The organism is Pseudomonas sp. 22515 (assembly GCF_052044625.1).
Classification (GTDB): domain Bacteria; phylum Pseudomonadota; class Gammaproteobacteria; order Pseudomonadales; family Pseudomonadaceae; genus Aquipseudomonas; species Aquipseudomonas alloputida.
In genome coordinates, this window is sequence record NZ_JBQENN010000001.1 from 213,923 (window position 1) to 271,593 (window position 57,671).

A 57,671-nucleotide genomic window follows, 5' to 3' on the forward strand; every position below is an offset into this window, starting at 1 on the left:
GCGACACAAGGCCGCTCCCACAAAGACCAGGCTTGCTGGCCAGATGCCTTAACGGTCGAGATCGTCGACCGCTTCCTGCAGCTCTTTACGCGAATCGGCCAGTTTGTCCTTGCGCTTGTTGATCTTCTCGGCGTCGCCTTTCTTCTCGGCCTTCTTCAAGTCCTTTTCCCGCTGCGCCACTTCGTGACGTGCATCGAGCACCTTCTGCTCACGTTCCTTGCGCAGGCTGGCGTCGGTGCAGTTGTCCACACCGCGCAGAGCTTCTTCCAGCCCTGCAACCTGGCCGCTGTTGCCGTGGTCACGGGCAATTTTCAGCTGGTTTTCGATGGCGCTGCGCTTGGCGGCGCAACCGGTCAGCCCGGCGTCCGGCTGGGCAGCCTGAGCAGTACCCGCAGCCAGGCCCAGTGTTGCGAGCAGGAAAAGAGTCGAAATACGTTTCATGAAAAGCCTCCTGAACGGGGCGGGGCAGCAAAAGTTGGGGGAAATCCTGCCTTGGTTTTGCCCATTTAGAAACCCTTGGTGAGGTTTTCTGCTCGAGTCTCAGGTTTTTCCTACGCACTATTTGGTAAAAAATCATTGCTCAATGCGCTGGGGTGGGGGCCGGAAACCTTCTATGCCGGTTTCGGCCAACTGTGCGGCGATGGCTTGCACCTCAGAGGCCGCGAAAAATTCCACAAGTTGGCGCGAGCGTTTTGCGCCGATGCCGGGCACAGTTTGCCATTGCCCGGCGCTGCGTGAAGCCAGCGCCTGCCAGTCGCCAGTTAGTGGCAAATGCTTGCCAATGGGCACGCCAAGGGCGCGCAGCCATTGATCGAAGGGGCGTGAGCGGGCTTCGTCGAAACTGCCCAGCAGGTGTGCCGCGGTGAGTCTGCTGATGCCGGGGGCCTGCTGCAGGCGCTCGGCATCGAGCTGCAGCCAATCGGTCATGGACGTTACCAAGCCCGCTTCGACCAGCCGACGCCATGTGCCGGGCCCGGTGCGGGGCAAGGCCAGGCCCTGTTTACCGCCAAGCCAGGTGAGGCGGGCAATGAATTGCTCATCACAGCCCTCGCTGGCTTGCCAGCAGCTGTGGGCATGATAGCGGTCGGGCGCAGGCGCGGCGACCGCCTGGCGTTCGACCGTGCGATGCACCACTTGCTCCAGGCGTGGAATGGTCAGCCCGGCCAGGCTGATGGCCACCTGGTCGCCGGGGCGGATGTCGAGGGTGTGCCAGCGCGCCAGCGAACCCAGGCTTACCTGGGTAATCCGTCGGTCGTCCAGGGTGACCGGCAGCAAGTGCAACACGGGCGTGACCCTGCCGGTGCGGCCAACCCGAAAGCGCACGTCGCGTACTTCGGCCAAGGCTTGTGCATAGGGATACTTCCAGGCCGCGATCCAGTAGGGCGCCTTGGCCTGCCAGCGCTCGGCAGGTGGCCGACTGCTCTGGCGCAGGATTACACCGTCGGTGGCGAAGGGCAGAGCAGAGCGATACCAGTGCTCGCGCCAGTGTGCTGCATCCTCCAGCGTGTCGATGGCGATGCTGTAAAGCTGGCTGTCCGGAAAACCCAGTTGTGCCAGTTGGGCAAGGCGTTCGGTCTGTTGCTCGGGGCCGTGCGGCCAGCCCCACACGAACAGGCCGATAGCGTTGCCTTGTGCGCCAGTCAGTTGCTTGCGTGCGAGCAGCCCGGCCACGGTACCCCGGGCGTTGGCGCTGCCTGCCTTGGCTTGCACATGATCGTTCAGGCGCAGATACAGCTCACCTTGCAAGTGCAGGTCGAGCGCCTCAGGCAACTGCCGAGTGACAGCGTCGAGTTGCGGGATGTGTCGGCTCCAGTCATGGCCGTTTACGCCGTCCCCCCGGCTGGTCAGCTGCACCAATCGGCCCTGTTGGTAGGTGAGGGAAACGGCTACGCCGTCGACCTTGGGCTGTACCCACACGCCGCTCTTGCCGGCCATCCATCGCGCCACGGCCTGGCGGTCTGCCAGCTTGTCGACGCCGGTATGCGGCACGGGGTGGGGGACCGGGCCGCGAGCGTTGGCCAGGGGGGAGGGGCTGGTGCCAACCGCGAAGCACTGCTGCAGGTGGTTCAGGCGCTCGCGGCTCTGGTCGTACAGTTCGTCGGCCACCAGGGCTATGCCCTGGCGATGGTAGTGCTCGTCCCATCGGGCAAGCGTGGCGCGGAGTTGCGCAACTTCGGCCTTGGCCTGTTGCGGGCTCCACTGTGGGCATGAGGCAGCCCTGGCCAATGGGGCGTTCAGTGCAAATAGCAGGGCGAACAACAACAGGTACGGCATGGCCTGGCATCCTTGCATGGCGGGGAAGCGCTTAGCGTAGGCAGGTAGCGGGGCGGACGGTGCGTGCAGTTGTCAGGTGATATTTCGCGGGTGCTCGTCTCCCATCCCGAGGTTGCGCAAAAAACCAGCGCGGCGCTCGATCTCACAGGCGATGAAAATGCCGTGACAGGCACAAAAAAGCCCCTGCCGATCGCTCGGCAGGGGCTTTCGTCTGGCGCTGTAGGAGGCTTACAGGCCGGCAGCGTCACGCAGCGACTGGGCGCGGTCGGTGCGCTCCCAGGTGAAGGTGGTGAAGGTGTCGTCGCCGACAGTCTTCTGCTGCGGGGTGCGGCCGAAGTGGCCGTAGGCAGCGGTTTCCTGATACATCGGGTGCAGCAGGTCGAGCATGGTGGTGATGGCGTACGGACGCAGGTCGAAGCATTCGCGCACCAGCTGGATGATCTTGTCGTCGGAGACCTTGCCGGTACCGAAGGTGTTGATCGAGATGGACGTCGGCTGGGCTACGCCAATGGCGTACGACACCTGGATCTCGCAACGCTCTGCCAGGCCGGCGGCGACGATGTTCTTGGCCACGTAGCGGCCGGCGTAGGCGGCGGAGCGGTCGACCTTGGACGGGTCCTTGCCGGAGAACGCACCACCACCGTGGCGGGCCATGCCGCCGTAGGAGTCGACGATGATCTTGCGGCCGGTCAGGCCACAGTCACCCACCGGGCCACCGATGATGAAGTTGCCGGTCGGGTTGATGTGGTACTGGGTGCCCTTGTGCAGCAGTTCGGCAGGCAGGGTGTGCTTGACGATCAGCTCCATCACGGCTTCTTGCAGGTCTTTCTGCGAAACCTCCGGGTTGTGCTGGGTCGACAGCACCACGGCGTCGATACCGACCACTTTGCCGTTCTCGTAGCGGCAGGTGACCTGCGACTTGGCATCCGGGCGCAGCCATGGCAGCAGGCCGGACTTGCGTGCCTCGGCCTGGCGTTCTACCAGACGGTGCGAGAAGCAGATCGGTGCAGGCATCAGGACTTCGGTTTCGTTGCTGGCATAGCCGAACATCAGGCCCTGGTCACCGGCGCCTTGGTCTTCCGGCTTGGAGCGGTCCACGCCCTGGGCGATGTCTACCGACTGTTTGCCGATGATGTTCATCACGGCGCAGGTGGCGCCGTCGAAGCCGACGTCGGAGCTGTTGTAGCCGATGTCGATGATGACTTTGCGCACCAGGTCTTCCAGGTCGACCCAGGCCGACGTGGTGACTTCGCCGGCGATGATGGCGACACCGGTCTTGACCAGGGTTTCGCAGGCTACGCGGGCGTATTTGTCCTGGGCGATGATGGCATCAAGGACAGCGTCCGAAATCTGGTCGGCGATCTTGTCCGGATGCCCTTCGGACACGGACTCGGAGGTGAAAAGGGAGTATTCGCTCATCTCGAAGGTTCCTGAAATTTACCGATGGTGTATGTCGCCAGCCGTCCGCTGAAAATGGCGGACCTGGATCTGGAAACCGTTACGCAAGCCCACGTACAGGCTGTCCGCATGGGCCAGCCCGGCAGCGTTGGCCCAGCGCGCCAGGTCATCCTGTTCGAAGCCCAGCCAGAGGTCGCCGCAGGCTTCGCGCGCCCACCCCTGGTCATGGCTGCACAGTTCGGTGACCAGCAGGCTGCCGCCTGCCTTCACCCGTTTGGCCAGCTGGCGCAAGGCCAGGGCCGGGTCGCTGAAATGGTGCAGCACCATGTTCAGCACAACGCAGTCGGCGGCCACATCCGTTGTACCCAGTGCGTCGGCCAACTGCAGGTTCACGTTGTCGAGCCCTTCGCGCTGGCACACCTGGCGCGCAAGCTCGAGCATGGTAGGACTGTTGTCCAGGGCGGTGACCTGGGCGAAGCGCCGGGCCAGGTCGGGCAGGAAGCCACCGTCGCCGGGCCCGACTTCCAGCGCGCTGGCGGCCGGGTCGAAATGCAGTTTGTCGAGCAGCGCCAGCAGGCTGTCGCGGTACTGCGGAAGGCCGGCGATCAGGTCCTGCTGGGCACGGAATTTCTCTTCCACGCGCAGGAAGAAGTCCTGGCTGGTGGCCGCCCGGCGCTGCTGGACATGGGCTATGCGCGCCTGCACATCGGGCGGCAGGGCCAGGTCGTCGACTTCTTCGAGCAGCGCCGCGTGCAGCCGCCCCCCCAGGCGCAGGCCATCGGGCAGGGCACGGCGGTAGAAGATGGCGTTGCCTTCGCGGCGGGTTGCCACGAGGTCGGCCTGAGCCAGCACCTTGAGATGATGGCTCATGCCTGACTGGCCGATGTCGAAGATCTGCGCCAGTTCCAGCACGCCGAACGAGTCGTTGGCCAGTGCGCGCAATACGTTCAGGCGCAACGCATCGCCACTGGCTTTGCACAGGGCGGCCAATGTTTCGCGTTGCTCGGGGATCGATTGCGCACGCAGATTCATGGGGCGGCAGTCTAGACAGGCATCGATGCCCTAGCAAGGCCAATATCAAAAAGTTTTGATATTGGCGATGAGCTGCAAGCCGAAAGCCTCAAGTGACACGCTTTGGGGCGCCCCGAGTCGCGCTCTGCTTCTTCAGTTGCGGCTTAAAGCTGGCGCTTGGCGCTTAAATGTTTGCCCCAAGCGCCCCCAGTGGGCGAAAATGGCCGCCTTTTTCGTGACACCACCTATTCAAGCCCCCTAGGAGATCAGCGATGCCCAGCCGTCGTGAACGTGCCAACGCCATTCGTGCCCTCAGCATGGATGCCGTGCAAAAGGCCAACAGCGGCCACCCAGGTGCCCCCATGGGCATGGCGGATATCGCCGAAGTGCTTTGGCGCGACTACCTGAAGCACAACCCGAGCAACCCGAGCTTCGCCGACCGTGACCGCTTCGTGCTGTCCAACGGCCACGGTTCGATGCTGATCTACTCGCTGCTGCACCTGACCGGCTACGACGTCACCATCGATGACATCAAAGGCTTCCGCCAGCTGCACAGCCGCACCCCGGGCCACCCGGAGTACGGCTACACCCCAGGCGTTGAAACCACCACCGGCCCGCTCGGCCAGGGTATCGCCAACGCCGTGGGCTTCGCCCTGGCAGAAAAAGTACTGGCTGCCCAGTTCAACCGTGACGGCCACACCATCGTCGACCACAACACCTACGTGTTCCTCGGCGACGGCTGCATGATGGAAGGTATCTCCCATGAAGTCGCCTCGCTGGCCGGCACCCTGGGCCTGAACAAGCTGATCGCCTTCTACGATGACAACGGCATCTCCATCGACGGCGAAGTGCACGGCTGGTTCACCGACAACACCCCGGCGCGCTTCGAAGCCTACAACTGGCAGGTGATCCGCAACGTCGACGGCCACGATGCCGAAGAAATCAAGATGGCCATCGAGACCGCCCGCAAGAGCGATCGCCCGACCCTGATCTGCTGCAAGACCACCATCGGTTTCGGTTCGCCGAACAAGCAGGGCAAGGAAGACTGCCACGGTGCCCCGCTGGGCAACGACGAAATCGCCCTGACCCGCCAGGCCCTGAACTGGAACCACGGCCCGTTCGAAATCCCGGCCGACATCTACGCCGAGTGGGATGCCAAGGCCGCCGGTGCCAAGGTTGAAGCCGAGTGGAACCAGCGCTTCGACGCCTACGCCAAGGCCTACCCGGAGCTGGCTGCCGAGTTCAAGCGCCGTGCCAGCGGCGAGCTGCCGGCCGACTTCAGCGAAAAGGCCCAGGCCTACATCAATGAAGTGGCTGCCAAAGGCGAAACCATCGCCAGCCGCAAGGCCAGCCAGAACGCCCTGAACGCCTTCGGCCCGCTGCTGCCCGAGTTCCTCGGTGGTTCGGCCGACCTGGCCGGCTCCAACCTGACCCTGTGGAAAGGTTGCAAGGGCGTCGAAGCCAATGACGCCAGCGGCAACTACGTGTTCTACGGCGTGCGCGAGTTCGGCATGACCGCCATCATGAACGGCGTTGCCCTGCACGGTGGCCTGGTGCCTTACGGCGCGACCTTCCTGATGTTCATGGAATACGCCCGCAACGCCGTGCGCATGTCGGCCCTGATGAAGCAGCGCGTGATCCACGTGTACACCCACGACTCCATCGGTCTGGGCGAAGACGGCCCGACGCACCAGCCGATCGAGCAGCTGACCAGCCTGCGCAGCACCCCGAACCTGGACACCTGGCGCCCGGCCGACGCGGTGGAGTCCGCCGTGTCCTGGAAAAACGCCCTGGAGCGCAAGGACGGCCCATCGGCGCTGATCTTCTCGCGCCAGAACCTGCAGCACCAGGACCGCAATGCCCAGCAGATCGCCGACATCAGCCGCGGTGGCTATGTGCTCAAGGACTGCGCCGGCGAGCCTGAACTGATTCTGATCGCCACCGGTTCCGAAGTGGGCCTGGCTGTTCAGGCCTTCGACAAGCTGACCGAGCAAGGCCGCAAGGTGCGCGTGGTTTCCATGCCGTGCACCAGCGTGTTCGATGCCCAGGACGCTGCCTACAAGCAGTCCGTGCTGCCGCTGGAAGTCGGTGCGCGCATCGCCATCGAAGCTGCCCACGCTGACTTCTGGTACAAGTACGTCGGCTTGGAAGGTCGTATCATCGGCATGACCACCTACGGTGAGTCGGCGCCGGCTTCGGCATTGTTCGAAGCGTTCGGCTTCACCCTGGAGAACATCCTCGGTACTGCCGAAGAGCTGCTGGAAGACTGATGTAACAAATGGAGGGCAGTGACGCCCTCCAGGTCGTGCAAGGGGAGGGCTTTGCCCTCCATCGCGACGCAAGGCCGCTCCCACAGAAACGGTNGGATGGCGCGGTCCCTGTGGGAGCGGCCTTGCGTCGCGATGGGCCGCAACGCGGCCTCAAAGCCATCATGCGTTAGCGAGCCAACCAATGCCCCACCCGCGTCCCTACAAAGTTGCACTCAACGGTTATGGCCGTATCGGCCGCTGTGTCCTGCGCGCGCTGTTCGAGCGGGGGGCAAAGGCCGGTTTCGAGATCGTCGCGCTGAACGATCTGGCCGATCAGGCCAGCCTGGAATACCTGACACGCTTCGACTCCACCCACGGGCGTTTTCCCGGCGAGGTCAAGGTCGACGGCGACTGTCTGCACATCAATGGCGATTGCGTGAAGGTAATGCGCAGTGCCACCCCCGAAGGCATCGACTGGGCTGCGCTGGGCATCGACCTGGTGCTGGAGTGTTCCGGTGCCTATAACACCCGTGCCGATGGCCAGCGTTTCCTCGACGCCGGTGCGCCAAGGGTGCTGTTCTCGCAGCCCATGGCCAGCGAGGCCGACGTTGACGCCACGGTGGTCTACGGCATCAACCAGGCCTGCCTTACCGGCAGCGAGCGCCTGGTGTCCAACGCCTCGTGCACCACCAACTGCGGCGTGCCGCTGCTGCGTGTGCTGGACCAGGCGTTCGGCATCGAATATGTGCAGATCACCACCATCCACTCGGCGATGAACGACCAGCCGGTGATCGATGCCTATCACCACGAAGACCTGCGCCGCACGCGTTCGGCCTTCCAGTCGGTGATTCCCGTGTCCACTGGCCTGGCGCGTGGCATCGAGCGCCTGCTTCCGGAACTTGCCGGGCGAATCCAGGCCAAAGCGGTACGTGTACCGACCGTCAACGTCTCGTGCCTGGACATCACCCTGCAGACTGCCCGCGACACCAGTGCGGCCGAAGTCAACCGAGTGCTGCGCGAGGCTGCGCTGGAAGGTCCGCTTAAAGGCTTGCTGGCTTACACCGAGCTGCCGCACGCCAGTTGTGATTTCAACCATGACCCACATTCGGCGATCGTCGATGCCAGCCAGACGCGTGTTTCCGGGCCCCGCCTGGTAAACCTGCTGGCGTGGTTCGACAACGAATGGGGTTTTGCCAACCGTATGCTCGACGTTGCCGAACACTTTCTGCACGTCGTTCACCCAACCCGCAACAAACAGCCCTGAAGGACTGCATTCATGACCGTGTTGAAGATGACCGACCTCGACCTGCAAGGTAAACGCGTACTGATCCGCGAAGACCTCAACGTGCCTGTGAAGGACGGTGTGGTAGCCAGCGATGCGCGTATCCTGGCAGCGCTGCCGACCATCAAGCTGGCCCTGGAGAAGGGCGCAGCGGTAATGGTCTGCTCGCACCTGGGCCGCCCGACCGAAGGCGAATTCTCTGCCGAGAACAGCCTCAAGCCGGTCGCCGATTACCTGAGCAAGGCCCTGGGCCGTGACGTGCCGCTGGTTGCCGACTATCTGGACGGTGTCGCGGTACAGGCCGGTGAACTGGTGCTGTTCGAGAACGTGCGCTTCAACAAGGGCGAGAAAAAGAACGCCGACGAGCTGGCGCAGAAGTACGCTGCCCTGTGTGACGTGTTCGTCATGGACGCCTTCGGCACCGCCCACCGCGCCGAGGGTTCCACTCACGGTGTAGCCAAGTTTGCCAAAGTCGCTGCTGCAGGCCCGCTGCTGGCTGCCGAACTGGACGCCCTGGGCAAGGCCCTGAAGGCCCCGGCCAAACCAATGGCGGCCATCGTTGCCGGCTCCAAGGTTTCCACCAAACTGGACGTGCTGAACAGCCTGAGCAGTGTTTGCGACCAGCTGATCGTCGGCGGCGGTATTGCCAACACCTTCCTGGCCGCTGCTGGCCACCCGGTGGGCAAGTCGCTGTACGAGCCTGACCTGGTCGACACCGCCAAGGCCATCGCGGCCAAGGTCAGCGTACCGCTGCCAGTCGACGTGGTCGTTGCCAAGGAGTTCGCCGAGACCGCCGAAGCCACCGTCAAGGCCATCGCCGACGTTGCTGCCGACGACATGATCCTGGACATCGGCCCGCAAACCGCGGCCAACTTCGCCGAGCTGCTGAAATCGTCGAAAACCATTCTGTGGAACGGCCCGGTGGGCGTGTTCGAATTCGATCAGTTCGGCAACGGCACCAAGGTACTGGCCAAGGCCATCGCCGACAGCGCCGCATTCTCCATCGCCGGTGGCGGTGACACCCTGGCAGCCATCGACAAATATGGCGTCAGCAAGGAAATCTCCTACATTTCTACCGGTGGTGGCGCCTTCCTCGAGTTCGTCGAGGGCAAGGTCCTGCCAGCTGTGGCAATCCTGGAAGAGCGGGCCAAGGCCTGATGACGTCGGCGCTTGGCAAAGGGAGTGGCCTGGTGGTCAAACAATTGCCTGTGATGATGCTGGCCGGTCTGCTGAGCGCTTGCGCGGGCAGCCCGGCCTCGGATGCCGACCCGGCGCAGTCGCACAAGGGCGGTTGCTATCAGTCCGAATGGCAGGCCGAGACTGTGCCGGTCATCGGCAAGCGCGTGGGCCCGGAAGGCCTGGAAAAGTACGACGAAGACCACCAGCGCAAGGCGCCGGGTTGCCCTTGATCGGGTAATAGGCAACCTGAACGTTGATTTGTGGTCTTGAGGAAGGGCTGCACAGCAGCCCCAAATCGAGGAAACTGAATGAAAGCGCTTTTGGCCGTGACGGCCCTGGCGACACTGGCAGGATGCTCACTGCTGCAGCCGGCGCAACCGGCCCCGGCAGACAACTGGACCCGTTGGGTCTGCGACACCCAGGCTGAGGTGCTTTGGCGCTTCGCCGATGCGCAACGTGACCAGGTTGACGTGCGCCTTGGCGGCGGCGACCAGGTGTACCGGCTCAAGGCTGAACCGGGTGCCTCGGGTGCGCTGTACAGCGATGGCATGCTGGCCTTCCACACCAAGGGCGAAGAAGGCCTGGTGTACTGGGTGGCAACCAACGATCTGATTGGGCGGGGCTGCAAGGCACCGTGACTGGCCGGGCCGCGAGGGTGGCCCACACTACTTGAACAGCAACCGCCCCTGCGGCAGGCTTGCACGAAACAAACGACGCTTGTCGGGAGAGAGATACACAATGGCACTCATTAGCATGCGCCAGATGCTGGACCACGCCGCCGAGTTCGGCTACGGCGTACCAGCTTTCAACGTCAACAACCTCGAGCAGATGCGCGCCATCATGGAAGCGGCCGACAAGACCGACTCCCCGGTGATCGTTCAGGCTTCGGCCGGTGCCCGCAAATACGCGGGTGCGCCATTCCTGCGCCACCTGATCCTGGCTGCCATCGAAGAGTTCCCGCACATCCCGGTGTGCATGCACCAGGACCACGGTACCAGCCCTGACGTCTGCCAGCGCTCGATCCAGCTGGGCTTCAGCTCGGTCATGATGGACGGTTCGCTGGGTGAAGACGGCAAGACCCCGACCGACTACGAGTACAACGTCCGCGTTACCCAGCAGACCGTTGCCATGGCTCACGCCTGCGGCGTTTCGGTTGAAGGCGAACTGGGCTGCCTGGGCTCGCTGGAAACTGGCATGGCCGGTGAAGAAGACGGGATCGGCGCCGAAGGCGTGCTGGATCACAGCCAGATGCTGACCGACCCGGAAGAAGCCGCCGACTTCGTCAAGAAGACCCAGGTCGACGCCCTGGCGATCGCCATCGGTACCAGCCACGGTGCCTACAAGTTCACCAAGCCACCAACCGGTGACGTGCTGGCCATCGATCGTATCAAGGAAATCCACAAGCGCATCCCCAACACCCACCTGGTGATGCACGGTTCGTCCTCGGTACCGCAAGAGTGGCTGGCGATCATCAACCAGTACGGCGGCGACATCAAAGAAACCTACGGTGTACCGGTCGAAGAAATCGTTGAAGGCATCAAGCATGGCGTGCGCAAGGTCAACATCGATACCGACCTGCGTCTGGCCTCTACCGGTGCCATGCGCCGTCTGATGGCGCAGAACCCGAGCGAGTTCGACCCACGCAAGTTCTTCGGTGAAACCATCAAGGCCATGCGCGACGTGTGCATCGCTCGTTATGAGGCCTTCGGCACCGCGGGCAATGCTTCGAAGATCAAGCCGATCTCTCTGGAAGGTATGTACCAGCGCTACCTGAAAGGTGAACTGGCCGCCAAGGTCAACTGATCGACAGGTAACCCTGAAAAACCCGCAGTGATGCGGGTTTTTTTATGGGCGATGGAAACCTGTACATAATTTCCGCAGACCGACCGTTAGTCGGCTACCGTACAGTTTAACCATTGATAGCGTTCTGATTGCATTGCGTGTTGCAGCCTCAGGACTAGAGTACTAATGGATCCAACCGTATTTTGAAGTCGGTCACATAACAGAGAAGCAGCATGGATGGCGCTTACCCTCAACAGCAGCCACTGGATGGCAGCTCAGTTCTTCTGGTGGTAGACGACTACCCCGAGAACCTCATCAGCATGCGGGCCTTGCTGGCCCGGCAGGATTGGCAAGTATTGACGGCGAGCTCTGGGATAGAAGCCTTGAGCGCGTTGCTTGAGTACGAAGTCGACCTGGTGTTGATGGATGTACAGATGCCGGAAATGGACGGCTTCGAAGTCGCCCGGCTGATGCGCGGCAATCAGCGTACTCGACTGACCCCGATCATTTTCCTCACCGCCAACGAACAGTCCGACGCGGCCGTGCTCAAAGGCTACGCCAGCGGCGCCGTGGACTACATGTTCAAACCGTTCGACCCGCAAATACTCAAGCCCAAGGTCCAGGCGCTGCTCGACCAGCAGCGCAACCGACGCATGCTGCAGCAGCTCAGTCGCGAACTGGAGGCGGCCAGGGCATTCAATGCGTCCATCCTGGAGAATGCCGCCGAAGGCATTCTGGTGGTTGATGCCCAGGGCATCATCAGTTTTGCCAATCCGGCCATTTCCCGTTTGCTGGCGGCACCGGTGCAACAACTGCAGGGCACCCCATTGCTCGACGTTGTGCAACTGACCAGTACCAGCCTGTGGCGCGAGTCGGACTTCTACAAGGCCTACCAGGGGCGGCAGATCTTCCGCGTACATGATGCCCAACTGCGGACCCAAGGGGGGGAGCTTGTGCCGGTGGCGCTGTCCTGTGCGCCGTTGCCGGCCGACCAACAGGCCATGGTGGTGACCGTGCTGGACATGTCGGTGGTGCGTAACTTGCACCAGCAGCTGGAATACCAGGCCATTACCGACCCGCTCACCGGCCTGCTCAACCGCCGTGGTTTTTACCAGGCTGCTGAAGGTGCTCTGTTGCGCAACGAGCGCTCGGACAAGGCGCAGGCGCTGATGTACATGGACCTGGATGGCTTCAAGCGCATCAACGACTCGCTCGGCCACGACGCGGGCGACCGGGTGTTGCGCTGGGTGGCCGAGCAGCTCAAGGACTGCCTGGGCAGTGAGGCCTTGCTGGCGCGTATGGGCGGGGATGAGTTCACTGCACTGTTCGACAGCTTGCCCTACCCGGAGCAGGCCGGGCGTTATGCCGAACGGTTGCTCGAGCGTGTTTCCATCAGCCATGAGGTCGACGGGCTCGATGTATGCCTTGGGGTCAGCATCGGCATTGCCACCTACCCGGACTGCGGCGCCAATGTTGAAGGCCTGCTGCGTTCGGCCGATGCAGCGATGTACGCAGCCAAGCAAGCGGGGCGTCAGCAATACCGCTTCTACGACCAGGAACTCAACGGACGGGCGCGCTCGCGATTGATGCTCGAGGACAGCGTGCGCACGGCCATCGAGCAGCAGGACTTTACCTTGGTGTATCAGCCACAGGTCGCCTTCCACGATGGCCGCCTGCGTGGTTTCGAGGCGTTGCTGCGCTGGCAGCACCCCAGCGTTGGCGATGTACCGCCGGGGCTGTTCATCCCGTTGCTGGAAGAAGCGCGGCTGATCAATCGCCTGGCCAGCTGGATCTACCGCCAGGGGGCCGCGCAGCGGCAGGCCTGGTACGACAGGTTTCCGCCGGACCTTGTGCTCGGCATCAGCCTGAGCCGCGCGCAGTTCGTCATGCCTGGCCTGGTCGAGGAACTGCAACGGGTCATCCAGTTTTACCAGCTTGTCCCGACGCAGTTGGAGGTGGAAGTGGCGGAAACGTCGCTGATGTATAACATCGACGCGGCCGTCAAACAGATACACCGCTTGCGTGAGCTGGGCGTGAGGGTGGCCCTGGATGACTTTGGTGCGGGTGACTGTTCGTTGCGCATGCTGCGCGACCTGCCTATCGACACCCTCAAGCTTGACCGGCATCTGGTGGCCCGTCTGCCCGATTCGGCGGTAGATGCTGCGTTGGTTCGCAGCGTGATCGGCCTGTGCGCCGACTACCGTATCACGGTGATCGCCGAGGGTGTGGAGACCCCGGCGCAGGCCGCCTGGCTCAAGGCCAATGGTTGCGAATACGTTCAGGGTTTCTTGGTGGCTTATCCGATGACCGCTGCTGACGCTAGCGGCTTCCCGGCAATTTTCTCCTGGCCAGGGCCGTGATTGGCTAGAATCGGCATTCGTTACGCCGAATACAGCGCCATGACCGTACTACGTTACTTGCAAGCCTACCCCCCGCACCTGCAGGCGCAGGTGCGGCAGATGATCGACAGCGACCGCCTGGGTGAATACCTGCAGCGCCGTTACCCTGACCGCCATGACGTGCAAAACGACAAGGCGCTGTATGGCTATGCCCAGGATCTGCGCCAACAGTACCTGCGAAGTGCGCCAAACCTGGACAAGGTGCTGTTCGACAGCCGCCTCGATCTGACGCATCGGGCCCTGGGCTTGAACACGGCGGTGTCGCGGGTGCAGGGTGGCAAGCTCAAGGCGAAGAAGGAAATCCGCATTGCCTCGCTGTTCAAGGAGGCCGCGCCACAGTTCTTGCGCATGATTGTTGTGCACGAGTTGGCGCACCTGCGCGAGCGAGATCACAACAAAGCGTTCTACCAGCTCTGCCAGCACATGGAGCCGGACTATCACCAACTGGAATTCGACCTGCGCGTCTACCTGACCTACCGGGAGCTGCCGGGCAACCTCTAAGGAACATGCAGCATGGAAGTGAGCAAGACCAAGAGCAGCTTCTACCGCCGCCTGTACGTGGCCTGGCTGATCGATAGCCAGACCGCGACCAGCGTGCCCGCCCTGATGGAGGCCACCGGCATGCCCCGTCGTACAGCTCAGGACACTATCGCCGCGCTGGCCGACCTGGACATCGTCTGCGAGTTCGAACAGCAGGAAGGCGCACGCAACCACGCCGGGCATTATCGCATTCATGATTGGGGAGCGATCGACAAGCAGTGGATCATCCGTCACTTGCGGCAAATCCGCGAAGTGCTGGGCTACCCCTGATTTGAAAAGCCTGCGCGGTCGCCCGTAGGAGCGGGTTTCCCCGCGAACACGGGCGAAGCCCGTGCCATCCCCCTCAGTGCCTGCCTCGCGGGCAGGCCCGCTACCACACGGTTGACTCAACCCCTACGCATGCCGATAGACGAGATGCCGTCCACCAGCGACTCGCCGCTCACCACCGCAAACCCATGGCGGGCATAGAAATCCTGCAAGTGCGCCTGAGCCGACAGAAAAACCGGCACCCCCGGCCAACAATGCTCCGCCGCCTCCAGCCCCTTCAGCAGCAAGCTTTCTTCAAGGTTCAAACCTCGTGCCTGCGCTGATGTCACCACTCGTCCGATCACCACATCCCCACCTTGTGACTGCGGATCCAGCAGGCGCAGGTAGGCCACCAGCTTGTCTTCCTGCCAGGCCATGAGGTGCAGGGTATCGCCAGTCAGGTCCTGACCATCGACTTCCTGGTAGGCGTGGCGCTGCTCCACCACGAGTACTTCAGTGCGTAGCTGCAAAATGGCATAGAGCTGCTCCTTGCCGAGGTCGGTGTGGTGCTTGCAGAGCCAGTCGATTGACATGGGCACGAACTCCTTGGATGGGGCTCGATCATCGCATGCTGCATGTGCTTCGGCCAAAATAGAGGCTAAATGACACTATTGGCCGCTGCCCTCGGCAACCGCTTTGTGTAATCTCACTGGCAGTGTTGCCCTCCATTGCGAAAGGACGTGAGCATGCGGCCACTGCTTTGTGTTCTGGGTTTACTGGCAACGATGCTGGCAACACCTTCCCCGGGTCACGCCAAGCTACGCCTGGTGGCCGATAACTGGCCACCGTTCACCGATGCCAAGATGCCGGGCGGCGGCCTTGCGACCAGCATCGTTACCACGGCACTGGCGCGTGCCGGCTACGCCAGCGGCTATGAAGAGGTGCCGTGGGCGCGTGCGTTGCTGGGGGTAGGTGAAGGGCGCTACGACGTGCTGATCAATGCCTGGTACAACGACTCGCGCGCCAATATCGGGCAATTCTCCAGCGCCTACCTGAGTAATCGTATTCGCCTGCTGCAGCGTAAGGGCGAGGCGTTTAGCTACAAGCGTCTGTCTGACCTTTATGCCTATAGCATTGCCGTAGTGCGTGATTACGCCTATTCACCGGAATTCGACGGGGATCCCCGTCTGCACAAAGTGCCGGTGCGCAACTTTTCTTCTGCGGTACGCATGTTGGCGGCAGGGCGGGTAAGCCTGGCGGTGGAAGACGAGTACGTGGCCCGCTACAACCTGCAGCGTGAGCCGCAGGATGTGCGTGATGGGGTGATGCTGGTGGATCCGCCGCTGGGGGAGAACACCCTGCATATTCTGGTCAGCCTGAAGCACCCGGAGCATGATCGGATCGTCGAGCGCTTCGAGCAGGCGATAGCGGCGATGAAGGCCGATGGCAGCTATGCCCGGCTGCTGCGTCAGTATGGCTTTTGAGCACAGGCACTAAAACGATCAGGCCGGGGCATTCTCCTTGATCAGGTGTGCCGCCAGGGTCCGCAGTGGCCCCAGCTGGCGGCATATCAACGCCAGCTGCGTCTGCACCAGCCGCTGATGCTCATCCAGATCTTCCGGCATCTGCTCCAGGGCATTGGCCAGCGCCTCTTCGGCATCACTGTGAATCGCCACCGGCAGCCGTGCGGCCAGGCCGTTGGCAATCTCATCCAGGCTGCTGGCCAGGCTTTGCCCGGCGCCTTCGATCAACTGCTCCTGCACCTCTGCTGGCAACGCCGTGTCGCGGTGCGCGCCTAACCCCGAGAGGTAGCTGAGCAACGTGTGCGACAGCACCAGGAAGCGAAAGCCAACGTCGGCCTCCTTACGGAAATGCCCCGGCTCCATCAGCATGTTGGCCAAGGTGGTGGACAGCGCCGCGTCAGCGTTGTGGGCATTGCGCCGGGCCAGGCGGTAGGCCAGGTCGTCGCGCTTGCCGTGGGCGTACTGCTGCATGATCTGGCGCAGGTAAACGCTGGCGCAGGCCAGGGTATTGGCCAGCGCCTTGTTCAGCCGTCGGCCCTGCCAGTCAGGCAGGAACAGGAACACTGCAAGAATGGCAATCAGGCTGCCGACCAGGGTATCGAACAGGCGTGGCAGGAACAGGCCGTAGCCATCGCCGATCTGGTTGAAGCAGAACAGCACCATCAGGGTGATCGCGGCAGTGGCCAGGGTGTAGCGGGTGGTGCGGTTGACGAAGAACACCACCCCGGCAACCACGGCGAACAACGACTGGATGACCGGGTTGGGGAACAGGTCGAACAAGGCCCAACCCACTGTCAGGCCAACGGCAGTGCCGAAGATTCGCTGCACCAGCTTGCGCCGCGTGGCCCCGTAGTTGGGCTGGCACACGAACAGCGTGGTGAGGATGATCCAGTAGCCCTGGGTCGGGTGAATCAGGTGCACCATGCCATAGCCGATCGACAGCGCCAGCGGCAGGCGCAAGGCATGGCGGAACAACAGCGAGGTCGGTGTGAGCTGGGTGCGCAGGCGCGTCCACACGTCCTTCAGCGAGCGCGGCGAGCGGTCGAGCAGGCTGCTGTCGCTGGCGTCGGCCAGGCTGTCCGGGTTGCTGGCGGCACTGAGCAGGCGGTCCAGTGTTGCCAGGTTGGCGGCGAGTGCCCGCAGTGAGCGCAACAGGCCGCGCCAGGCCGGGTTGCTCTGGATGCGCAGGTGCTCCAGCGAGGCGTTGAGGTCTTCGAGGGCTTCTGGATAACCGCTGGCCAGCACGAATGGTTGGCGCAGGCGGATCGAGCGGGCCAGTTCCTGGCAGGATGAACCCTGCTTACGCAACAGGCGCTGGCAGCGGAACATGACGTCGCTGTGGAAAAACGCCTCGGTCAGTGCGTTGTAGGGGTAGTGCGAGGCACTGACACGCTCGTGGATGTCCTGGGCCAGGAAGTACAGCTTGAGGTAGCGGCTTACCTTCGAGTTGGGTTGGCTGTTGCCCACCCGGTGCAGGATGATCTCCTTGGCTGCGTTCAGCGCGGCCACCACCTTGCCGTTCTGCTGGGCCAGTTCCAGGCGCCGTGCCTCGACGTCGAGCGTGCGGACCGGTTCAAACAGGCTGGCCTTGAGCTTCAGGTAGCTGCCCAGCTCGAAGAACAGTTTGGCCAGGCTCTGTTGTACCGGCTGGTTGGAAAACAGCGCCTGCCACAGCACCGACAACAGCCCGTACCAGGCCGCACCTGCCACCAGCAGCAGCGGTTCGTGCCAGAAGTCGGTGACCTGACCGCCGCGCTGGTCCACGCCGATCATGGTGTAGACCGCAGTGATCAAGGTGGCCGAAGCGATGGCGCCGTAGCGCTCGCCCAGCGCCCCGAGCATGGTCAGGCCAAAGGCCGCCAGGGCCAGGGCAATGACGAAGATCCAGGGGTAGGGGAACAGCAACTCGACTGCCAGTGCAGCGATGGCGAAGCACACCAGGGTAACGGCCAGGGCGCTGAGGCGGCCCTGCCAGCTGTCGTCGGTTTCGGCCAGGGCGCTGGCGATGATGCCGAGGAACAGCGGAATCAGCAGGGCCATCTCGTTCTGGTACCAGCACAGGGCCAGGCTGCCGGTGAGGGCAATGGTGACCCGGATGCTGTAGCTGAACTTGTCTTGGCCCCACAGGCGACGCAGTGACTGACGGAACGAGCTCGATGACATGATGGCCTGCCAGGCGGTGATCAGAAGAATACCTTTCAGGGCCGGTTATTGGGGCCGCTTCGCGCCCCTTCGCGGGCACGCCCNGGGGCGCGCAGCGGCCCCAATAACGGCGCCAAGCACGGGCCAGCAAGAAGCGTTCCGTGCTGCTGAAAGGATTCTACTCTACACGAACTGCGCGGCGGCGTTCGCCGATGCCCAAGCCCACTGGAAGTTGAAACCACCCAGGTGGCCGGTGACATCCAGCACTTCGCCGATGAAGTACAAGCCGGGGCTTTTCAGCGATTCCATGGTCTTGGACGACACCTCGCGGGTATCCACGCCGCCCAGGGTCACTTCGGCGGTGCGGTAGCCTTCGGTGCCGGCTGGCACCACTTGCCAGTTCGCCAGCTTTTCGGCGATGTGCGCCAGTTCCGCCGGGGTGTACTGCTTCATTGGCTTTGACTCGAACCACTGCTCGGCCAACAGGTTGGCCAGCTTGCGGGTGAACACCTCGCCCAGCACGGTCTTCAGTTCGGCGTTGGCGCGTTCGGCCTGCATCTGTTGCAGCCAGGAAAGCGCATCGCGGTCGGGCAACAGGTTGATCTCGACCGTGTCACCGGCTTCCCAGAACGACGAGATCTGCAAGATCGCCGGGCCGCTCAGGCCGCGGTGCGTGAACAGCAGGTTTTCGCGGAAGCTGGTGCCATTGCAGCTGGCGGTGCAGTCCAGTGAGGTGCCGGACAATTCGGTGCACATCGCCTTGAGTTGGGGCTCGGTGATGGTGAATGGCACCAGCCCGGCGCGGGTTGGCAGCAGGGTGTGGCCGAACTGGCGGGCCACCTGGTAGCCGAAACCGGTGGCGCCCAGGGTCGGGATCGACAGGCCGCCAGTGGCGATGACCAGCGACTGGCAGGTGAACTGGCCGCCGCTGGTCTGCAGCAGGTAGCCGCTTTCGGTCTTCTCGATCTGTTCGATGCTGGTGTGCATGCGGATCTCGGCACCGGCCTCGTCGCACTCGGCCAGCAGCATGTCGAGGATGTCGCTGGCCTTGTTGTCACAGAACAGCTGGCCGAGCTTCTTCTCGTGGTACGCCACGCCGTGCTTGCACACCAGCTCGATGAAGTCCCACTGGGTGTAGCGGGCCAGGGCCGACTTGCAGAAGTGCGCGTTGTGCGAAAGGAAGTTGGCCGGCTCGGTGTACAGGTTGGTGAAGTTGCAGCGCCCGCCGCCGGACATGAGGATTTTCTTGCCTGGCTTGTTGGCGTGGTCGAGCAGCAGCACCCGGCGGCCGCGACGGGCACTGAGCTGGGCGCACATCAGGCCGGCGGCGCCGGCGCCAAGGATGATCACGTCGGTGGAGTGCACGGTATGAACCTTCAGATTTGAAATGCTGAACCCTGTGGGGGCGGGTTCACCCGCGAATGCGACGATGCATTTACTGCCGCATTCGCGGGTAAACCCGCTCCTACAGGGGGCTTTGCCTGGCTTTAGAGAATGCGGACTTTCAGGGCGCGACCCTTGATCTTGCCGCTGTTCAGTCGCTGCATGGCCTGCTTGGCGAGCGCACGCTCCACGGCCACAAACGCCTGGAAGTCGAAGATGGCGATCTTGCCCACTTGCTTGCCCGGGATGCCGGCATCACCGGTCAAGGCCCCCAGGATGTCGCCAGGGCGCAGCTTGTCCTTGCGGCCAGCGGCAATGCACAGTGTGGTCATCACCGGCAGCAGGGGCTCGCCGCCCTTGTTTTTCAGGCTGTCCAACTGGTCCCAGCGCAGCGGGCTCTTCTGCAGCGCTTCGATGGCCTGGGCGCGGTGGCCTTCGGCCGGTGCCACCAGGCTGACCGCAACGCCTTTCTCGCCGGCGCGGCCGGTACGGCCCACGCGATGCACGTGGATTTCGGCATCACGCGCCAGCTCCACGTTGATGACCATGTCCAGGCCATCGATGTCCAGGCCGCGCGCGGCCACGTCGGTAGCCACCAGCACCGAGCTGCTGCGGTTGGCGAACATGGTCAGCACCTGGTCACGGTCGCGCTGCTCCAGGTCGCCGTGCAGGGCCTGGGCGACGATGCCCTTGGCGGTCAGGTGGGCGACCACGTCCTCGCATTGCTGCTTGGTGAAGCAGAACGCTACGCACGACTGCGGGCGGTAGTGGCCGAGCACGCGGGTGACGGCTTCCAGGCGTTGCTGCGGGTCAATCTCGATGAAACGCTGCTCGATCTGGTTGTCGGTGTGCAGGCTTTCGACCTTGACCTGCTGCGGGTTGCGCATGAAGTCGGCGGCCAGTTGCTTGATGCCGGCCGGGTAGGTGGCCGAGAACAGCAGGGTCTGGCGGCGCGACGGGGTCTTGCCGATGATGCTGGCGATGGCGTCGAAGAAGCCCATGTCGAGCATGCGGTCGGCTTCGTCCAGCACCAGGGTGTTCAACCCGTCCAGGACCAGGGTGCCTTTGTCCAGATGCTGCTGGATGCGCCCTGGGGTGCCGACGATGATGTGCGCACCGTGCTCCAGCGAAGCGATCTGTGGGCCCAGCGAAACGCCGCCGCACAGGGTCAGGATCTTGATGTTGTCCTCGGCACGGGCCAGGCGGCGCAGCTCCTTGGCCACCTGGTCGGCGAGTTCGCGGGTAGGGCAGAGCACCAACGCCTGGCAGCCGAAGTAGCGCGGGTTGATCGGGTTGAGCAGGCCGATGCCGAAGGCGGCAGTCTTGCCGCTACCGGTCTTGGCCTGGGCGATCAGGTCCTGGCCTTTGAGGATGACAGGCAGGCTCTGGGCCTGGATCGGCGTCATCGAGGCATAGCCGAGGGCTTCCAGGTTGGCCAGCATGGCAGTGGACAGCGGCAAGGTGGCAAAGGCGGTGGATTCGGTGGTCACGAGGCGGGCCTGCGGTGCGAAGCGAAAAATGCCGCATAGTCTACCAGCCTCGTGGCCATTCGCCCTACGACTCCATGTGTTGTTCCGGACGACGGGCACGCCTTCCGTCCGTCGGCGCCAGCTGCAGGAAGATCGCCGCTGCCAGCATGGCCATTACGCCGATGGTGACGAAGGTCAGCTGGAACGCGCCCAGGGTGGTTTCCACGCCCTCGGCGCTGCCTGCCGCAGTAAAGCCGCCCAACAGTGCGCCGGCGCAGGCCACACCCAGGCTCAGCGACAGTTGCGCGACCACCGACAGCAGGCTGTTACCGCTACTGGCGCTGGCGTCGTCGAGATCGATGAGCGTCACTGTGTTCATCGCAGTGAACTGCATGGAGTTCACTGCGCCCAGAAGGCCAAGTTGCACCAACAGCAGCCAATAGGGGGTCTGCTCGTCCACCAGGCCCAGGCTTGCCAGCAGGATGCCCAGCAGCAAGGTATTGCCGGTGAGGATGATGCGATAGCCGAACCGTTCGATCAGCGGTCGGGCAATGGATTTGGCCAGCATGGCCGCCGCCGCCAGCGGGATCATGCTCATGCCTGCCTGGGCGGGTGAGTAGCCCAGCGCAACCTGCAGCAGCAACGGCACCAGGAACGGCAGCGCGCCGCTGCCCAGGCGGGCGAACAGGTTGCCGAGGATGCCGATGGCGAAGGTGCGCACGCGGAACAGGCTTGGCGAGAACAGCGGCTCCGGGTCGCGCCCGGCGCGCAGCCAGTACGCGGCCAGGCAGGCCATGCCGGCGAACAGCAGCAACATTACCCGCAAGTGCGGCAGGTGCAGCTCGCCCAGGCCTTCCATGGCAATGGTGATCAGTACCATCGCTGCGCCGAACAGCAGGAAACCAGGGCCGTCGAAGGTGGTGCGCTCGGCGCCGCGCAAGTCCGGGATGAACTTCCACACGGCAATGCAGCCAAGCAGGCCGACAGGCAGGTTGAGCAGGAAGATCCAGTGCCAGCTGAGGATTTCCACCAGCCAGCCACCAACCGTTGGCCCCAGCAATGGCCCGAGCAGGCCGGGGATGGTGATGAAACTCATGATCCGCACCAGCTCGCTGCGTGGGTAGGCGCGCAGCACCACCAGCCGCCCGACCGGCAGCATCAGCGCACCGCCCAGGCCTTGCACTACGCGGGCGAAGATCAGGAAGCCAAGGCTGTTGGCTGCGGCGCACAGCAGCGAGCCAAAGCTGAACAGCAAGATAGCGCTGAAGAAGATGCGCTTGGTGCCGAAACGGTCGGCGATCCAGCCTGAGGCGGGGATCAGCAGGGCCACGGTGAGCATGTAGGCAATGATCACACCCTGCATGCGCAAGGGGTCTTCGGCCAACGAGCGGGCCATGGCCGGCAGCGCCGTGTTGAGGATGGTGCCGTCCAGGGACTGCATGAAGAAGGCGATGGCCACCACCCAAGGGATCCAGCGGGCGGTGACGGGGTCCAGCGGGGTGCGTTCGGGCATGACGTCCTCGTTTGTCAGTGCCGGCCCTNAGGCGCGGCTTTAGCCGCGAAAGGGCCGGCAAGTCCAGTCACAATGTCAGGGTCAGGCCTTTGACCAGTGCCCCGGGCAAATGACTCGACCCGGTACTGCGCTGTCCATAAGTACTGGTCGACAGGATCATCTCGCGCTCCTGGGTCAGGTCCTCCAGCTGGCTGCCCAGCAAGCTGTACAAGCTGTCATCGAAGCGCATGGTACTCACCGGCCCCTGGATCTGCCCGTCTTCTACCCAGAAAGTGGCGAAGCGGGTCAGCCCGGTCATGCGCGCCGCTGGCAGGTCCGAGTAGTTCAGGTACCACAGGTTGCTGATGTACAGCCCGGTGCCTAGACGCTCAAGGATCTGCGCACTGGCCAGATTGCCCGGCGCCAGGCTGAGCGCACAGGGCGACTCGTAGCCGTCGGCGCCATTGGCCTGCAGCTCGAACTCGGCCGCACTGCGCGCACTGATCAACCGCTGCCGGGCCTCGCCTTGCTGGATCAGCGGCACATCCAGGCGCGGCGCACCTTCATCGGAAAATGCCGGGCTAAGCGAGCCGCTGACCTGCTCGGTAAAACTGACCAGCGGGCTAAGCCGTGCATCGCCGTTGTACAGGCGCTGCAGAGCGCTGTTGCCAGTGGCCAGGGCCTGCGCGGAAAAGCCACCCCAGCACAACATGCCGGCGACTTCGTCCATGGCCGCAGGTGCAAGGTAGGCGCGGTAGGTGCCGGGCTTGAGGGTAACTGCCGGGCGGCCGAGGAAACCCAACTGCTCTCGTGCTTGGCGCAGGCGTGCGGTGAAGTCGTCGGCACTCCAGGCCTGGCCGGCATAGTTGGCCTTCACTGCCTGGCCATTATCGTGGAACAGGCTCCAGTCGACGTTGAAACTGTTGGCCTGGTGCCAGCCGAAGGCGCCGAACGAGCTGGCGAAGCCGCGGCAGACCGGGCCGGCGGCGTAGATGCCGACCAGGTCCAGGTCACCTGCTTCACGCTCGAGCAGGGCCAGTACTTCGTTCAGTGCGGGCAGGGGGTGTTCCTGCAGGCTATGGCTGTGCCAGGCGTTTTCGTCCAGGCGCAGGTAAGGGTCGAGTGCCAGCAGCGGCAAGGTCTGGCGCAGCTGCTCGAGCGCAACGTTCAGGCGCTGGCGATCCAGTTGCACGTCGCCACTCAAGGTCACCTGCTGTTCCGCCTGGCGCCCATCGCGCACCAGCCGCAGTTGCGCGCTGGCCTGGCTGACTTCGCCGGCCTGTCGCACCTTGGCATGGTTGAAACGCACGAACTGCGATTGCTCGGCACTGTAACCGAGGGTGAACTGCTCGCCCGCCTGAAGGGCGGCGTGCACCTCCCCGACCAGGGTTTCGAAAGCGTGCTTCATCAGGCGTCTCCTCCGAATACATCGATCTGGCGGAACACACAGGCCGGCGAGGCGTGGCCGACCCGCACCACCTGATTGGGTTCGCCCTTGCCACAGTTGGGCGTGCCCAGCACCTGGAAGGTACTGTGGTCGCCAACCGCCGACAGGTTGCGCCAGAACTGCGCGGAGATGCCGCGGTAGTTGGGGTTCTTGACGATGCCCTTGAGCTCGCCATTTTCAATCAACTGGCCCCATTCGCAGCCGAACTGGAACTTGTTGCGCGCATCGTCGATGGACCAGGAACGGTTGGTACGCATCAGGATGCCCTGCTCGATGCCTCCGACCAGTTGCTCGAAAGACTGGTCGCCCGGCTCGATGTTGAGGTTGGCCATGCGGTCGATCGGCGCGCGGTTCCAGCCGCAGGCACGGCTGTTGGCCACGCCGTCCAGGCCAGAGCGGAACTGCGACAGCGCGCCACCCAGCGGGCGCAGCAGCAGGCCGCCGCGTATCAGGAATGCTTTGCTGGCCGGGGTGCCGTCGTCGTCATGACTGTAGCTGGCCAGCTCTTCGCCAATGGTCGGGTCGAAGGTCACGTTCAGCAGGCTGGAGCCGTACTGCAGGTGGCCGAAGTCGCTGGCTTTGACGAAGCTGGTGCCGGCGTAGTTGCGCTCGTCGCCGAGAATGCGGTCCATCTCCAGCGGGTGGCCGATGGATTCGTGAATCTGCAGCATCATCTGGTCCGGCATCAATAGCAGGTCACGCGGGCCACTGGGGGTGTTCGGTGCCAGCAGCAGTTGCAGTGCTTCGTCGGCCACCCGACTGGCCGCGCCGACCAGGCCGCAGCGCTCGATGATCTCGAAACCACCCTGTTGGCCGAAGTTGTCGCGGCCCAGGCTGCGGCTTTGGCTGTCCTGGCCGTCGCTGGCGGTCACCCCCATGCCCGGGAACAGGAAGCGCTGGGCATGGCGCAGTTCGGCGCCGGCCGAGTTCAGGTAGGTTTGCTCGACCAGGCTCAGCCCCAGGCTGGCCTGCCAGTCCACCAAACGGCTGTCCCTGGGCACGCTGGCCGATTCGGCGGCGAGCAGGCCAAGGCAGTCGGCGAGGCTGGGTACGGGTTGGTCGAAGTTGGGCGAAACATGGTCGTGGCGTGCACTGGTCACGGCGTGTTCGCGCAGGTCCAGCAGGCTGTGCCGGGCGATCTGCCGCGCCAGCGCCTCGGCTTGCTCAAGCGCGCGCTGCAGGCCAGCCTGGGACAGGTCGGCGGTGGCAGCGTAGGCCTCCACGCCATTGACCCGCACGGTGAGCATGGCGCCCTCATCCTGGCTGAAGAAGGGTGGTTCGGCGACGTTGCGGCGAACCGAAAGCGCCTGGTGAGACTGTTTCACATGGCGCAGGGAAAACAACTCGGCCGTACTGCGCAGCGCAGCAAAGCGCTGGCGCAGCAGGGCACTGGAATCGAACATGCGGATGCCTCCGTGTACACGGTGGCTCCCCCTAGAACCACCCGTCTTGCATGCCGAGGCAGGTATCGTCGTGTGCCTCGAGCAATGCCAGCTCATTATGGCAGCCCGGTACTTCCCAGGTCAGGAAATAACGCGCAGCTTGCAGCTTGCCGAGGTAGAAGTCGCGATCAGCAGCGGTTCCCTTGAGCAGACCAAGTTCGGCGTGAACCGCTTGCTCCAACCAGCGCCAGCCGATCACGCAGTGGCCGAAGGCCTTGAGGTACAAGGCAGAGTTGGCCAAGGCACCAGCGACTTTGCCGTGGGCGAGGTCACCGAGCAGGACCAGGGTGACCCCCTGCAGGCGGTTGGCCAGTTGCTCCAGCGGCTGACGCAGTGGGTCAAGGTTCGGGTGATGGCTGGCACGTTCGCAGGTGGTGGCGATCAGGCGGATCAGCTGCTTGAGGCCGGCACCATTGTGCTGTGCCAGCTTGCGACCGAGCAGATCGAGCGACTGGATACCCTCGGTACCTTCGTGGATCGGGTTCAAACGGTTGTCACGGTAGTACTGCTCCACCGGGTATTCGCGGGTGTAGCCGTGGCCGCCAAGAATCTGGATCGCCAATTCGTTGGCCTTGAGGCAGAACGCCGAGGGCCAGGATTTGACGATCGGGGTCAGCAGGTCGAGCAGGTCCTGCGCCAGCTTGCGGGTGTTTTCGTCAGCGGCCGTATGGGTGTCGTCGAACAGGCGCGCGGCGTACAGGCCCAGGTCAAAGGCGCCTTCTACGTAGGCCTTCTGCGCCAGAAGCATGCGCTTCACATCCGTGTGCTCGATGATCGGCACCGCCGGGCTGTGTGGGTCCTTGTTGTCTGGCCGCCGGCCCTGCGGCCGCTGGCGAGCGTATTCCAGGGAGTAAAGGTAGCCGGCGTAACCCAGCATCACCGCGCCCATGCCTACGCCTATCCGCGCCTCGTTCATCATCTGGAACATGCAGGCCAGGCCTTGGTGCGGCTGGCCGACCAGATAGCCGACGCACTGGCCATTGTCGCCGAAGTTCAGCGCGGTCGAGGTGGTGCCGCGCCAGCCCATCTTGTGGAACAGCCCGGCCAGCAGCACATCGTTGCGCGGGCCACGGCTGCCGTCCGGGTTTACGTGGTACTTGGGCACGATGAACAGCGAAATGCCCTTGACCCCGGGCGGGGCGTCCGGAAGCTTGGCCAGCACCATGTGCACGATGTTTTCCGACAGTTCGTGGTCGCCGCCGGAAATGAAGATCTTGTTGCCTTTGAGCCGGTAGCTGCCGTCGCCTGCTGGTTCGGCGCGGGTGCGGATGTCGGCCAGCGACGAGCCGGCGTGGGGTTCGGTCAGCGCCATGGTGCCGAAGTAGCGGCCCTCGATCATCGGTTGCAGGAACAGGCGCTTCTGTTCATCGGAGCCGAAGCTCTCGATCAGGTTGGCCGCGCCCATGGTCAGGAACGGGTAGGCCGTGGTGCCGGCGTTGGCGGCCTGGAAGTGGGCGAAGCAGGCTTGCGAGACCAGGCTGGGCAGCTGCATGCCGCCGACCTCGAAGTCCCGGTTGGCGTTGAGGAAGCCGGCTTCGAGGAAGGCATCGACGGCGGGCTTCACCTCGGGAATCAGCTCGGCGCGGCCGTCCACGTAGCGTGGCTCGTTTTCGTCGGCCTTGCGGTTGTGCGGGGCGAAATACTTTTCGGCGATGGTGCGGGCGGTGGTCAGTGCCGCATCGAAGGTTTCACGGCTGTGCTCGGCGAAGCGCGGGCGTTGGGTCAGGGCTTCGGCGTCGAGGACTTCGTAGAGCTCGAAGGCGAGGTTGCGGGGGCTGAGCAAGGTCTCGGGCATGGTGGCGGTCCTGAGGCGGGATGCTGCGAGTTTAGGAGCGTGGTGAGACTGGGGACAGGTTAATAGGTTTGCGTGATATGGGTTGAGAACGCCGGGAGCCTGCCGGTTATTGGTGAAACCAACGCAAGGTCAGGTCGTGTAATGCCTGCTCGGGAGAATATAGAGACGTTTCCCGCAATCCCGATCGGAAATGGACTGCTGCGGATCGAATATCAGTTGGCCTTGAATGTGCGTTTTGGTGTTCACAAGGAAACGTTTCAGATGAGTGATGCCCACCACGGTGACTTGGCTGAGGCCAACGGCAACCAGGTTCCCTTCTTCGTAGTCTCACCCATGAAATTTGGTGTAATGACTTTCTTTACCTTGGGCTTCTACTGGGTTTATTGCTTCTATCAAAGTTGGAGTCTGCATAGAGAGAAAACGGGAGAGCGCGTAAGTCCGTTCTGGCGAAGCGCTTTTGCAGTGTTCTTCATCTATCCATTATTGAGAAGGGTAAATGACCATATTCGCGACTCAGGTAAAACCTATCCGTGGTCGATCCTGGGGCTCACGCTGGGCTATTACGGTTTTTGCGTTGTCTGGGTGGCTGCCAGCGTCGTGTTGGAAGGCCAACTGTGGCCGGCCTATTTTGCAGGCTTAGCCATTCAGGCAGCTTGGCTGATCATTCTGGTGTTCATGCAGAAGGGCATCAATTTCAGTGCGGGTGACAAAGAAGGGAAGGCCAACAGCCGGTTCACGCTGGCCAATTGGCTTTGGATGCTGCTGGGTATTGCGCTTATGGCAGCACAGCTGTTTGCTTTGATTGCGCTTTCACCAATGGTTTGAGCAATTTTTGGCCGGAGCTCTGTCTGAGGGGAGCTCCGGATAGTCCCCGATCCACCCCGCGTTTCCACTTGCCTTGAAGACAATACGATGCTGGGTAGAAGCCTGCTGCAAGGCTTTTTTGATAGGTCTGTCTGGACGGGGCCTTTCGCGGGTAAACCCTACAGCGGCCTGTGTCCAACCCCCGATGTGTGTCCGGCACTGATCCGGAGTAGGAGCGGGTTTACCCGCGAATACGGTGGTGGCGGCAACGGTGAACGACGGGTAGAAACTGGCCGGCAGGTCCGGCCTCTTCGCGGGTGAACCCGCTCCTACACGACGGCCTGTGCATGTGTATAGGGGCGGGTTTACCCGCGAAAGGACCGGCCCAGGCAGCCGAGAATCTCCAGGGGATAAACGGTAACAACAGAAGACACCAAGTCACCGTTGGCATGACCACGTTCTGGTGAGCACCTGTTAGACCAGCCCCTGCTTCAGGACATGCACGCATAAAAAAGGAGAGCCGAGGCTCTCCTTCTTCTTCAACCACCCTCAGCCATTAGCCAATGGTCATCAGGCTGGCGTTACCGCCTGCCGCCGCAGTGTTCACGCTCACCGCGCGCTCGATGACCAGGCGCTCCAGCGCAATCTGGTGATCACCGCTGGACAGCCCGTGCACCCCAACGATCGCCCCGGCACGCTTGGCCACCTGCTGGCATACGCCGCGCAACTGGTCCGAGTCGCCATGGTGGATCACGGCATCGAACGCCACTTCATCCTTGTTCCAGTCCGCGACCAGCTTCACCTTGGCCTGCAGCTCACGCGGCAGGCGGGCGCGCAGGGCCTTGCCCGGTTCACCGTCAACCCACACCGCCGAGCTGCCAACGGCCAGGACTGCGGCGAACTGCGCCAGCAGGTCGGTTTCGTTGTCGGCCAGGCACAGTACGTGCTCACGCGGCAGGATGGTGTAGCTGTTGCGCTCGCCGGTCGGGCCAGGCAGCAGGCGGGCGATGCCGCTCTGCGACTGGCTGGCGAACTGGCTGCACAGCGCGGCCAGGTCGGCCAGCTGGTTGCTCTCGGCCCAGGCCTTCAGGCCGTGCAGCGGCTTGACCAGCTGTTCGTGCAGGGTGCGGTCCGGCTTGCCTTCGCCGTCCTGCTGCTGGAAGTGGCGGCCGATGGCGTCGGCCGGGCGGGTCGACAGCAGGCGGTAGAGGTACAGCGGGCCGCCGGCTTTCGGGCCGGTGCCCGACAGGCCTTCACCACCGAACGGCTGCACGCCCACCACTGCACCCACAATGTTGCGGTTGACGTACATGTTGCCGGCGTTGGCGGTTTCCACCACCTTGGCGATGGTCTCGTCGATACGGGTGTGCACGCCGAGGGTCAGGCCGTAGCCGGAGTTGTTGATCTGCTCGATCAGCTGGTCCAGATTGCGGCGGTTGTAGCGCACCACGTGCAGCACGGGGCCGAAGATTTCGCGCTTCAGCTCGTCGAAGCTGTCCAGCTCGATCAGGGTTGGCATGACGAAAGTGCCACGCTTGATCTCGGCAGCATCTGCAATAGCGACTTGGTAGACCGGGCGGCCTTTCTCGCGCATGCCCTGGATGTGCTTCTCGATGCCAGCCTTGGCTTCGGCATCGATCACCGGGCCGATGTCCACGGCCAGGCGGTCCGGGCAGCCCAGGCGGCTTTCAGCCATGGCGCCCTTGAGCATCTCGATTACGCGGTCGGCGGAGTCTTCCTGCAAGCACAGTACGCGCAGGGCCGAGCAACGCTGGCCGGCACTGTCGAAGGCCGAGGACACCACGTCGATCACGACCTGTTCGGTCAGTGCCGAGGAGTCGACGATCATCGCGTTCTGGCCGCCGGTTTCGGCGATCAGCGGGATCGGGCGGCCCTGGTTGTCCAGACGGCCAGCGACGTTGCGCTGCAGCAGGCGGGCCACTTCAGTGGAGCCGGTGAACATCACACCTTTGACGCGTTCGTCCCCGACCAGGCCGGCTCCGACGGTTTCACCGCGGCCAGGCAGCAGCTGCAGCACGCCTTCTGGGATGCCAGCTTCCAGCAGCAGGCGCACGGCCTGGGCGGCGATCAGTGGGGTTTGCTCGGCAGGCTTGGCCAGTACCGGGTTGCCGGCAGCCAGGGCTGCGGCCACCTGGCCGGTGAAGATCGCCAGCGGGAAGTTCCATGGGCTGATGCACACCACAGGGCCCAGTGGGCGGTGGGCGTCGTTGCTGAAGTCGTTACGTGCTTGCACCGCGTAGTAGCGCAGGAAGTCCACGGCTTCACGCACTTCGGCAATGGCGTTGGCGAAGGTCTTGCCGGCCTCGCGGATGAGCAGGCCCATCAGCGGCTGGATCTCGGCCTCCATCAGGTCGGCGGTGCGCTCCAGAATGGCAGCACGCTCGGCTGGCGGGGTGGCCTGCCAGATCGGTGCGGCGTTCAGTGCGCACTGGATGGCGTTGTCCACGTCGGCAACGGTGGCCTCCTGCACATGGCCGACGACGTCGCGGTGGTCAGCCGGGTTCAGCACCGGTGCGGCTGCGCTCTCGCTGGCGGCGCAGGCCAGTAGCGGGGCAGCCTTCCAGTCATTGTGAGCGGTGGCCAGCATGGCGCAGGACAGCGATGCCAGGCGGTGTTCGTTGGCCATGTCGATACCGGCCGAGTTGGCCCGTTCGGTGCCATACAGGTCGCGCGGCAGGGGAATGCGTGGGTGCGGCAGGCCGATACTGCCTTCCTGGGTACCCATGCGCTCGATGCTGGCCACCGGGTCGGCGACCAGTTCCTGGATGGAAATCGAGTGGTCGGCAATGCGGTTGACGAACGAGGTGTTCGCGCCGTTTTCCAGCAGGCGGCGCACCAGGTAGGCCAGCAGCGTTTCATGGGTGCCGACCGGTGCATACACGCGGCACGGGCGGTTCAGCTTGCCATCGGCAATCTTGCCGACCACTTGCTCGTACAGCGGCTCGCCCATGCCGTGCAGGCACTGGAACTCGTACTGGCCCGGGTAATAGTTCTGCCCGGCAATGTGGTAGATGGCCGACAGGGTGTGGGCGTTGTGGGTGGCGAACTGCGGGTAGATGGCTTCTGGCACGGCCAGCAGCTTGCGGGCGCAGGCGACGTAGGACACGTCGGTGTACACCTTGCGGGTATAGACCGGGTAGCCTTCCAGGCCTTCGACCTGGGCACGCTTGATCTCGCTGTCCCAGTAGGCGCCTTTTACCAGGCGGATCATCAGGCGGTGGCGGCTGCGCTTGGCCAGATCGATGACGTAGTCGATCACGTACGGGCAGCGCTTCTGGTAGGCCTGGATAACGAAGCCGATGCCGTTCCAGCCAGCCAGGGATGGCTCGAAGCACAGGCGTTCGAGCAGGTCCAGCGAAAGCTCCAGGCGGTCGGCTTCTTCGGCGTCGATGTTAAGGCCGATGTCGTACTGCTTGGCCAGCAGGGTCAGCGACAGCAGGCGCGGGTACAGCTCCTCCATCACGCGCTCGTACTGGGCGCGGCTGTAGCGCGGGTGCAGTGCCGACAGCTTGATCGAGATACCTGGGCCTTCATAGATGCCACGGCCATGCGAGGCCTTGCCGATCGAGTGGATGGCTTGCTCGTAGGACGCCAGGTACTTCTGCGCGTCGTGCTCGGTCAGTGCGGCTTCGCCGAGCATGTCGTAGGAGTAACGGAAGCCTTTGGCCTCGAAACGGCTGGCGTTGGCCAGGGCTTCGGCAATGGTCTCGCCGGTGACGAACTGCTCACCCATCAGGCGCATGGCCATGTCGACGCCCTTGCGGATCATCGGTTCGCCGCTCTTGCCGATGATGCGGGTGAGCGAGGAGGTGAGGCCGGTTTCGTTATGGGTGCTGACCAGCTTGCCGGTCAGCAGCAGCCCCCAGGTGGCGGCGTTGACGAACAGTGACGGGCTGTTGCCCAGGTGCGGCTGCCAGTTGCCGGTACTGATCTTGTCGCGGATCAGCGCATCACGGGTACCTTTGTCGGGGATACGCAGCAGGGCTTCGGCCAGGCACATCAGCGCCACGCCTTCCTGAGACGACAGCGAGAATTCTTGCAGCAGGCCCTGGACGATACCGGCACGGCCGCCGGCGCTTTTCTGATTGCGCAGCTTTTCGGCAATGCCCGCGGCCAGCTTGTTGGTGGCTTCGGCCAGTGGCGCGCTCAGGCGCGCCTGCTCCAGCAGCATCGGCACCACTTCCTGCTCCGGTCGGCGGTAGGCAGCGGTGATCGCCGAGCGCAGTACCGACTGCGGCAAGATGCTTTCGGCAAATTCGAGGAAGCACTGGTGGCTGTGGTCGGCCTGGACTTCACCGGCATCGTCGGCCAGGTTGCTGACATGACCGTTGAGTTCGGTCAGCGTGGCGCCACCCTCGAGCTTCTCCAGATAGTTGAAGATCGCTTGCTTGATCAACCAGTGCGGCGTGCGGTCAATGGACTGCGCAGCTGCTTTGAGTCGCTCACGGGTCGGGTCGTCGAGTTTGACCCCAAGGGTGGTAGTCGCCATTTCTTATCCTCGTTATTGCCACGGTTGTGGCCTAAGCTGGCGTCAAGAGTATCTGTAGGACAATTCGGGTGCAACCAGGTGCAACCCTAATTTTTCGTGTGGAAGGTGCAACTCGTCCGACAGCTATTCCCATACCCTGAAAAGGGGCGTTTTCGGTGCGATTTATTCTGAAAAAGCGGTTTTTTGCTCCCGGAAGGAGCAAGAAACGGGCTTTGTCGGAAAATGCACGGGCAGGTGCAACTTGCAAAAGAAAAATGGTTGCACCTTCTTTGCGTTGTTGCATAGCATTCGCCGCCTGGGTGCAACCGCCATCGCTGTGGTTGCGCATGATAAAAACAAACGCCAGGGCACACGCATGGGCAATCCACTAACGATCACCTTCGTGATCTACATCGCAGCAATGGTGCTGATCGGCTTCGCCGCCTATCGCGCTACCAACAACCTTTCCGATTACATTCTGGGCGGTCGCAGCCTCGGTAGCGTGGTTACCGCGCTGTCTGCCGGTGCCTCCGACATGAGTGGCTGGCTGCTGATGGGCCTGCCTGGTGCCATCTACTTCGCGGGCCTGTCCGAGGCCTGGATCGCCATCGGCCTGACAGTGGGTGCCTACCTGAACTGGCTGTTCGTGGCCGGCCGGCTGCGCGTGCAGACCGAGCACAACGGTGACGCGCTGACCCTGCCGGACTACTTCTCCAGCCGTTTCGAAGACAATAGCGGGCTGCTGCGTATCATTTCCGCCATCGTCATCCTGGTGTTCTTCACCATCTACTGTGCCTCCGGCATCGTGGCCGGTGCCCGTCTGTTCGAGAGCACCTTCGGCATGTCGTACGAAACCGCTTTGTGGGCTGGTGCAGCGGCGACCATCGCCTATACCTTCGTGGGTGGCTTCCTGGCGGTGAGCTGGACCGATACCGTACAGGCGTCGTTGATGATCTTCGCGCTGATCCTGACCCCGGTAATCGTGCTGATCTCCACCGGTGGCTTCGACCAGACCTTCGCCGCTATCGAGGCGGTGAACCCGGCGAACTTCGACATGCTCAAGGGTGCCACCTTCATCGGCATCATCTCGCTGATGGGCTGGGGCCTGGGTTACTTCGGCCAGCCGCATATCCTGGCGCGCTTCATGGCCGCTGATTCGGTGAAGTCGATCGCCAAGGCGCGCCGCATTTCCATGACCTGGATGATCCTGTGCTTAGCGGGTACCTGTGCCGTTGGCTTCTTCGGCATTGCCTACTTCTCGGCCCATCCTGAACTGGCAGGCCCGGTTAGCGAGAACCACGAACGTGTGTTCATCGAGCTGGCCAAGATCCTGTTCAACCCATGGATTGCGGGTGTCCTGCTGTCGGCCATCCTGGCCGCAGTCATGAGTACCCTGAGCTGCCAGCTGCTGGTGTGCTCCAGCGCCCTGACCGAAGACTTCTACAAAGCCTTCCTGCGCAAGAATGCTTCGCAGGTCGAACTGGTGTGGGTCGGCCGTCTGATGGTGCTGGCCGTGGCCCTGATCGCCATCGCCATGGCCGCCAACCCGGAAAACCGCGTGCTGGGCCTGGTGGCCTATGCCTGGGCTGGCTTCGGTGCCGCCTTCGGCCCGGTGGTGCTGATTTCGGTGCTGTGGAAAGGCATGACCCGTAACGGTGCGCTGGCCGGTATCGTGGTGGGTGCGCTGACGGTGATCCTGTGGAAGAACTTCGACACCCTCGGGTTGTACGAAATCATCCCGGGCTTCCTGTTCGCCAGCATCGCCATTGTTCTGGTGAGCAAGCTGGGCAGCCCTTCGCAGGCGATGGTCAAGCGCTTCGAAGCGGCTGATGCGGCGTATCACGCCGACAAGTAACACCCGTTGAATTGGCGGCGCCTGCTTTGCGGGTGCCGCCAATCAGCAGCCAGGCCTGACTCCGCCTGCAAGGCAAGGTAAACTTGCCGCCTTCGCAGGAGTTGCCATGAACTATCGTCACGCCTTCCACGCCGGCAACCACGCCGACGTCCTCAAACACATCGTGCTGACCCGCCTCATCGCCCTGATGTCGCGCAAGGAGCAGCCGTTCGCCTATATCGATACCCACGCAGGGCTCGGCCTGTACGACCTGCAGGGCGACCAGGCAAGCCGTACCGGCGAGTACCTGGAAGGCGTAGCCCGCCTGTGGAATCGCGATGACCTACCGGCCATGGCCGGCGACTACCTGCGCATCATCAAGCGCCTGAATGCCGATGGCGAACTGCGCTACTACCCGGGGTCGCCCGAATTGGCCCGTCGCCTGATGCGCCAGCAGGATCGCGCCCTGCTCAACGAGAAGCACCCCGAAGACGGGCCGCTCCTTAAAGAAAACATGAAAAAAGACCCGCGCGTGACCGTGCACCTGGGTGAAGGCTGGCATGTGCCGCGGGCCTTGCTGCCGGTGCAGGAAAAGCGCGCGATCATGCTGATCGACCCGCCGTTCGAGCAGGCCGATGAGCTCAAGCGCTGCACCACGGCCATGAAAGAGGCGATCGGCCGCATGCGCCAGACCGTTGCGGCCATCTGGTACCCGATCAAGGACCAGCGCTCGCTGACCCGCTACTACCAGGACCTGACCAGCACCGGCGCGCCAAAGCTGCTGCGGGTCGAGCTGTATGTGCATCACCAGGACAGCCCGCAGGGCCTGAATGGTTCGGGCCTGGCCATTGCCAACCCACCATGGGGGCTGGAGGATGAACTCAAGGAGCTGCTGCCATGGCTGGCCAAAGAGCTGGCACAGACCGCCGGTAGTTACCGCATGGACTGGCTGATCGCCGAGTAAACCTGTAGGCGCGGGTTTTCCCGCGAACACCGGCTACGCCGGTGCCATCCACCGCGTTGCCTGCTTCGCGGGTGAACCCGCTCCTACAAGGGGGCGGTGTGCCTCCAATGTTTGCGTTATAATCCCGCCCTTTAGCCGCCATCCGCCCAAGAGGCCGCTGGCGCATTTTTACCGAATGAAGAGGCTAATCCCTTGGCATTGACGATTCTTGGCCTGTCCGGCGCCCTTAGCCATGACCCTTCCGCGGCCCTGTACATTGACGGCAAGCTGATTGCCGCCGCCGAAGAAGAGCGCTTCGTGCGTGACAAGCATGCGAAGAACCGCATGCCCTACGAGTCGGCGAAGTTCTGCCTGGAACAGGCAGGCATCAAGCCGTCCGACGTCGACGTGGTAGCCATCCCGTTCGCCCCGATCAGCCTGTTCGGCAAGGCGCGGTGGCACTATGCCAAGCGCTATTGGTACGCCCCGGATCGTGCACTCGATGCCATCCTGATGGGCAACCGTCGTTACAAGCGCTATCGCAAGAAGATCGTCTGGTGCCTGGAGCAACTGGGCTTCGACCCGAAAAAGGTCAAGATCGAGCCGGTCGAGCACCACCTGGCCCACGCTTCCAGTGCTTATCATTGCTCGGGTTTCAAGGAAAAAACCGCAATCCTCGGCATCGACGGCAAGGGCGAGTACGCCACCACCTTCTTTGGCTACGGCGAAAACGGCAAGATCCACAAGATCAAGGAATTCTTCGACCCGGACTCGCTGGGTGGCCTTTACGGTGCCATCACCGAGTTCCTGGGCTTCGAAATGCTCGATGGCGAGTTCAAGGTCATGGGCATGGCGCCGTATGGCGACGCCAGCAAGTATGATTTCTCGCGTCTGGCCAGCTTCGAAAACGGCGAGTTGGTCATCAATACCGAGTACGCCAACGTTATCGGCCTGCGCCGTTACAAAGAGAAGGGCAAGGGCTTCTACTTCTCGCCAAAGCTGATCGAATGGCTGGGCCCCAAGCGCGAAGGCGACATCGCCGACGAGCCGTACATCCATTACGCCGCCAGCATGCAGGCGCTGTTCGAGAAACTGGCGCTGCAGATGATCGACCATTACCTGGGCGACACCCTGCGTGAAACCGGCAAGCTGGCCTTCGCCGGCGGCTGCGCGCTGAACGTCAAGCTCAACCAGAAGATCATCGCCCGTCCGGACGTGAAAGAGCTGTTCGTTCAGCCGGCCTCCGGCGACGCCGGGACTGCCGTTGGCGCCGCTGCCTATGTTTCCCACGCCCGTGGCGTTCCGGTCGAGAAAATGGAGCACGTCTACCTCGGCCCGTCGTACTCCAACGAAGACGTGATCGCCGCCTGCGCCCGTCACCCGAACCAGCCAAAGTGGCGCAAACTCGAGAACATGCCGCAGCAGATCGCCCAGATCATGGTCGATGGCAACCCGGTTGCCTGGTTCCAGGGCCGCATGGAGTTCGGGCCGCGTGCCCTGGGTGGCCGATCGATCATCGGCTGCCCAAGCGTGGAAGGCGTGGCTGACCGCATCAACCACCAGATCAAGTTCCGTGAACGCTGGAGACCTTTCTGCCCGTCGATGCTCGACACTGTCGCCCCGCAGATGATCAAGGTCGACCATCCCGCGCCGTTCATGACCTTCACCTTCGAAGTCGCTGAAGAGTGGAAAACCCGCGTGCCGGAAGTGGTGCACGAGGACGGCACTTCGCGTGCCCAGGTGCTCAAGCGCGAGTACAACCCGCGCTACTACGACATGATGAAGGCACTGGAAGACCTGACGGGCAACGGCGTGTCGCTGAACACCTCGCTGAACCGTCGTGGTGAACCGATGATCTGCTCGCCGACCGATGCCCTGAACATGTTCTTCGGCTCGGACCTGCAGTACCTGATCATGGAAGACATCCTGGTTGTGAAGGACGGCGCGGCCCCGTATGACCAGCCGCTCTGAACCGCGCATCCTGCAGTTCTGCCATGGCTATGACGGGCCGTTCCTGGACTGCGCCCGTCAGTACGCCAGCCTGTTTCAGGGGCGTGGGTACCGGGTGACTACGGTGTTCCTCACCGGCGCCGCCGACGCGCAGGTGGCGGCTGGCTGTGCGTCGGACGAGGTGCTGTTCCTTGAGTTCAGCTCCAAGGCCGTGCGTGGCCTGAAACTCGGCGCCATCCGCGCATTGCGGCGCCTTGCGGCCGAGCGCAATTTCGCTTTCTGCATCGCCCATCGCTTCAAGCCGATCTACGTTGCCCTGCTGGGGACCGGCCTGCCGGTGATTGGTGTGCACCATGCCTTTGGCGACTACCAGCGCAAAGGCCGCCGCCTGTTCGCGAACCTGTTCAGCAAGCGTCTGAGCCTGCTGGGTGTTTCGGACGCGGTACGTGACGATATGCGCCGTTGCTTGCCGCAGTGGCCGGCCGAACGCATCCAGACCCTGTACAACCGCATCGACATCGACGCCCTGCAAGCAGCCCTGGTGCCGCGCACTGACGCACGCCAGGCCTTGGGCCTGGATGCTCAGGCGTGGATCGTCGGCAATGTTGGGCGCCTGCACCCGGACAAGGACCAGGCCACCCTGTTGCGCGGTTTTGCCCAGGCATTGCCGGGGCTGCCGGCTGGCGCCCGCCTGGCAATCCTCGGCAAGGGGCGCCTGGAGGCCAAGCTCAAGGCGTTGGCCGCCGAACTTGGTATTGCCGGGCAAGTCGACTTTCTTGGCCAGGTACCGGATGCGCGCCGTTATTTCCAGGCTTTCGACGTGTTCGCGTTGAGTTCCGATCACGAGCCGTTCGGCATGGTCCTGCTCGAAGCGATGGTTGCCGGTGTACCGGTGTTGGCCACGGCCTGTGGTGGTGCCCGCGAAGTGGTCGAGGGCGTTGGCGTGCTGTTCCCGCTGGGCGACGCCGCGCAGCTGGCTCAGGGCCTGAAGCACATGGCTGTACTGGACGCTGAGCAGCGCCAGGCCTGTGCCAGGCACATGCTGCAGCGCCTGCATGAGCGTTTCTCTGACCAAGCGGTGCGCGAGGCCTTCTGGCAACTCCCGCAGGTGCGCGCGTTGGTGGGGCAGGCCTGATGCTCAATCGTATCCAGGCCTTCCGCGAACGCGGTTGGCAAGCTATCGATGCCAAGGCTTACGCCCAGGCGTGGGCGCGCTTTGGCGGCAGTGTTGCCACCCATCCGCTGGTGGTCGAGCAACTGGCGGACCTGGCACAGATCCCGGTGCGTTACCTGGGCTGGCACCAGGCTGGCGAGCTGAAAGCCGCCATCCCGGCCTGGGGGCGTCACCTGGCACTGTCCAAGGACGTGCTGAAGCGTGCTGGCAAGAAGGCCCTGTTCGACCTCGGTAATGCCGAGATCATTCTGCCGGCGGCGTCTGATGCCGCTGCACCGTTGCGCCATACAATGCGTTACCTGTCCGAACTGAACCAGGGCCGCTTCAGCGGCCTAAAGGCGCAGAAGGAGCAGTTGGCCATGGCCCGGGCGCCTGAAGACCTGTCGAAGAAGTTCCGCTACAACCAGCGCCGTGAACTTCGCCTGCTGGAAGAGGCGGGTGGTGTGGTACGCCCGATCAGCGACTTCAGTGCTCAGGAAATCGCCAGCATGTACTGCGACCTGTTCCTGCGCCGCTGGGGGTTCCCTGCCACCGGTGCCGAGCGTATGGCCGATGTGCTGGGCCGCTTGCGCGAGCTGCTGATCGGCTCGGTGCTGCTGCTGGACGGTAAACCGATTGCCATTCAGCTGGTGTACCGAGTCGAAGCGCCGGAATGGATTAGCGTCGAGTACATCAATGGCGGCGTCGACCCTGAAACCAAGGCCTTCAGCCCAGGCAGCGTGCTGAGCTTCCTCAATACCCAGGCCGCCTGGGAAGATGCCCGGGCGCGCAACAAGCCGCTGCGGTTCTCGTTCGGCCGTGCTGACCGTGAGTACAAGGACCGCTGGTGCAACCCTGTGCCGGTGTATCAAGCGTGAGCCGCAAGCAGCAGTTGCTCAAGCGCCACCGGCGCAACAAACGCCTGGGGCTGCTGGCGGGCCTGGTTGCGCTGGTCGCCCTCGGTGTATTCAGCTGGTGGTGGTTGCCACTGCTGTTGTTGCCGCTGCTCTGGGCTGCCCATGAGGCCTGGTTTGCCGACCACCTGTTCTATGCACCGGGTGAGGACTATGCCTACGACTTCGGCGATCAGGTGCAGCAGGTTTCTGCCAGCCTGCACGATGGCTGGCTCAAGGCTGATTGCACGTTGCAGGGCGACGAAACCCTGGTGCTTGAGCTGCGGCTAAAGAGCAGCTGGTTGGGGCGCTTCCTCGACCCTCGGGTCGAGCTGCTGGCTGGCGAACAGGCCGATCGGCAAACGTTCGAGCGTGGCGTCGACGGGGTGCGCTTCCTTAACCTGACCGGCCTTGCTGCGCCACTGCAGGCCGGTACGTTGCGACTGCGCGGCCGGCATTGCCGGCTGCAGGGTCAGCTGCGCCTGTGGATAACCCCCTCGGTCGAGCTGCAGCGGCGCCGAGTGATGGTGATCGCACCACATGCCGACGACGCCGAGTTGGCGGCGTATGGTTTGTACAGCCAGGCCGACGAAAGCTGGGTGGTGACCCTGACCGCTGGTGAGATAGAGGCCGAGCACTACCAGCAGATGGGCCTGGCAAAGGCTGAGGCCGCGCGCCTGAAGGGGCGCCTGCGTGCCTGGGACAGCATCGCCGTGCCGCGTTGGGCCGGGGTGCCGGAGTCGCATTGCATACAGCTGGGCTACTTTTGCCTGCAGCTGCCTGCCATGCAGGCAGCCCCCGACCAGCCAGCGGCCTCACGTGAAGCCGACCTGGCCGATATCCGCGTGTTCCGCCAGTTCAACCCGTTCCCGTTACCGGGCGACCGTGATGGCGCACCCACCTGGCACAACCTGCTGGCCGACCTGCGAGCCTTGCTGGAACGGGCCAAGCCAGAGGTGCTGGTGATGCCCCACCCGCAGCTAGACCCCCATCCGGACCATATCTGCGCTCAGGCGGCGGTGCTGGAAGCCTTGCAAGGTATGGCCTGGCAGCCACAAACCTTGCTGTGCTACGCCAACCACCTGCACGATAACGACCGCTGGCCGATGGGCGACAGTGGCGATGGCGTGGCTTTGCCGCCGCAATTGAGCGCTGCCCAGGCCTGGGCACCCTGCAGCCTGGTGCTGGACTGCGCGACCCAGCGCGACAAGGCCATGGCCCTGGGCATGATGCACGACCTGCAGCCGCCGGCACCGTTCAAGCGCCGCCTGCGCCGTCTGCTGCAACGCTGGCTTGCCGGGCGACAGCCATCGCCTTTTGGGGAGAACGAATTCTTCCGCAAGGCCGTGCGCCGGCACGAACTGTTCTGGCGGCGTGAGCTGTAAGCACGCCCCATGGTTGACCGCGAAGGCGCAGAGCGCCCAAGGAAAGCAATGAAAGTCCTATTTCTGGTGCAGAAGGAACAGCGGGCGATTCTTGACCGCCTGTACGATGGCGTCGCGGCCAACTGCGAGTGCGACCTGCGCTGGCTGACCAGCCAGGATCAGCGCAACCTGCGCCGTTACTTCAAGCGTGAGGTGCAGGTCGAGCGCTATGACCGGATCGTGTTCTTCCTGCGTTTCAAGCAGGAGATCCGCCAGGTGGCCTTCATCCGCACTGTGCCGAACCTGGTGATTCTCGAGCACGACGCCTACCAGAACTACATCCCGTGCAAGTACACCGGCAAGTTCAGCGCTCATTACCGTCAGTTGCCATGGGCACGGGTGATCAGCTCCGGCTACATGGTCAGCGAGCGCTTGCGCCAGGAAGGTTTCGATGCGGTGTTCGTGCCCAAGGGCTATGACGAGCAGTTGCTGGCCGACCAAGGGCGTGAGCGTGATATCGAACTGGCCTTTGTCGGCAGCGTCAACAGCGTGGCCTACAGCGGCCGCAAGGCACTGCTGGACGAGTTGGGGCAGGTCGAGAACCTGCTGGTAACCCGTACCAAGTCGGGCGAGGACTACTGCAACACGCTCAACCGTATTCGTTTCTTCGTCAGTGCCGATGTCGGCATGGGCGAATACATGATCAAGAACTTCGAAGCCATGGCCTGTGGCTGTGTGTTGCTGGCATACGACCAGGGCGAGGAAGAGAACCGTGCGCTGGGCCTGCAAGACATGCACAACGTGGTGTTCTATGACAACATCCCGACCCTTCAGGAAAAACTCCGTCGCTTGCGCGCCAACCCCGAGCTAGCACGGCAGATTGCAGAAAATGGCCGCCATCTGGCGGTTTCCCGTTTTAGTTTCGGCGCAGTTGGACGTAGCATCGTCGACCACATGCGCCCGGCGCTCAGGCCCCATCCGCCATTGTCTGCATGGCAGCGGCTGCGTCTGAAGCTGGGCATCTAAATAAGAGCTTTCACGCCCAGGAGCGGGTTGTTGAAGGCCGATAGTCGTAATGCGGAGGGAATCCGGTGCGCTTTTCAAATGAGAGTGACGTCACGCTTGTCGTGACCAGTTGTGGGCGGTTCGATCTGCTCAAAGACACCCTTGAGAGTTTCGATCGCTACAACACCGCGCCCATTCGCGAGGTATTCATCACCGAAGACTCTGGCGACGATGCTGTGCATGCCGCTGTGCCGGCGCACTGGAAGCCGCACTGCAAGGTGTTCGTGAACCGGCCCAAACTTGGCCAGTTGCCGTCTATCGACCTGGCCTACAGCCAGGTCAAGACGCCGTACATTTTTCACTGCGAAGACGACTGGCAATTCTATCGCCAAGGCTTTGTCGAAGACTCGCAGGCCATCCTGGATGTCAGCCCCAACCTCTTGCAGGTCTGGTTGCGCAGCCATGCCCACGACCTGGCCATCCACAGCCCGTACATTCATTTGGGCGATCGCCAGGTGATCGCCGGGGTGCCGTGTTATCCGCTGCTGTCCGACAAGGCCGAGTGGCAGGCGTTCTCGCTCAACCCTGGGCTGCGCCGATTGAGCGATTACCAGCGCTGTGCGCCATTTGCCGCCTATGCTGGAGAAAAGGCGCTTTCCCGTCGCTACGCTGAGTTAAATCTGACAGCGGTCACCTTGGAGGGTGACGCAGTATTGCACACTGGATTCGGCAATCACGTGACCTTGCCCATTGAAGTGGAGCGTAAGGCCAAGCGTCGTCAACGTGATCGGATGAAGCTGGCATTGACGCTGGTTGCGGGTGCCTTGATCGGCATGGGAATCACCATTTTTGTTCAATGAAGTCGCTGTCCCACCTGACTTGAGCGGGAGAGGGCCCATGAACATCGTCAATATGATGTGGGCGGGTGGAACGCCTTACATGTCCATCCACAAAGTGCACCGGCAGGTTTTGTCGAACGCGGGTGCCGATGCCCGGATCAGTAACTGGCTGCTGCTGGGGAGCGGGCTCTGCTGTGGGCTCGGCTCGACCCGGGAATGGCATATGCCCTCACGTGCGCTCAAAGGGCGGCACTTGTGGCGCTTGCTGCGTCCGTGGCTGCGCCTGCGCTTGCGCAAGGCTTTGGCCGAGGCCGGGGCAGAAGTGGTGCTGCTCGACGGTATTGGTGTCGCCCGGTTGGTGCTGCCGTTGTTGCAGCGCATCGCGCACGTGCGTGCAAAGGTACTGTTCCATGGCAAGACGCGTCTGCATGCCAGCGATATCCGCTTGTTGCAGATGTTTCCGTCCGAGCGTCTGAGTATCGCGGCGGTATCACAGACGTTGGCCGAGTCGCTGGAGCGTGACCTGGGCAGGCCGGTGCAGACGCTGCGCATGGCGCTCGATCCGCTTGCATTCGTCGAGCCTTTGCTGAGCCGGGACCAGGCCAGGCAGGCGCTGAAGTTGCCTCAGGGCGCCGAGGTGATGCTGGGTGCGGTAGGGCGACTGGTAGAGAGCAAAGGCTTCGAAATGCTGATCGAGGCATTCGCCAGAGCCAGTGCACGGCAACCCTGCTTGCAGCTGGCGATCATTGGCGAGGGGCCGCAGCATGCCGTGCTGCAGCAGCGTATCGACGCGTTGGGCCTGGCCGAGCGCGTTCATCTGCGCGGTCACCGCGAAGACCTGCAGCAGCTGTATCGGGCATTCGACTGGCTATTGGTACCTTCGCGTTCCGAAGGCCTGGGGCTTGTGGTGCAAGAGGCGGTGATGGCCGACGTACCGGTGGTGTGCAGCGACCTGGAGGTGTTCCGCGAGCAGTTGCGCGACACGGGTGGCTACCTGCCGGTTGCCGACGAAAGCGCCTGGGCTGAGGCGATCGAGCGCTGTGCGGTGCTCAGTGCATCGACGATCGCCGCGAAGCAGCGCCAGGCACTGGCACCGGAGCAGGCCTGGCAGGCGTTCTGCAGCGGCTCGCAGAGCCTGTTGCGCAGTTGACGCTCAGCGTGTCAGCAAGGCTGCCTCGAAGGCGGCAAGGGGGAACCGGTCGCCCAGGTTCTCCCGCTCGATATAGCGCACCATGTGCTGCACATTGCGTCGAATCATGCGGGCTGACAGTGGCGGGCGCAGAAAGCGCATGTCGGCCACGTCGATCAAGCCCAGACGCTGGTCGGGGGTGACCACCACGTTGCCCAAGTGCAGCGAGCGGAAATAAACGCCGCTGCGGTGCAACTGGCGGATCAGTTCGATCAGGCGTGGCAGGTAAGTGTCCCAGCTGAAGCCGTCATCGCGCGACATCTGCAGCAGCGTCCGCCCAGGTAGCGGGCGATACAGCACCGCAGTGCGGCCCGGCAGGTCGAGCTTGTGCTGGCTGATCACTTCGAGGGTAGGGATGCCCAGTTGCGTCAGGCGCGCGGCGTTATCGACGAAACGCTGCGAGTAGGGACGTAGCAGTGCAGATGAAATCAGCCGCTTCCTACGAAAAACCTTGAGGAAATTTCCATCTGTGAGCAGGTAGACTTTGGCGCCATGGCTGTCTGCCTCAAGCACCTGTGCGCCGAGTGTCAGCTGATCGAAGTCGACCTGGGTGAGCCGGGAGCATTGCATGAATAGAGCCTTGTCGTCTGGCGAGCAAAATGACCGGCAATAATGCCGAAAATAATGCTGTAGCACCATGGATGGTGTTTCTGATTCATCGGGGGAAAGGATGTTGTATCAAAAAAACTGGGCACAAGCATGGTTAGGTTTGGGCCTGGTCTGGTTCCTGGCGGCGATTGCCCTGGCACCCAGCAACAAGGTTTATCAGCAAGGTCTGGTGTTGTTCTTATGGCTGCCAACGCTGGTATTGGCCTGGTCGGCCCGAGGTGTGCTGGTGCAAGCCTGGAGGCGGCAACCGGCGCTGTGGGGGAGTGTGCTGCTGCTGTTGGCCTGGAGCGGCCTGAGCCTGGCATGGTCGCCCGCCGAGGAGCCCATGCGCGAGCTCAAGCGCTTGCTCTACATCCTGGTGTTCCTGCTGGCGTTTCCGCTGTTGGCCCAGCTTGGCCAAGCCCGCATTCGTCAGTTATTGCTGCTTGGCAGCGCGCTGCTGGCCATCGCTGCGTTAGTCTCCATCATCAAGTTCTATGGGGTGCAGCGTGCGCCTCTGCTGTTCAGGCTGGCGGGTATCGGCGAAATATCCCACCCCATCCTGGGGGCCTATGTCATTGGTTCGGCTGTGCTCTTGATGCTCTACGAGCCTCCTCGGCGGCGTGGCTTGCAGGTGTTGTGGCTGGCGGCACTGGCTTGCCTGGGGGCCTTCGCCATGCTCAGCCAGAGCCGTGGTGCGGTTCTGGCACTGGTGATTACCGTGGTGATGGCGCCGTTGTGGTTCCGTGACCGCCACAGCCGGGTGTTCTCTGTTCTGGCACTGCTTGCCACCGGCCTGGCCTTTTGGGCCGTGTACGACGTTATCGCCCAACGGGGCTCGTCCTACCGGCCGGAAATTTTCCATGCCGTGGTCCAGATGATAGCCGCGCACCCTTGGACTGGTCTTGGTCTGGGGGCTGCTTACGAAGTGAGCGCCGTCGGCATGCACTTCGATCACACCCACAACATGTTCACCCATGTTGCCGTTGAGATGGGCTTGCCCGGCATGTTGCTGTGGGTAATGGTGTGGCTGTTCACGCTGGGCGAAATCGTGCGCGCCCGTGGCACCCTGCTCGGCAAGGTCCTGCTGGGCTTCTGGGTCTATTCGACCCTGGCCATGCAGTTCGATGCCGCCAGCCTCACCGGTACGCCACGTGCCGAATGGTTCATCAGCTGGCTGCCGGTGGGCCTTGCCATGTTGCTGCCATGGGGGCGTGCCGAAAATGACGCCTGTGGTAAAATTGCCGGTTCAACCTGAACAGCGAGCTCGATAATGGCCGAAACACCGCGACCAGCGGAGCACACCTCCAGCCTGAAGATCTACTTCCGGCTGTTGAGCTATGTGAAACCCTATGTCGGCATTTTCCTGCTGAGCATTGTCGGTTTCGTGATCTTTGCCTCGACCCAGCCAATGCTGGCCGGCATTCTCAAGTACTTCGTCGATGGGCTGAGCAACCCCGAAGCGGTATTGTTCCCCAACGTCCCCTACCTGCGTGACCTGCAATTGCTGCAGGCGGTGCCGCTGCTGATCATCCTGATCGCTGCGTGGCAGGGCCTGGGCTCGTTCCTCGGCAACTACTTCCTGGCCAAGGTCTCTCTGAGCCTGGTGCATGACCTGCGGGTGGCGTTGTTCAACAAGCTGCTGGTGTTGCCCAACCGCTACTTCGACAACCACAACTCCGGGCACCTGATTTCGCGCATTACCTTCAATGTGACCATGGTCACCGGCGCCGCTACCGACGCCATCAAGGTGGTAATCCGCGAAGGCCTGACCGTGGTGTTCCTGTTTGCCTACCTGCTTTGGATGAACTGGCACCTGACCCTGGTGATGGTCGCCATCTTGCCGGTGATCGCGGTTATGGTCAGCATCGCCAGCAAGAAATTCCGCAAGCAGAGCAAGAAGATCCAGGTAGCCATGGGCGACGTCACCCACGTTGCCTCGGAAACCATCCAGGGTTACCGCGTGGTCCGTAGCTTCGGTGGCGAGGCCTACGAACAGCAGCGATTCGGCCAGGCCAGCCAGAGCAACACCGACAAGCAACTGCGCATGACCAAGACCGGGTCGCTGTACACGCCGATGCTTCAGCTGGTGATCTACAGCGCCATGGCTGCGCTGATGTTCCTGGTACTGTTCCTGCGCGGTGAGTCCACTGCCGGTGACCTGGTGGCTTATATCACTGCTGCCGGCCTGCTGCCCAAGCCGATTCGCCAGTTGTCGGAAGTCAGCTCGACCATCCAGAAGGGCCTGGCAGGTGCCGAGAGCATCTTCGAACAGCTGGACGAAGCGCCTGAAGTGGACACTGGTACGGTCGAGAAGGCGCGCGTGGAAGGGCGCCTGGAAGTGCGCAACCTGAGCTTCACTTACCCGGGTACCGAGCGTGAAGTGTTGAGCGACATCAGTTTTGTCGCCGAGCCCGGGCAGATGATCGCCCTGGTCGGCCGCTCCGGCAGTGGCAAGTCGACCCTGGCGGCCCTTATTCCACGCTTCTATCACCACGACAAGGGGCAGATCCTGCTCGATGGCGTGGAGATCGAGCACTATCGCCTGCGCAACCTGCGTCGCCATGTTTCGCAAGTCACCCAGCATGTCACCTTGTTCAACGACACCGTGGCCAACAACATCGCGTATGGCGATCTGGCCGGCGCGCCGCGCGCAGACATCGAAGCCGCCGCGGCCGATGCCTATGCCAAGGAGTTCGTCGACCGGCTGCCAAAGGGCTTCGATACCGAAGTGGGTGAGAACGGTGTACTGCTTTCCGGGGGCCAGCGCCAGCGCCTGGCAATTGCCCGTGCGCTGCTTAAAAACGCGCCGTTGCTGATCCTCGACGAAGCGACGTCGGCGTTGGATACAGAGTCCGAGCGGCATATCCAGGCCGCCCTGGACCACGTGATGCAAGGCCGTACCACGCTGGTGATTGCCCATCGCCTGTCGACCATCGAGAAGGCCGACCAGATCCTGGTCATGGACCAGGGCCGCCTGGTCGAGCGCGGTACTCACACCGAGCTACTTGCGGCTAATGGCCATTATGCCCGTCTGCATGCCATGGGGCTGGATGAGCCGGCCAAGGCCGATATCACCTGAACCCTCCTTGATCGGGGCCGTTATGGCCCCGATTGTCACGGGAATTTTCCAGGGATGATCTGGCCATAAAGCCATTGACTACCCTGTGCTAATATCCTGCCCCTGTTCATTATTTCCATATGGGTTGCCCATGAAGTTGTCCATGCCGCGTTTCGATCAAGCCCCGGTACTGGTGGTCGGCGATGTCATGCTCGACCGCTACTGGCATGGCGGTACTTCGCGTATTTCGCCTGAAGCGCCAGTCCCGGTGGTCAAGGTCGATCAAATCGAGGATCGCCCCGGCGGCGCGGCCAACGTTGCCTTGAACATTGCTGCGCTGGGCGCGCCGGCTTCGCTGATCGGCGTCACCGGCCAGGATGAGGCTGCCGACAGCCTGGCCAACAGCCTGCAGGCTGCCGGTGTCCGTTCGGTATTCCAGCGCATCGCGCACCAGCCGACTATCGTCAAGCTGCGGGTCATGAGCCGTCACCAGCAGCTGCTGCGTATCGATTTCGAAGAGCCGTTCGCCACCGACCCACTGTCGCTGGGCGCGGAGGTCGACAGCCTGCTCGAAGGCGTCAAGGTGCTGGTCCTGTCCGACTACGGCAAAGGTGCATTGAAGAACCACCAAAACCTGATCCAGGCGGCGCGGGCCAAGGGCATTCCGGTGCTGGCCGACCCCAAGGGCAAGGACTTTTCCATCTACCGTGGCGCCAGCCTGATTACCCCGAACCTCAGCGAGTTCGAGACCATCGTTGGCCGTTGCGTCGATGAGGCCGAACTGGTCGCCAAGGGCTTGCAGTTGCTGCAGGACCTGGACCTGGGCGCCCTGCTGGTCACCCGTGGCGAGCATGGCATGACCCTGCTGCGCGTTGGTCAGCCGGCGTTGCACCTGCCAGCGCGAGCACGCGAAGTGTTCGATGTGACCGGTGCCGGCGATACTGTCATTTCCACCCTTGCCGCAGCCATTGCCGCGGGTGAGGACCTGCCCCATGCGGTGGCCCTGGCCAATCTGGCAGCGGGCATTGTGGTCGGCAAGCTGGGTACGGCTGCCATCAGCGCCCCTGAGCTGCGCCGGGCCATCCAGCGTGAGGAAGGCTCCGAACGCGGCGTGCTGGGCCTTGAGCAACTGCTGCTGGCCATTGATGACGCGCGGGCGCACAACGAGAAGATCGTCTTTACCAATGGCTGCTTCGACATCCTGCATGCCGGGCATGTCACCTACCTGGAACAGGCGCGGGCCCAGGGTGATCGCCTGATCGTTGCGGTAAACGACGATGCTTCGGTCAGCCGCCTGAAAGGGCCGGGCCGGCCGATCAACAGCGTTGACCGGCGTATGGCCGTGCTGGCCGGTTTGGGCGCGGTGGACTGGGTGATCAGTTTCCCGGAAGGCACCCCGGAAAACCTGCTGAGCCAGGTCAAGCCGGATGTGTTGGTCAAGGGCGGAGACTATGGCATCGACCAAGTGGTTGGCGCTGATATCGTCAAGGGCTATGGCGGCACCGTGAAAGTGCTGGGGCTGGTCGAGAACAGCTCGACCACGGCGATTGTCGAGAAAATTCGCAAGAACTGATCTGACCTTGGGGCCGCTGCGGCGGCCCTCGGCTGGGGCGGGTTTACCCGCCCCAGCAAGCAGGCGAAAGCTCCCGGGATGTCACTTGTGCAGCGAGGTCCGCGCCCGCTCCAGCAGCGCTCGCGCCTTGTCGCCAAACCGTTGCAAGTGCGACGCCCTTGCGGGCTTGCTTTCCACCAACCCCTGCTGCTTCACCCAATCCTTCCAGCGTACCCGTTCATCTGCCACCACCCAGCCTTCCTGCCGGGCAAAACTTTCTGCCAGGTACAGCCCACGCGTACTCGCCGGCACCAGCTCATCCTTTTTCAGCGTGTACAGCTCTGCCAGTGGCTGGCCGTCCTTCAATGGCATCAGGTACAGGTCGGGGCGTTTGCGGTTGAGCCGCGCCACCAGCTGGTCGCCCTCCAGCCGCTCGTCAACGTGGAACAAGCTGAGTTTCTTGGCGTCCCGGGGCACTTGCAGGCGCATGTCATAGATCAGCTGTAGCGAAGCGGTGGGCAGGTGCACATAGGCCCGTGGTCGCTCCAGTAGCATCAGCTTGCCGCAATGCACCGGGCGTGCGGCACCGGACTCCGGAGCCAGCACGAAGTGGGGTGTTTCGCGGTAGTGCAGGGCGGCGGCGTAGGGGATGGGCAGCCAGGTGTCGTTGAAGCGCCCGCCCAGCCAACCTTCCGGGGTTTCCAGCAGGCACTCCTCGGCCACTTCCTGTACGGCCGTGTGCAGCGGCAGGTTCAGCTCCTGCGCCGGTACATAACCGGAAATCAGTTTCAGTACCACATCGCCACGGTCTTGTCGGCGCTGACGCACCAGTACCCAGTAATCGCGGTTCTGCCAATGCAGCGTGAGGCGCACTGACACGCCCAGGTTGGCCAGTTCGACCACGAAGTGTTGTGTGTCGGGTAACTGGATGGCCTTGCGCCGTTGCTGGGTCTGGGCAAAGTTCAGCGGCATGCCGATGCTTTGGTAGATCAAGCCTTCGGGCGTGGCCTCGACATGCAGTGGTAGTGTCTTGAAGTTGCTCGGGTTCTTGCGGATCAGCGTTCGCGCCACGAGGCTCCTCCTTGCGTCGGGTCAGTCTCCAGTCCCTGAGTCGGGAGCCTGAGGTAACTCAATGCTGGCCCAGGATACGGGCGACGGTGGCCACGTTATGGGCCAGGTGCAACGGGTTGATGGTGCCGACAATAGCACTGCTGACGCCCGGGTGGGCGAACAGCAGCTCGAAGCTGGCCTGCACCGGGTCGACGCCCGGGGCCAGGCAGATATGCCCGCTCGCCAAGGCCTTCTTTACCAGGATGGCCTTGCCGTGTTCGGCAGCGTAGTCCAGCACCGGGCGTTCTGCCTGTTCGTTGAGGTTGTAGGTGACCATGGCGCAGTCGCCTTGCTCCAGTGCCTTCAGGCCGCCGGCGACGGTCTTGCCGGACAGCCCGAAACCGAGGATCTTGCCCTCCTGCTTGAGTTCGGCCAGGGTCTGGTAGACCTCCTGCTGTTCGAGGATGGCCAGGTCGTTGCCGTCGGAATGCACCAGCACCAGTTCGATGCGGTCGGTTTCGAGCCGGCGCAGGCTGCGCTCCACCGAGCGGCGGGTATGGGCAGCGCTGAAGTCGAAATGCGACAGGCCTTCCTCGAACTCTTCACCGACCTTGCTGACGATTACCCATTCATCGCGTTGGCCGCGCAGCAGCGGGCCCAGGCGTTCTTCGCTACGGCCGTAGGCCGGGGCGGTGTCGATCAGGTTGATGCCAAGCTCGCGGGCCTGGGCCAGTAACAGGCGGGCTTCCTCATCGCCGGGGATCGTGAAGCCCGTGGGGTACTTCACGCCCTGATCGCGGCCCAGCTTGACCGTGCCGAGGCCCAGTGGAGAGACCGTGAGGCCGGTGCTGCCCAGCGGGCGATGGAATGCGTGCAGGGTTGGCAGGCTCATGGCAGCAACTGCTCCCAGGCCGGTACGCTCAGTGGAGGGCGTGGGAGGTCGGCCAGGTCGGCCTGTGCTTGTGGGCGAATGCCGTCGCGCTCCAGGTGGCTGATTACCCGGTCGCTGAAGTCCGGTGCCAGTGCCAGTTTGGTCGGCCAGCCCACCAGCAGGCGCTGCTGGTCGGCAAGGAAGGCGTTGTCCGGGCGTGCCAGGCCAGATTGTGCAGGCTCAGCGCGGTCGACGCGCAGTGTGGCCCAGCGCACCAGGCTCTGATCGACCCAGGGCAGCAGGTTGGCGATTTCCTTCTGCGCTGCAGCTATCTGCGCTGCAGGCTCGCGCGCCACGCCATCGGCTTCGGCCAGGTCCCCACCGAGGTACCAGACCCACTGGCCATCGGCTGCCGGATGGGTGGTCACCGTTACCCGCGGCTTGGGCCCGCCGCCGAGGCAGTGGGCGTACAAAGGTTTCAGGTTCGGGCCCTTGGCCATGACCATGTGTAGCGGGCGGGTTTGCATGGCCGGCTGATCCAGGCCCAGCGCCTGCAGCAAGCCTTCGGTGCCGGCTCCGGCACTCAATACGATGCGCTGGGCACGGATTTCCCGGTCGTCCACGCGCAGGCCAACCAACGCATTACCTTCACGCAAGGGTTCGATGCGTTCACCTGCCAGCAAGGACTCGCCGGCCAGCTCGGCCAGGTTGGCCAGCAAGCTCGGGACATCGATCACCAGTTCCGCCAGGCGATACACCTTGCCCTTGAACGCGCGGTCCTGCAGTGCCGGTGGCAACTGGTCACCCTTGACCTGGTCGACCCGGCCGCGCACGGCCTTGCTGGCGAAGAAGCTTGTGAGGTTGCCGGCCAAGGTGCCCGGCGACCACAGGTAGTGGGCATCGGAGAGCAGACGGGTACGCCCGAGGTCGAGTTCGCCGTTGCCGGCCAAGGCCTCGCGCCAGCGGCGCGGCATGTCGGCGATGGCTTCCGAGGCGCCGGTCAGGGCGCCGTGCAGGGCGTATTTGGTGCCGCCGTGGATGATGCCCTGCGACTTGATGGTCTGCTCGCCGCCAAGGCTGGCGCGCTCCACCAGCACTGTCGAGTAGCCCAGGCGGCGCAGGCGGGCATTGAGCCAGAGGCCTGCGACCCCGGCGCCGACGATCAGCACGTCAGTGGAAATGGCAGATGGCATGGCGGTACCTCGAAGACTGGGACAGCTGGCAAGTATACAGGCTATACCTGAGATGGCCCTATCGTCGGCGAGCCCCGCACACGGGCTCTCAATGCCCAGCGGTCTTTGAGAACAGCTGAATCACCACCACGCCACCCACGATCATGGCCATGCCAAGCATTGCCGGCATATCCAGCTTCTGCCCATAGATCACCAGCGCCGCCACACTGATCAGCACAATCCCCAGGCCCGACCAGATGGCGTAGGCAATCCCCACCGGAATGCTGCGGACTACCAGCGTCAGCATCCAGAACGCAATGCCATAGCCAACCACCATCAGCAGCAGTGGCAACGGCGTGCTCAGGCCTTTCACCGCTTTCATCGAGGCGGTGGCGATGACTTCGGCGCAGATGGCAATGGCGAGGTAGGTGTAGGCATTCATGGCGGGATCCTCCGTTACTGAGCGGGCATTCTAGACCTTGCCTGGATGGGGTAAAGTCATTACCTATCAATGTGGGAGATAGGTTGATGGCCGAGCAGTGGAACCTTGAACAATTGCGTACCTTTTTGCGCGTTGCAGAACTGCGCTCGTTCTCCGCGGTGGCACGTGAGCAGCACAAAGCCCAGTCTGCGATCAGCAGTGCCATCGCGCTGCTCGAAACCGACCTAGGGGTCACCCTGTTCGAGCGCAGCAGCGGCCGGCAACCGAAATTGACTGAAAACGGCAGCGCCTTGCTGGAAGACGCCCGCGAATTGTTACGCCAGTGCGAACGCCTGGATGGCCGCGCCCTGGCCCTGATGCGCGGGCAGGAGGCCTTGCTGCGGGTCGCGCAGGACGAAGCCATGCCGTATCAGCCGGTGATCGACAGCCTCGACGAACTGGCGAGCCGCTACCCGTTCCTGGAGGTGCAACTGGCCAGCGGAGCCCAGGGCGATGTGGCGCGCAAGCTGGTGGAGCGGCGCGCCGATCTGGGCCTGTTCTTCCTCCACGAAAGCATCCCGGCTTCCTTGGAACGCCGTGCCTTGGGCAGCGTGGAGATGGTCACGGTGTGCGCGGTCGGCCACCCGCTGGCGGGCGAAGGCCGGGTCACCCGCCAACAATTGGCCCGCCACCGGCAGTTGCTGATCACGCCACAACAAAGCGGTTACCCTGGCGGCGAGGCGATCAGCCCGCAGGTATGGCGTGCCGACAGCTTTTACGCCATGGCCGAACTGCTGATGCGCGGCCTGGGCTGGGCCTGGTTACCCCGGCATGTGGTGCAGTACCCGACCTACCAGGCGCACATGGTCGAACTGGACAGCGACTGGCGGCCGCCGGCCCTCGTGGCAGAGCTGGCCTGGCGCCGCGATGAACCTCTGGGCCCGGCCGCGCAGTGGCTGGCCGAGCGCTTTGCAGTGCACCTTCGCGCGATCGGGTAGACTTAGCCGCCATGAACAGAACTCTCTATACCTTGCTGTTTCACCTGGGCCTGCCGCTGGTTGCGCTGCGCCTGTACCTGCGCGCGCGCAAGGCGCCGGCCTATGGCCAGCGCATCGGCGAGCGCTTTGCTTTCAAGCTGCCGGCCATGCGCCAGGGTGGTATCTGGGTACATGCGGTATCGGTGGGCGAGAGCATTGCTGCCGCACCCATGGTGCGTGCCTTGCTCAAGGCTTACCCGGAGCTGCCGATCACACTGACCTGCATGACCCCTACCGGCTCTGAACGCATTCGCGCCCTGTTCGCCAACGAACCACGCGTGCAGCATTGCTACCTGCCCTACGACCTGCCTTGGGCGGCGGGGCGTTTTCTCGATCATGTGCAGCCTAAGCTGGGCATCATCATGGAAACCGAGCTTTGGCCCAACCACATTCACCAGTGTGCCAGGCGCGGCATTCCGGTGGCGCTGGCCAATGCGCGCTTGTCTGAGCGCTCGGCCCGTGGCTATGGGCGCTTTGCCAGGCTGACCCGGCCGATGCTGGCCGAGATGAGCCTGATTGCCGTGCAGACCGAAACCGAGGCCCAGCGCTTCCGTGACCTGGGTGCACGCCCTGAGCGTGTGCAAGTCACCGGTTCGATCAAGTTCGACCTGACGATCGACGAACAGCTGCTGCCGCGCGCCAGGGCATTGCGTGAACAGTGGGGGGGAGGCCAGCGCCCTGTGTGGATCGCCGCCAGCACCCACGACGGTGAAGATGCCTTGATCCTGCAGGCGCATCGGCAGTTGTTGCAGGTGCATGGCGATGCCTTGCTGATCCTGGTGCCGCGCCATCCCGAGCGCTTCAATGCAGTGCATGCGTTGTGCAGCGAGCAGTTCACCACCGTGCGCCGCTCTGCCGGCACGCTGGTCGATGCGCAAACGCGGGTATTGCTGGGCGACACCATGGGCGAACTGCTGTTCCTGTATGCCCTGGCCGACATTGCCTTCGTCGGTGGCAGCCTGGTGCCGACCGGTGGGCACAATCCGTTGGAGCCTGCGGCGCTGGCCTTGCCGGTGCTCATGGGGCCGCATGTGTTCAACTTCCTCGAAATCAGCGCGATGCTGCGCGAGGCGGGTGCGTTGCAGCAGGTGGATGATGCTGACGGGCTGGCCGGTGCGGTGCGCCGTCTGGTGGAACTGCCGCAGGACGCCCAGCGCATGGGCGAGGCGGGCAGGGCGGTGATGCGGGCCAATCAGGGGGCTTTGCAGCGATTGCTCGAGGGGCTGGGGGCGCTTATCCGCTGATTTTTGCATTGGCGCCTTCGCGGGNATGGCTCGAGGGCTGCGCTATCCCTGTGGGAGCGGGCGAGCCCGCGAATGGTCCAGCCCCTACCTCAAGGCCTGCGCTCGAAGTTCTTGGCCGCTGCTGCCGCCAGGTCCGGCGGCAGGAAGTCCTTGTCCGGGTTGTAGTCAGGTTTCAGGTAGCGCTTCAGGTCCTGCAGGTCTTGCGGGCTCAGGGTGCCGGCTGCCTGCTTCAGGCTCAGGTTGTCGAGGATGTAGTCGTAACGGCTATTGTTGTAGTCGCGCACCGAGGTGTACAGCTGGCGCTGGGCATCAAGCACGTCGACGATGTTGCGGGTACCGACCTGGTAGCCGATTTCGGTGGCTTCCAGCGCGCTCTGGTTGGAAATGATCGACTGCTTGCGCGCCTGTACCTGTTCCACATCGGTGTTCACTGCGCGGTGCAGGTTGCGGGTGTTCTCCACGACCTGGCGGCGCAGGCTTTCACGCTGTTGCTCGCTCTGGCTCAGGCGCTGGTAAGCCTCGCGTACCTGCGAGCTGGTCAGGCCGCCGCTGTAGATCGGTATGTTCAGTTGCAGGCCAACGCTGGTCTGCTCGACGTCGCCGCTGTAGCGCACCCCCAGTTGCGATGGGTTGGTGAAGCCAAGGCTGTCGTTGTCACCCTTCTGGTACTTGGCCACGGCGTCCAGGGTCGGTGCATGCCCGGCCTTGCGCTGACGCAGGGTCTCTTCTGCGGCAGAAACCGCGTAGTTGGTGGCCAGCAGGTTGAGGTTCTGGCGCCCGGCGGTTTCGACCCAGGCTTTGGCATCGTTGGGCGTTGGCACTTGTACCGGCAGGCTATGCACCACGCCCTGGATAGCGGTGTACTCACGGTTGGTCAGGGTTACCAGGGCCTCGAAGGCATCCTGCACCTGGCGTTCGGCGATGATCCGGTTGGCCCGTGCAGTGTCATAACTGGCTTGGGATTGCAGCACGTCGGTCTTGTCCGAAAGGCCCACGTCGAAACGCTCGTTGGACTGATCCAGCTGGCGCTTGAAGGCCGCTTCTTCTGCCTTGGTGGCGGCCAGGTTGTCCTGGGCGCGGAGGACGGCGAAGTAGTTTTGCGCGGTTTGCAGGATCAGGTTTTGCTCGGTCGCCGACAGCTCCAGTGCTGCCTGTTCGTTGACTGCTTCGGCGGCTTGCAACTGGAACCAGCGATCAGCGCGGAAGATGGGCTGAGCCAGGGTCGCGCTCCAGGCGTTGCCGCTGCGATTGGACGTCATGGACGGCTCGTCCAGCTTGGTGCGGGTGTTCATCATCTCGGCACCGGCCGACAGGTTTGGCAGCAACCCGGCGCGGGCCTGCGGCACCACTTCGCGGCGCGCCCCGTAATCGGCGCGGGCTGCAGCCAGGTCGGCGTTGTTGTCCACTGCTTCCTGGTAGACGCTGACCAGATCGGTTTTGACTGTCGAAGGCACGTCCGCTGCCCAGACCACTCCGTTGGACGCACAAGACACGGCTATCGCCAGTGAGAGTTTGCGCAGCATAGAGGCAATCCTTGTACGAAATTTAATTACTGAACTGTTGAGTATCGAGCGATGGGCCAGTGTAGTGCCATGCGCACCCGGCAACAATCGCTCGGTGTGCCTTTCATCATCCGCGCATTTACCTGCTTGGCTTTGCTGACCACTCCAGTCTAGACTGCGCATGTTCTTGTCGGGGTGCCTTGAAGCAAAGGCTGAGATCGCAGAGGTGCGGATCCCGTTGAACCTGATCAGGTTAGCGCCTGCGTAGGGAACAAGATTGCTCGCCTTCCCGGGGAGCCTCTTGTGCCAGGTCCGGGATTGTCACAGCTGCATACAGCTTCAGGCACCCCCATGTCCGGCACTGCACCCAAAGAGGGTGCGTCCGCGCGTTTCAGGTTCACCCCGACATTCCACTGCTAGGAAGCCGTCAGGAGAGCCTGTGATGACCAAACAAGAAAAAGCGATCAACCTCAGCGAATCGGCACAAGTCGATCAGCAGTCCGTGCAACCTTTTCCGCGTTCGCGCAAGGTGTATGTCGAAGGCTCGCGCCCGGACATCCGTGTCCCCATGCGTGAAATCAGCCTGGATGACACCCCGACCGATTTCGGCGGCGAGTCCAACGCCCCGGTGCTGGTGTATGACACGTCTGGCCCGTACACCGACCCCGACGTGATCATCGACGTGCGCAAAGGCCTGGCCGATGTGCGTTCGGCGTGGATCGAAGCCCGCGGTGACACCGAGCGCCTGGAAGGCCTGAGCTCCGACTTCGGTCAGCAGCGCCTGAACGATGCAGAGCTGGCCAAGCTGCGTTTCGCCCATGTGCGCAACCCGCGTCGTGCCAAGGCCGGCGCCAACGTCTCGCAGATGCACTATGCCCGTCAGGGCATCATCACCGCCGAAATGGAATACGTGGCCATCCGCGAAAACATGAAGCTGCAGGAGGCCCGCGCCGCCGGCCTGCTGAATGAGCAACATGCCGGCCACAGCTTCGGTGCCAACATCCCGAAAGAAATCACCCCTGAATTCGTTCGCCAGGAAATCGCCCGTGGCCGCGCGATCATTCCGGCCAACATCAACCACCCGGAAGTAGAGCCGATGATCATCGGCCGCAATTTCCTGGTGAAGATCAACGGCAACATCGGCAACAGCGCCCTGGGTTCCTCGATCGAGGAAGAGGTGGCCAAGCTGACCTGGGGCATCCGCTGGGGCTCGGACACGGTCATGGACTTGTCCACCGGCAAGCACATCCACGAAACCCGCGAGTGGATCATTCGCAACTCGCCGGTGCCGATCGGTACCGTGCCGATCTACCAGGCCCTGGAAAAGGTCAACGGCGTGGCAGAGGACCTGACCTGGGAACTGTTCCGCGACACCCTGATCGAGCAGGCCGAACAGGGTGTGGACTACTTCACCATTCACGCCGGTGTGCTGCTGCGCTATGTGCCCCTGACCGCCAAGCGGGTCACCGGCATCGTCAGCCGCGGTGGCTCGATCATGGCCAAGTGGTGCCTGGCGCACCACAAGGAAAACTTCCTGTACACCCACTTCGACGAAATCTGCGAAATCATGAAGGCCTACGACGTCAGCTTCTCGCTGGGCGACGGCCTGCGCCCTGGCTCGATTGCCGACGCCAACGACGCCGCGCAATTCGGTGAG

General features: G+C 63.1%; 45 protein-coding genes and 1 riboswitch (1 of these 46 cut by a window edge). Of the genes, 26 read left to right on the forward strand and 19 right to left on the reverse strand.

What is annotated here, in order from left to right; translation table 11 throughout:
• Window positions 1-48: 48 nt before the first annotated feature.
• From ACTJJN_RS00930 to ACTJJN_RS00945, 4 genes are all read right to left on the reverse strand, one after another.
• Window positions 49-441, reverse strand: a complete 393-nt coding sequence (locus tag ACTJJN_RS00930; protein ID WP_012053898.1) for a DUF1090 domain-containing protein — start codon at window positions 439-441, stop codon at window positions 49-51.
• A gap of 132 nt (window positions 442-573) precedes the next feature.
• Window positions 574-2,274, reverse strand: coding sequence for an NAD-dependent DNA ligase LigB (gene ligB / locus ACTJJN_RS00935; protein WP_324736829.1), 1,701 nt, complete (start codon window positions 2,272-2,274; stop codon window positions 574-576).
• Between the two features lie 228 nt (window positions 2,275-2,502).
• Window positions 2,503-3,693 carry a methionine adenosyltransferase gene (gene metK / locus ACTJJN_RS00940; RefSeq protein ID WP_003249375.1) on the reverse strand — a complete coding sequence of 397 codons (1,191 nt, stop codon included), beginning with the start codon at window positions 3,691-3,693 and terminating at the stop codon, window positions 2,503-2,505.
• Window positions 3,694-3,711: 18 nt separating this feature from the next.
• The gene (locus ACTJJN_RS00945; RefSeq protein ID WP_324736830.1) at window positions 3,712-4,704 is read right to left on the reverse strand and encodes an ArsR/SmtB family transcription factor; all 993 of its coding nucleotides are present in this window, start codon (window positions 4,702-4,704) and stop codon (window positions 3,712-3,714) included.
• A 251-nt stretch (window positions 4,705-4,955) separates the two neighbouring features.
• Between ACTJJN_RS00945 and tkt the strand changes: the two genes are divergently transcribed.
• From tkt to ACTJJN_RS00990, 9 genes are all read left to right on the forward strand, one after another.
• The gene (tkt, locus tag ACTJJN_RS00950) at window positions 4,956-6,953 is read left to right on the forward strand and encodes a transketolase (RefSeq protein WP_003249379.1); all 1,998 of its coding nucleotides are present in this window, start codon (window positions 4,956-4,958) and stop codon (window positions 6,951-6,953) included.
• 181 nt (window positions 6,954-7,134) lie between these two features.
• Complete coding sequence (epd, locus tag ACTJJN_RS00955) at window positions 7,135-8,196, forward strand: erythrose-4-phosphate dehydrogenase (protein ID WP_003249381.1); 1,062 nt, start codon at window positions 7,135-7,137, stop codon at window positions 8,194-8,196.
• Between the two features lie 12 nt (window positions 8,197-8,208).
• A complete protein-coding gene (locus ACTJJN_RS00960; RefSeq protein ID WP_003249382.1) occupies window positions 8,209-9,372 on the forward strand; it encodes a phosphoglycerate kinase in 1,164 nt (387 codons plus the stop codon).
• Window positions 9,372-9,623, forward strand: a complete 252-nt coding sequence (locus tag ACTJJN_RS00965) for a hypothetical protein (protein ID WP_014754651.1) — start codon at window positions 9,372-9,374, stop codon at window positions 9,621-9,623. Before ACTJJN_RS00960 ends, ACTJJN_RS00965 begins: the two co-directional genes overlap by 1 nt.
• Before the next feature lie 78 nt (window positions 9,624-9,701).
• Window positions 9,702-10,031 (forward strand): MliC family protein, encoded by a 330-nt coding sequence (locus ACTJJN_RS00970; protein WP_004576614.1) that lies wholly within the window; start codon window positions 9,702-9,704, stop codon window positions 10,029-10,031.
• Window positions 10,032-10,131: 100 nt separating this feature from the next.
• A complete protein-coding gene (gene fba / locus ACTJJN_RS00975; RefSeq protein WP_010955535.1) occupies window positions 10,132-11,196 on the forward strand; it encodes a class II fructose-bisphosphate aldolase in 1,065 nt (354 codons plus the stop codon).
• A 212-nt stretch (window positions 11,197-11,408) separates the two neighbouring features.
• Window positions 11,409-13,535 (forward strand): putative bifunctional diguanylate cyclase/phosphodiesterase, encoded by a 2,127-nt coding sequence (locus ACTJJN_RS00980; protein ID WP_324736831.1) that lies wholly within the window; start codon window positions 11,409-11,411, stop codon window positions 13,533-13,535.
• 39 nt (window positions 13,536-13,574) lie between these two features.
• Window positions 13,575-14,075, forward strand: coding sequence for a M48 metallopeptidase family protein (locus tag ACTJJN_RS00985; protein WP_004576612.1), 501 nt, complete (start codon window positions 13,575-13,577; stop codon window positions 14,073-14,075).
• Window positions 14,076-14,087: 12 nt separating this feature from the next.
• Window positions 14,088-14,384, forward strand: a complete 297-nt coding sequence (locus ACTJJN_RS00990) for a winged helix-turn-helix domain-containing protein (RefSeq protein WP_003249396.1) — start codon at window positions 14,088-14,090, stop codon at window positions 14,382-14,384.
• A 116-nt stretch (window positions 14,385-14,500) separates the two neighbouring features.
• On the opposite strand, the gene ACTJJN_RS00995 is transcribed toward ACTJJN_RS00990, so the two are convergent.
• Complete coding sequence (locus tag ACTJJN_RS00995) at window positions 14,501-14,953, reverse strand: GNAT family N-acetyltransferase (protein WP_012053892.1); 453 nt, start codon at window positions 14,951-14,953, stop codon at window positions 14,501-14,503.
• A gap of 153 nt (window positions 14,954-15,106) precedes the next feature.
• Here ACTJJN_RS00995 and ACTJJN_RS01000 point away from each other — a divergent pair, with 153 nt between their 5' ends.
• Window positions 15,107-15,844: a substrate-binding periplasmic protein gene (locus tag ACTJJN_RS01000; RefSeq protein WP_041168540.1), complete on the forward strand. Its 738-nt coding sequence runs from the start codon at window positions 15,107-15,109 to the stop codon at window positions 15,842-15,844.
• A gap of 18 nt (window positions 15,845-15,862) precedes the next feature.
• On the opposite strand, the gene yccS is transcribed toward ACTJJN_RS01000, so the two are convergent.
• From yccS to ACTJJN_RS01035, 7 genes are all read right to left on the reverse strand, one after another.
• The gene (gene yccS / locus ACTJJN_RS01005; protein ID WP_003249401.1) at window positions 15,863-18,046 is read right to left on the reverse strand and encodes a YccS family putative transporter; all 2,184 of its coding nucleotides are present in this window, start codon (window positions 18,044-18,046) and stop codon (window positions 15,863-15,865) included.
• A 162-nt stretch (window positions 18,047-18,208) separates the two neighbouring features.
• Window positions 18,209-19,390: an NAD(P)/FAD-dependent oxidoreductase gene (locus ACTJJN_RS01010; RefSeq protein ID WP_012053889.1), complete on the reverse strand. Its 1,182-nt coding sequence runs from the start codon at window positions 19,388-19,390 to the stop codon at window positions 18,209-18,211.
• A 122-nt stretch (window positions 19,391-19,512) separates the two neighbouring features.
• The gene (gene dbpA / locus ACTJJN_RS01015) at window positions 19,513-20,850 is read right to left on the reverse strand and encodes an ATP-dependent RNA helicase DbpA (RefSeq protein ID WP_230623076.1); all 1,338 of its coding nucleotides are present in this window, start codon (window positions 20,848-20,850) and stop codon (window positions 19,513-19,515) included.
• A 112-nt stretch (window positions 20,851-20,962) separates the two neighbouring features.
• The gene (gene mdtD / locus ACTJJN_RS01020; RefSeq protein ID WP_003249408.1) at window positions 20,963-22,390 is read right to left on the reverse strand and encodes a multidrug transporter subunit MdtD; all 1,428 of its coding nucleotides are present in this window, start codon (window positions 22,388-22,390) and stop codon (window positions 20,963-20,965) included.
• 67 nt (window positions 22,391-22,457) lie between these two features.
• Window positions 22,458-23,777 (reverse strand): TldD/PmbA family protein, encoded by a 1,320-nt coding sequence (locus ACTJJN_RS01025; protein ID WP_014754642.1) that lies wholly within the window; start codon window positions 23,775-23,777, stop codon window positions 22,458-22,460.
• A complete protein-coding gene (locus ACTJJN_RS01030) occupies window positions 23,777-25,219 on the reverse strand; it encodes a TldD/PmbA family protein (RefSeq protein ID WP_088513291.1) in 1,443 nt (480 codons plus the stop codon). Before ACTJJN_RS01030 ends, ACTJJN_RS01025 begins: the two co-directional genes overlap by 1 nt.
• A gap of 31 nt (window positions 25,220-25,250) precedes the next feature.
• Window positions 25,251-27,053, reverse strand: a complete 1,803-nt coding sequence (locus ACTJJN_RS01035; protein WP_088513290.1) for an acyl-CoA dehydrogenase — start codon at window positions 27,051-27,053, stop codon at window positions 25,251-25,253.
• A gap of 141 nt (window positions 27,054-27,194) precedes the next feature.
• Between ACTJJN_RS01035 and ACTJJN_RS01040 the strand changes: the two genes are divergently transcribed.
• The gene (locus tag ACTJJN_RS01040) at window positions 27,195-27,878 is read left to right on the forward strand and encodes a hypothetical protein (protein WP_017147988.1); all 684 of its coding nucleotides are present in this window, start codon (window positions 27,195-27,197) and stop codon (window positions 27,876-27,878) included.
• Between the two features lie 535 nt (window positions 27,879-28,413).
• Here ACTJJN_RS01040 and putA read toward each other — a convergent pair.
• Window positions 28,414-32,367: a trifunctional transcriptional regulator/proline dehydrogenase/L-glutamate gamma-semialdehyde dehydrogenase gene (putA, locus tag ACTJJN_RS01045; protein ID WP_012053883.1), complete on the reverse strand. Its 3,954-nt coding sequence runs from the start codon at window positions 32,365-32,367 to the stop codon at window positions 28,414-28,416.
• Between the two features lie 355 nt (window positions 32,368-32,722).
• Between putA and putP the strand changes: the two genes are divergently transcribed.
• The 9 genes from putP (at window position 32,723) to ACTJJN_RS01090 (ending at window position 43,477) form a co-directional block, all read left to right on the forward strand.
• Window positions 32,723-34,201, forward strand: a complete 1,479-nt coding sequence (putP, locus tag ACTJJN_RS01050) for a sodium/proline symporter PutP (RefSeq protein ID WP_012053882.1) — start codon at window positions 32,723-32,725, stop codon at window positions 34,199-34,201.
• 106 nt (window positions 34,202-34,307) lie between these two features.
• On the forward strand, window positions 34,308-35,144 hold the full coding sequence (locus tag ACTJJN_RS01055; protein WP_221099824.1) for a 23S rRNA (adenine(2030)-N(6))-methyltransferase RlmJ: 837 nt from the start codon (window positions 34,308-34,310) through the stop codon (window positions 35,142-35,144).
• Between the two features lie 192 nt (window positions 35,145-35,336).
• Window positions 35,337-37,094, forward strand: a complete 1,758-nt coding sequence (locus ACTJJN_RS01060; protein WP_003249431.1) for a carbamoyltransferase family protein — start codon at window positions 35,337-35,339, stop codon at window positions 37,092-37,094.
• Window positions 37,078-38,208: a glycosyltransferase gene (locus ACTJJN_RS01065; protein ID WP_440780751.1), complete on the forward strand. Its 1,131-nt coding sequence runs from the start codon at window positions 37,078-37,080 to the stop codon at window positions 38,206-38,208. Before ACTJJN_RS01060 ends, ACTJJN_RS01065 begins: the two co-directional genes overlap by 17 nt.
• Window positions 38,208-39,104 (forward strand): antimicrobial resistance protein Mig-14, encoded by an 897-nt coding sequence (locus ACTJJN_RS01070; RefSeq protein ID WP_012053880.1) that lies wholly within the window; start codon window positions 38,208-38,210, stop codon window positions 39,102-39,104. The genes ACTJJN_RS01065 and ACTJJN_RS01070 overlap by 1 nt, the downstream gene beginning before the upstream one ends.
• Window positions 39,101-40,504 (forward strand): PIG-L deacetylase family protein, encoded by a 1,404-nt coding sequence (locus ACTJJN_RS01075; protein WP_440780752.1) that lies wholly within the window; start codon window positions 39,101-39,103, stop codon window positions 40,502-40,504. The genes ACTJJN_RS01070 and ACTJJN_RS01075 overlap by 4 nt, the downstream gene beginning before the upstream one ends.
• 48 nt (window positions 40,505-40,552) lie before the next feature.
• On the forward strand, window positions 40,553-41,509 hold the full coding sequence (locus ACTJJN_RS01080; protein ID WP_003249439.1) for a glycosyltransferase family protein: 957 nt from the start codon (window positions 40,553-40,555) through the stop codon (window positions 41,507-41,509).
• 65 nt (window positions 41,510-41,574) lie between these two features.
• Window positions 41,575-42,348, forward strand: a complete 774-nt coding sequence (locus ACTJJN_RS01085; RefSeq protein WP_012053878.1) for a glycosyltransferase family 2 protein — start codon at window positions 41,575-41,577, stop codon at window positions 42,346-42,348.
• A gap of 37 nt (window positions 42,349-42,385) precedes the next feature.
• A complete protein-coding gene (locus ACTJJN_RS01090) occupies window positions 42,386-43,477 on the forward strand; it encodes a glycosyltransferase (protein ID WP_221099820.1) in 1,092 nt (363 codons plus the stop codon).
• A 3-nt stretch (window positions 43,478-43,480) separates the two neighbouring features.
• Here ACTJJN_RS01090 and ACTJJN_RS01095 read toward each other — a convergent pair whose 3' ends face one another.
• Window positions 43,481-44,086, reverse strand: a complete 606-nt coding sequence (locus ACTJJN_RS01095) for a toluene tolerance protein (protein WP_076402325.1) — start codon at window positions 44,084-44,086, stop codon at window positions 43,481-43,483.
• A gap of 100 nt (window positions 44,087-44,186) precedes the next feature.
• On the opposite strand from ACTJJN_RS01095, the gene ACTJJN_RS01100 reads away from it, so the two are divergent.
• The 3 genes from ACTJJN_RS01100 to hldE all read left to right on the forward strand — a co-directional run bounded on the left by ACTJJN_RS01100 (window position 44,187) and on the right by hldE (window position 48,738).
• On the forward strand, window positions 44,187-45,362 hold the full coding sequence (locus ACTJJN_RS01100; RefSeq protein WP_014859636.1) for an O-antigen ligase family protein: 1,176 nt from the start codon (window positions 44,187-44,189) through the stop codon (window positions 45,360-45,362).
• Between the two features lie 15 nt (window positions 45,363-45,377).
• Window positions 45,378-47,186, forward strand: a complete 1,809-nt coding sequence (gene msbA / locus ACTJJN_RS01105) for a lipid A export permease/ATP-binding protein MsbA (protein ID WP_012053874.1) — start codon at window positions 45,378-45,380, stop codon at window positions 47,184-47,186.
• A gap of 130 nt (window positions 47,187-47,316) precedes the next feature.
• A complete protein-coding gene (gene hldE, locus ACTJJN_RS01110; RefSeq protein ID WP_003249449.1) occupies window positions 47,317-48,738 on the forward strand; it encodes a bifunctional D-glycero-beta-D-manno-heptose-7-phosphate kinase/D-glycero-beta-D-manno-heptose 1-phosphate adenylyltransferase HldE in 1,422 nt (473 codons plus the stop codon).
• Window positions 48,739-48,819: 81 nt separating this feature from the next.
• Here the strand turns inward: hldE and ACTJJN_RS01115 are convergent, their stop codons facing one another.
• The 4 genes from ACTJJN_RS01115 to ACTJJN_RS01130 all read right to left on the reverse strand — a co-directional run bounded on the left by ACTJJN_RS01115 (window position 48,820) and on the right by ACTJJN_RS01130 (window position 52,252).
• Window positions 48,820-49,788, reverse strand: a complete 969-nt coding sequence (locus tag ACTJJN_RS01115; protein ID WP_012053873.1) for a hypothetical protein — start codon at window positions 49,786-49,788, stop codon at window positions 48,820-48,822.
• Window positions 49,789-49,846: 58 nt separating this feature from the next.
• On the reverse strand, window positions 49,847-50,659 hold the full coding sequence (locus tag ACTJJN_RS01120; RefSeq protein ID WP_003249454.1) for an aldo/keto reductase: 813 nt from the start codon (window positions 50,657-50,659) through the stop codon (window positions 49,847-49,849).
• Complete coding sequence (locus ACTJJN_RS01125; protein ID WP_003249456.1) at window positions 50,656-51,831, reverse strand: NAD(P)/FAD-dependent oxidoreductase; 1,176 nt, start codon at window positions 51,829-51,831, stop codon at window positions 50,656-50,658. Before ACTJJN_RS01125 ends, ACTJJN_RS01120 begins: the two co-directional genes overlap by 4 nt.
• An 88-nt stretch (window positions 51,832-51,919) precedes the next feature.
• Window positions 51,920-52,252 carry a DMT family transporter gene (locus ACTJJN_RS01130; protein ID WP_004577390.1) on the reverse strand — a complete coding sequence of 111 codons (333 nt, stop codon included), beginning with the start codon at window positions 52,250-52,252 and terminating at the stop codon, window positions 51,920-51,922.
• An 86-nt stretch (window positions 52,253-52,338) separates the two neighbouring features.
• Here ACTJJN_RS01130 and ACTJJN_RS01135 point away from each other — a divergent pair, with 86 nt between their 5' ends.
• Window positions 52,339-53,229, forward strand: coding sequence for a LysR family transcriptional regulator (locus ACTJJN_RS01135; protein ID WP_003249460.1), 891 nt, complete (start codon window positions 52,339-52,341; stop codon window positions 53,227-53,229).
• Window positions 53,230-53,240: 11 nt separating this feature from the next.
• Window positions 53,241-54,512, forward strand: a complete 1,272-nt coding sequence (gene waaA, locus ACTJJN_RS01140) for a lipid IV(A) 3-deoxy-D-manno-octulosonic acid transferase (RefSeq protein ID WP_012053870.1) — start codon at window positions 53,241-53,243, stop codon at window positions 54,510-54,512.
• 89 nt (window positions 54,513-54,601) lie between these two features.
• On the opposite strand, the gene ACTJJN_RS01145 is transcribed toward waaA, so the two are convergent.
• Window positions 54,602-56,035 carry a TolC family outer membrane protein gene (locus ACTJJN_RS01145; RefSeq protein ID WP_012053869.1) on the reverse strand — a complete coding sequence of 478 codons (1,434 nt, stop codon included), beginning with the start codon at window positions 56,033-56,035 and terminating at the stop codon, window positions 54,602-54,604.
• Window positions 56,036-56,195: 160 nt separating this feature from the next.
• Window positions 56,196-56,302, forward strand: a riboswitch (TPP riboswitch).
• 154 nt (window positions 56,303-56,456) lie between these two features.
• On the opposite strand from ACTJJN_RS01145, the gene thiC reads away from it, so the two are divergent.
• On the forward strand, window positions 56,457-57,671 hold the 5' portion of the coding sequence (gene thiC / locus ACTJJN_RS01150) for a phosphomethylpyrimidine synthase ThiC (protein WP_003249473.1). 666 nt of this gene lie beyond the right edge of the window; only the first 1,215 of its 1,881 coding nucleotides appear in the window; its start codon is at window positions 56,457-56,459; its stop codon lies off the right edge, out of view.

Bases quoted from the DNA above. Each gene is read 5' to 3' on its own strand.
- ACTJJN_RS00930 (WP_012053898.1), bottom strand. From the start codon at position 441: ATGAAACGTATTTCGACTCTTTTCCTGCTCGCAACACTGGGCCTGGCT.
- ligB (WP_324736829.1), bottom strand. From the start codon at position 2,274: ATGCCGTACCTGTTGTTGTTCGCCCTGCTATTTGCACTGAACGCCCCA.
- metK (WP_003249375.1), bottom strand. From the start codon at position 3,693: ATGAGCGAATACTCCCTTTTCACCTCCGAGTCCGTGTCCGAAGGGCAT.
- ACTJJN_RS00945 (WP_324736830.1), bottom strand. From the start codon at position 4,704: ATGAATCTGCGTGCGCAATCGATCCCCGAGCAACGCGAAACATTGGCC.
- tkt (WP_003249379.1), top strand. From the start codon at position 4,956: ATGCCCAGCCGTCGTGAACGTGCCAACGCCATTCGTGCCCTCAGCATG.
- epd (WP_003249381.1), top strand. From the start codon at position 7,135: ATGCCCCACCCGCGTCCCTACAAAGTTGCACTCAACGGTTATGGCCGT.
- ACTJJN_RS00960 (WP_003249382.1), top strand. From the start codon at position 8,209: ATGACCGTGTTGAAGATGACCGACCTCGACCTGCAAGGTAAACGCGTA.
- ACTJJN_RS00965 (WP_014754651.1), top strand. From the start codon at position 9,372: ATGACGTCGGCGCTTGGCAAAGGGAGTGGCCTGGTGGTCAAACAATTG.
- ACTJJN_RS00970 (WP_004576614.1), top strand. From the start codon at position 9,702: ATGAAAGCGCTTTTGGCCGTGACGGCCCTGGCGACACTGGCAGGATGC.
- fba (WP_010955535.1), top strand. From the start codon at position 10,132: ATGGCACTCATTAGCATGCGCCAGATGCTGGACCACGCCGCCGAGTTC.
- ACTJJN_RS00980 (WP_324736831.1), top strand. From the start codon at position 11,409: ATGGATGGCGCTTACCCTCAACAGCAGCCACTGGATGGCAGCTCAGTT.
- ACTJJN_RS00985 (WP_004576612.1), top strand. From the start codon at position 13,575: ATGACCGTACTACGTTACTTGCAAGCCTACCCCCCGCACCTGCAGGCG.
- ACTJJN_RS00990 (WP_003249396.1), top strand. From the start codon at position 14,088: ATGGAAGTGAGCAAGACCAAGAGCAGCTTCTACCGCCGCCTGTACGTG.
- ACTJJN_RS00995 (WP_012053892.1), bottom strand. From the start codon at position 14,953: ATGTCAATCGACTGGCTCTGCAAGCACCACACCGACCTCGGCAAGGAG.
- ACTJJN_RS01000 (WP_041168540.1), top strand. From the start codon at position 15,107: ATGCGGCCACTGCTTTGTGTTCTGGGTTTACTGGCAACGATGCTGGCA.
- yccS (WP_003249401.1), bottom strand. From the start codon at position 18,046: ATGTCATCGAGCTCGTTCCGTCAGTCACTGCGTCGCCTGTGGGGCCAA.
- dbpA (WP_230623076.1), bottom strand. From the start codon at position 20,850: ATGCTGGCCAACCTGGAAGCCCTCGGCTATGCCTCGATGACGCCGATC.
- mdtD (WP_003249408.1), bottom strand. From the start codon at position 22,390: ATGCCCGAACGCACCCCGCTGGACCCCGTCACCGCCCGCTGGATCCCT.
- ACTJJN_RS01025 (WP_014754642.1), bottom strand. From the start codon at position 23,777: ATGAAGCACGCTTTCGAAACCCTGGTCGGGGAGGTGCACGCCGCCCTT.
- ACTJJN_RS01030 (WP_088513291.1), bottom strand. From the start codon at position 25,219: ATGTTCGATTCCAGTGCCCTGCTGCGCCAGCGCTTTGCTGCGCTGCGC.
- ACTJJN_RS01035 (WP_088513290.1), bottom strand. From the start codon at position 27,053: ATGCCCGAGACCTTGCTCAGCCCCCGCAACCTCGCCTTCGAGCTCTAC.
- ACTJJN_RS01040 (WP_017147988.1), top strand. From the start codon at position 27,195: ATGCCTGCTCGGGAGAATATAGAGACGTTTCCCGCAATCCCGATCGGA.
- putA (WP_012053883.1), bottom strand. From the start codon at position 32,367: ATGGCGACTACCACCCTTGGGGTCAAACTCGACGACCCGACCCGTGAG.
- putP (WP_012053882.1), top strand. From the start codon at position 32,723: ATGGGCAATCCACTAACGATCACCTTCGTGATCTACATCGCAGCAATG.
- ACTJJN_RS01055 (WP_221099824.1), top strand. From the start codon at position 34,308: ATGAACTATCGTCACGCCTTCCACGCCGGCAACCACGCCGACGTCCTC.
- ACTJJN_RS01065 (WP_440780751.1), top strand. From the start codon at position 37,078: ATGACCAGCCGCTCTGAACCGCGCATCCTGCAGTTCTGCCATGGCTAT.
- ACTJJN_RS01070 (WP_012053880.1), top strand. From the start codon at position 38,208: ATGCTCAATCGTATCCAGGCCTTCCGCGAACGCGGTTGGCAAGCTATC.
- ACTJJN_RS01080 (WP_003249439.1), top strand. From the start codon at position 40,553: ATGAAAGTCCTATTTCTGGTGCAGAAGGAACAGCGGGCGATTCTTGAC.
- ACTJJN_RS01090 (WP_221099820.1), top strand. From the start codon at position 42,386: ATGAACATCGTCAATATGATGTGGGCGGGTGGAACGCCTTACATGTCC.
- ACTJJN_RS01095 (WP_076402325.1), bottom strand. From the start codon at position 44,086: ATGCAATGCTCCCGGCTCACCCAGGTCGACTTCGATCAGCTGACACTC.
- ACTJJN_RS01100 (WP_014859636.1), top strand. From the start codon at position 44,187: ATGTTGTATCAAAAAAACTGGGCACAAGCATGGTTAGGTTTGGGCCTG.
- msbA (WP_012053874.1), top strand. From the start codon at position 45,378: ATGGCCGAAACACCGCGACCAGCGGAGCACACCTCCAGCCTGAAGATC.
- hldE (WP_003249449.1), top strand. From the start codon at position 47,317: ATGAAGTTGTCCATGCCGCGTTTCGATCAAGCCCCGGTACTGGTGGTC.
- ACTJJN_RS01120 (WP_003249454.1), bottom strand. From the start codon at position 50,659: ATGAGCCTGCCAACCCTGCACGCATTCCATCGCCCGCTGGGCAGCACC.
- ACTJJN_RS01125 (WP_003249456.1), bottom strand. From the start codon at position 51,831: ATGCCATCTGCCATTTCCACTGACGTGCTGATCGTCGGCGCCGGGGTC.
- ACTJJN_RS01130 (WP_004577390.1), bottom strand. From the start codon at position 52,252: ATGAATGCCTACACCTACCTCGCCATTGCCATCTGCGCCGAAGTCATC.
- ACTJJN_RS01135 (WP_003249460.1), top strand. From the start codon at position 52,339: ATGGCCGAGCAGTGGAACCTTGAACAATTGCGTACCTTTTTGCGCGTT.
- waaA (WP_012053870.1), top strand. From the start codon at position 53,241: ATGAACAGAACTCTCTATACCTTGCTGTTTCACCTGGGCCTGCCGCTG.
- ACTJJN_RS01145 (WP_012053869.1), bottom strand. From the start codon at position 56,035: ATGCTGCGCAAACTCTCACTGGCGATAGCCGTGTCTTGTGCGTCCAAC.